The organism is Pedobacter sp. MC2016-24, assembly GCF_015223055.1.
Lineage (GTDB): Bacteria > Bacteroidota > Bacteroidia > Sphingobacteriales > Sphingobacteriaceae > Pedobacter.
Genome location: NZ_JADFBX010000025.1, coordinates 1 through 41,543, shown reverse-complemented (window position 1 = coordinate 41,543; position 41,543 = coordinate 1). Strand labels below are relative to the sequence as shown.

34 protein-coding genes are annotated in these 41,543 nt (G+C 40.4%); 19 read left to right on the top strand and 15 right to left on the bottom strand.

Annotation, left to right across the window (positions count from 1 at the left end):
* Positions 1-54 precede the first annotated feature (54 nt).
* The 9 genes from IM797_RS27700 to IM797_RS27660 all read right to left on the bottom strand — a co-directional run bounded on the left by IM797_RS27700 (position 55) and on the right by IM797_RS27660 (position 14,948).
* Positions 55-1,707, bottom strand: coding sequence for a UxaA family hydrolase (locus IM797_RS27700; protein ID WP_194130478.1), 1,653 nt, complete (start codon positions 1,705-1,707; stop codon positions 55-57).
* Positions 1,707-3,218 carry a tagaturonate reductase gene (locus IM797_RS27695; protein ID WP_194130477.1) on the bottom strand — a complete coding sequence of 504 codons (1,512 nt, stop codon included), beginning with the start codon at positions 3,216-3,218 and terminating at the stop codon, positions 1,707-1,709. Before IM797_RS27695 ends, IM797_RS27700 begins: the two co-directional genes overlap by 1 nt.
* Positions 3,219-3,332: 114 nt before the next feature.
* Entirely contained in the window at positions 3,333-4,385 is a 1,053-nt protein-coding gene (gene pelA / locus IM797_RS27690) for a pectate lyase (protein ID WP_194130476.1), read from the bottom strand.
* A 6-nt stretch (positions 4,386-4,391) separates the two neighbouring features.
* Positions 4,392-6,068, bottom strand: coding sequence for a glycoside hydrolase family 28 protein (locus tag IM797_RS27685; RefSeq protein ID WP_194130475.1), 1,677 nt, complete (start codon positions 6,066-6,068; stop codon positions 4,392-4,394).
* A 75-nt stretch (positions 6,069-6,143) separates the two neighbouring features.
* Positions 6,144-6,911, bottom strand: coding sequence for a rhamnogalacturonan acetylesterase (locus IM797_RS27680; protein ID WP_194130474.1), 768 nt, complete (start codon positions 6,909-6,911; stop codon positions 6,144-6,146).
* 7 nt (positions 6,912-6,918) lie between these two features.
* Positions 6,919-8,352 (bottom strand): pectate lyase, encoded by a 1,434-nt coding sequence (locus IM797_RS27675; protein ID WP_228099172.1) that lies wholly within the window; start codon positions 8,350-8,352, stop codon positions 6,919-6,921.
* A 41-nt stretch (positions 8,353-8,393) separates the two neighbouring features.
* Positions 8,394-9,956, bottom strand: coding sequence for a DUF5123 domain-containing protein (locus tag IM797_RS27670; protein WP_194130472.1), 1,563 nt, complete (start codon positions 9,954-9,956; stop codon positions 8,394-8,396).
* An 11-nt stretch (positions 9,957-9,967) separates the two neighbouring features.
* A complete protein-coding gene (locus IM797_RS27665) occupies positions 9,968-11,746 on the bottom strand; it encodes a RagB/SusD family nutrient uptake outer membrane protein (RefSeq protein ID WP_194130471.1) in 1,779 nt (592 codons plus the stop codon).
* 10 nt (positions 11,747-11,756) lie between these two features.
* Positions 11,757-14,948 carry a TonB-dependent receptor gene (locus IM797_RS27660; protein WP_194130470.1) on the bottom strand — a complete coding sequence of 1,064 codons (3,192 nt, stop codon included), beginning with the start codon at positions 14,946-14,948 and terminating at the stop codon, positions 11,757-11,759.
* A 203-nt stretch (positions 14,949-15,151) separates the two neighbouring features.
* Between IM797_RS27660 and IM797_RS27655 the strand changes: the two genes are divergently transcribed.
* Entirely contained in the window at positions 15,152-16,156 is a 1,005-nt protein-coding gene (locus tag IM797_RS27655; RefSeq protein WP_194130469.1) for a LacI family DNA-binding transcriptional regulator, read from the top strand.
* A 4-nt stretch (positions 16,157-16,160) separates the two neighbouring features.
* Here the strand turns inward: IM797_RS27655 and IM797_RS27650 are convergent, their stop codons facing one another.
* Entirely contained in the window at positions 16,161-17,492 is a 1,332-nt protein-coding gene (locus IM797_RS27650; RefSeq protein ID WP_194130468.1) for a S8 family peptidase, read from the bottom strand.
* 232 nt (positions 17,493-17,724) lie between these two features.
* On the opposite strand from IM797_RS27650, the gene IM797_RS27645 reads away from it, so the two are divergent.
* The 13 genes from IM797_RS27645 (at position 17,725) to IM797_RS27585 (ending at position 28,293) form a co-directional block, all read left to right on the top strand.
* Complete coding sequence (locus tag IM797_RS27645) at positions 17,725-18,657, top strand: outer membrane protein assembly factor BamD (protein ID WP_194130467.1); 933 nt, start codon at positions 17,725-17,727, stop codon at positions 18,655-18,657.
* The gene (locus IM797_RS27640; protein ID WP_194130466.1) at positions 18,657-18,983 is read left to right on the top strand and encodes a DNA-directed RNA polymerase subunit omega; all 327 of its coding nucleotides are present in this window, start codon (positions 18,657-18,659) and stop codon (positions 18,981-18,983) included. The genes IM797_RS27645 and IM797_RS27640 overlap by 1 nt, the downstream gene beginning before the upstream one ends.
* Positions 18,984-19,028: 45 nt before the next feature.
* The gene (coaBC, locus tag IM797_RS27635) at positions 19,029-20,222 is read left to right on the top strand and encodes a bifunctional phosphopantothenoylcysteine decarboxylase/phosphopantothenate--cysteine ligase CoaBC (protein WP_194130465.1); all 1,194 of its coding nucleotides are present in this window, start codon (positions 19,029-19,031) and stop codon (positions 20,220-20,222) included.
* A gap of 2 nt (positions 20,223-20,224) precedes the next feature.
* Positions 20,225-21,130, top strand: coding sequence for a DUF4835 family protein (locus IM797_RS27630; RefSeq protein WP_194130464.1), 906 nt, complete (start codon positions 20,225-20,227; stop codon positions 21,128-21,130).
* 96 nt (positions 21,131-21,226) lie between these two features.
* Entirely contained in the window at positions 21,227-21,610 is a 384-nt protein-coding gene (locus IM797_RS27625) for a BlaI/MecI/CopY family transcriptional regulator (RefSeq protein WP_194130463.1), read from the top strand.
* Positions 21,611-21,612: 2 nt separating this feature from the next.
* On the top strand, positions 21,613-23,355 hold the full coding sequence (locus tag IM797_RS27620) for a M56 family metallopeptidase (RefSeq protein ID WP_194130462.1): 1,743 nt from the start codon (positions 21,613-21,615) through the stop codon (positions 23,353-23,355).
* 92 nt (positions 23,356-23,447) lie between these two features.
* Positions 23,448-25,109, top strand: a complete 1,662-nt coding sequence (recN, locus tag IM797_RS27615; RefSeq protein ID WP_194130461.1) for a DNA repair protein RecN — start codon at positions 23,448-23,450, stop codon at positions 25,107-25,109.
* 11 nt (positions 25,110-25,120) lie between these two features.
* Positions 25,121-25,936 (top strand): enoyl-ACP reductase, encoded by an 816-nt coding sequence (locus tag IM797_RS27610; protein WP_194130460.1) that lies wholly within the window; start codon positions 25,121-25,123, stop codon positions 25,934-25,936.
* 106 nt (positions 25,937-26,042) lie between these two features.
* The gene (locus tag IM797_RS27605) at positions 26,043-26,633 is read left to right on the top strand and encodes a DUF4230 domain-containing protein (RefSeq protein ID WP_194130459.1); all 591 of its coding nucleotides are present in this window, start codon (positions 26,043-26,045) and stop codon (positions 26,631-26,633) included.
* Positions 26,634-26,645: 12 nt separating this feature from the next.
* Positions 26,646-27,038 carry a thioesterase family protein gene (locus tag IM797_RS27600; protein WP_194130458.1) on the top strand — a complete coding sequence of 131 codons (393 nt, stop codon included), beginning with the start codon at positions 26,646-26,648 and terminating at the stop codon, positions 27,036-27,038.
* Between the two features lie 57 nt (positions 27,039-27,095).
* Positions 27,096-27,383 (top strand): 4a-hydroxytetrahydrobiopterin dehydratase, encoded by a 288-nt coding sequence (locus IM797_RS27595; RefSeq protein WP_194130457.1) that lies wholly within the window; start codon positions 27,096-27,098, stop codon positions 27,381-27,383.
* A gap of 30 nt (positions 27,384-27,413) precedes the next feature.
* A complete protein-coding gene (locus tag IM797_RS27590) occupies positions 27,414-27,956 on the top strand; it encodes a hypothetical protein (protein WP_370583132.1) in 543 nt (180 codons plus the stop codon).
* The gene (locus IM797_RS27585; protein ID WP_194130456.1) at positions 27,946-28,293 is read left to right on the top strand and encodes a DUF4180 domain-containing protein; all 348 of its coding nucleotides are present in this window, start codon (positions 27,946-27,948) and stop codon (positions 28,291-28,293) included. Before IM797_RS27590 ends, IM797_RS27585 begins: the two co-directional genes overlap by 11 nt.
* A 4-nt stretch (positions 28,294-28,297) precedes the next feature.
* Here IM797_RS27585 and msrA read toward each other — a convergent pair whose 3' ends face one another.
* Together msrA and IM797_RS27575 are read right to left on the bottom strand one after the other, a co-directional pair.
* Complete coding sequence (gene msrA / locus IM797_RS27580; RefSeq protein ID WP_194130455.1) at positions 28,298-28,789, bottom strand: peptide-methionine (S)-S-oxide reductase MsrA; 492 nt, start codon at positions 28,787-28,789, stop codon at positions 28,298-28,300.
* Positions 28,790-28,906: 117 nt separating this feature from the next.
* Entirely contained in the window at positions 28,907-29,899 is a 993-nt protein-coding gene (locus IM797_RS27575; RefSeq protein WP_194130454.1) for a 2-hydroxyacid dehydrogenase, read from the bottom strand.
* A gap of 125 nt (positions 29,900-30,024) precedes the next feature.
* Here IM797_RS27575 and IM797_RS27570 point away from each other — a divergent pair, with 125 nt between their 5' ends.
* A complete protein-coding gene (locus tag IM797_RS27570; protein ID WP_194130453.1) occupies positions 30,025-30,255 on the top strand; it encodes a hypothetical protein in 231 nt (76 codons plus the stop codon).
* Positions 30,256-30,324: 69 nt separating this feature from the next.
* Here the strand turns inward: IM797_RS27570 and IM797_RS27565 are convergent, their stop codons facing one another.
* Positions 30,325-31,224 carry a hypothetical protein gene (locus tag IM797_RS27565; protein WP_194130452.1) on the bottom strand — a complete coding sequence of 300 codons (900 nt, stop codon included), beginning with the start codon at positions 31,222-31,224 and terminating at the stop codon, positions 30,325-30,327.
* A 22-nt stretch (positions 31,225-31,246) separates the two neighbouring features.
* A complete protein-coding gene (locus IM797_RS27560) occupies positions 31,247-31,609 on the bottom strand; it encodes a DUF6122 family protein (RefSeq protein ID WP_194130451.1) in 363 nt (120 codons plus the stop codon).
* Between the two features lie 226 nt (positions 31,610-31,835).
* On the opposite strand from IM797_RS27560, the gene IM797_RS27555 reads away from it, so the two are divergent.
* From IM797_RS27555 to IM797_RS27545, 3 genes are all read left to right on the top strand, one after another.
* Positions 31,836-32,063: a hypothetical protein gene (locus tag IM797_RS27555; RefSeq protein ID WP_194130450.1), complete on the top strand. Its 228-nt coding sequence runs from the start codon at positions 31,836-31,838 to the stop codon at positions 32,061-32,063.
* An 88-nt stretch (positions 32,064-32,151) separates the two neighbouring features.
* Complete coding sequence (locus IM797_RS27550) at positions 32,152-36,516, top strand: CusA/CzcA family heavy metal efflux RND transporter (RefSeq protein WP_194130449.1); 4,365 nt, start codon at positions 32,152-32,154, stop codon at positions 36,514-36,516.
* A gap of 45 nt (positions 36,517-36,561) precedes the next feature.
* Positions 36,562-37,701, top strand: a complete 1,140-nt coding sequence (locus IM797_RS27545) for an efflux RND transporter periplasmic adaptor subunit (RefSeq protein WP_194130448.1) — start codon at positions 36,562-36,564, stop codon at positions 37,699-37,701.
* Positions 37,702-37,769: 68 nt separating this feature from the next.
* Here the strand turns inward: IM797_RS27545 and IM797_RS27540 are convergent, their stop codons facing one another.
* Positions 37,770-38,303, bottom strand: coding sequence for an RNA polymerase sigma factor (locus IM797_RS27540; protein ID WP_194130447.1), 534 nt, complete (start codon positions 38,301-38,303; stop codon positions 37,770-37,772).
* A 627-nt stretch (positions 38,304-38,930) separates the two neighbouring features.
* On the opposite strand from IM797_RS27540, the gene IM797_RS27535 reads away from it, so the two are divergent.
* Positions 38,931-41,513: a TonB-dependent receptor gene (locus IM797_RS27535; RefSeq protein WP_194130446.1), complete on the top strand. Its 2,583-nt coding sequence runs from the start codon at positions 38,931-38,933 to the stop codon at positions 41,511-41,513.
* Positions 41,514-41,543: the final 30 nt, after the last annotated feature.

Here is a 41,543-nt window from a genome sequence, read left to right as displayed (position 1 = left end):
TATCGTAATTAAACGATGCGGCCTATAAGTATATGCTATATATAAGGTGTCAACTTATAAAGACACGCCGCGCTTCCATGGAATGAAATCATCCTGTATGTGACGCACCGCACTCACGGTAGTTTCGCCACTGGCCACACCTATCACGTAATTTAAAATTCTTGAACCAGCTTCCTGAATCGTTTCATTTCCATCTATGATGGGTCCTGTATCCAGGTCAATGATGTCGCTCATTTTATTAAACAACTTGGTATTGCTTGATATTTTAATAACCGGAGTAATCGGATTACCGGTTGGCGTACCTAATCCCGTTGTAAATAACACCACGTTAGCACCAGAACCGACTTCCGCAGTAGTAGACTCTACATCATTACCTGGTGTACACAATAAGTTCAATCCAGGCTTAACCACTTTTTCCGGATAATCCAATACTGCCACAACCGGAGAAGTACCACCCTTTTTGGCTGCACCAGCCGATTTAATCGCATCGGTAATCAAACCATCTTTGATATTTCCAGGAGAAGGGTTCATATCGAAACCAGAACCTGCATCAGTAGCCCGTTTACTATAAGTCTTCATCAGATACTCAAAACGCTCTGCATCATCCTTATCTACACAACGGTCGCTCAAATTTTGTTCTACTCCACAAAGTTCGGGAAACTCAGCTAAAATCACGGATCCGCCAAGTGCAACCAACAAATCTGATGCGTAGCCAATGGCCGGGTTTGCTGAAATTCCAGAGAAACCGTCAGATCCACCGCACTCCAGACCAATACATAAATTGCTTAAAGGAGCGGGCTTTCTGACATTGTCATTGGCTTGGATCAAACCCGCAAAGGTTTGTTTAATGGCCAGACTTAACAATTCAGATTCCTTGCCGATGGTTTGCTGATCTAATATATATAAAGGCTTATCAAAATTCCGGCTGCGTTTTTCAATTTCTTCTTTCAGAATACTTACCTGTGCATTCTGGCAACCCAGACTTAAAATGGTTGCACCTGCCACATTTGGATGGGTAATGTAACCGGCCAATAAACCACATAGGGTTTCAGAGTCTTGTCTTGTACCTCCGCAGCCACCCGTATGGGTTAAAAATTTAATCCCATCCACATTGGGGAACATGCGGTTCTGCTTTTTAGCAGACTCTGAATAGGTCAGCTGTGCATTCAGTATATCGTTTACACTGGCTCCGCTTTGATAAAGTGACATGAGCTCTTTGGCCTGCGACTGGTAAGTCTCATTTCGGCCGTAGCCCAGGTTATTCATTAAAGCTTCCTGTAAAACTTCCAGGTTTCTGTTCTCACAAAAAACCATCGGAATCACCAACCAATAATTGGCGGTACCTACTTGCCCGTCATTGCGGTGGAAACCATTAAACGTACGATCTTTCCAGGCTTCGATATTTGGTTTTTCCCAATCAATATGTGCATCAGTAGTATTGAACTCTGTTGCGGCATGTTTAACATTACTGGTGGTAATGATAGACCCTACCGGGATATCGATTTGAGCTTTACCAACCAATACGCCGTACATGGTTATCCGGTCTCCGGCAGCAAGATCTTCAGTTGTAAATTTATGTTTTGCAGGTACGTTAGCAGTAAGCAAGTAAGATTTACCTTCATAGATCACCTCTTCCCCTTCAGCAAGATCTGACAAGGCAACCAACACATTATCTTTAGGGTGAACTTTTAATATTCTCTTTTTCATTATTTTGATACTTGTAAAGTCTGATCTAATCTGGCCAAAGCCTCAGCTACACCATACTTTAATAGGTTATTGTAATTTTCTTCTACCGCTTCAATAAAGCCGGGTAAAGCAGACAAATCGGCAGTCCACATATCTTCATCATTCAATACGGTTTGCAGGTAATCAGATTGTTGCGCTTTATTATAGAAATAAGCAGCTTCATCATCAGTAATCAGGTATTCTTTACCCTGGTAGTTTCCATAGTACTGGTTTCCTTCCTTTCTATCTATTTTCATAAACAATAAGAATGCCGCAAAACCAAAAGCAATGTGTGCAGGCAACTTGTCATTAATTTTATAATAGTTTAACAATACCGGCAACACCCTGATTTTCATTTTCATGGTATACTGGAAAGTGATATTGATCCATAAATGCTCAATATTTGGATTTGCAAAACGGTCGATTACTGTGTTTGCAAATGCAACAGCTTCCGATTCCGTTACGTTATATGGTATTGCACCGACAATTTCCTGCATCATCAGCTCCTGCACATAGGCCCTCGTAGCCGGATCACTCATAGCCTGGGTTACGGTTTCTATGCCAGACAGGCAGGCAATGCCCGAGGTCAGCGTATGCGATCCGTTTAGCAAACGGACTTTCAGCTCTTTAAAGATCTCGATATCTGGTCGCACAATCAAGCCATGATCTGCGGCTTCCAAGCCTAAAAGTTCAGAAACCCGTTCATTACCTTCAATGGCCCAAAGGCGATAAGGTTCGGCCATGATAATCAGCTCGTCAGTATACCCCAGTTCAGCTTCGAGATTGGCCAGGGCTGCAGCATCTGGTTTACCCGGAACAATACGGTCGACCAGGGAATTGCAGAAATGAATGTGTTGATTTAACCATTGTACGAATGCTGCATCCAGATTATTGAAGGTTACGAGTTCCAATACAATGTTTTGTAACTGCTTGCAGTTATCTGGAATCAATTCGGTTGCAATAACCACAAGATCCGCTTCTTTAGATTCGCCTAGTGCCTGGTAACGCGCATATAAAACGGCCAGTAATTTTGCGGGGAAGGATACTGGCGGTGTTTGATCGATACTTTCTTTAACCAGTTGTATGCCCACTTCGGTGGTATTGGACACCACAACCTTTAAATCGGTTGAACGGGCAATCTCTAGAATAGTTGCCCAATCCTGATCGGCGGTAAGTACTCGGCTAATGGCTGATGAAATGATATTTTCTTCAACAGGTTGTCCGTTTTCTATTCCTCTTACACATATGGTATACAGGCTATCCTGCGCATCAAATTCCTGGGTACCACCTTTACTGGTCGATTTTACGACAGCTACCCTCCCATTAAACAGGCCATTTCTATTGGCTTTATCAATGAAAAAATCTGGCAATCCGCGTAGCAGCACACCGGTTCCAAATTGCAGGACTTTTTCAGGGAGGTTAAATAATTCCGCCTTTGGAAGGATTAATTTTTTGGCTTTTATATCTTTTAAAGTATCTTTTGATAAGGTCATATCTAATTTATAATATGGTCGTAAAACAATTCTACATAAATAATATCAGGTAGAAATGCGGTGTTACGCTAATTATTTGTGCAAACGTTCTCGGTAACGTTTTCGTTGATTGATTTAGTTCTTTTTTAACCAGGCCGGATATTTCTTGTCGAGCAATGCGGCCGGCCAGGTGCCGTACCAGGCGTAGCCCACTCTTCTTTCCAATTCTATTTCTGCTACGGTTTTTCTTTTCTCACTGTCTCTGCCACTAAAAAACGGCTCATTGGTATCGATATCGTAAAAGCGTGCCCAGATTACAGCACCCGGCTTCTGCTCTAATATGCGGTCTTTTCCTCCGGGCAGATCTTTAGCAGTGACAAATACGAAATCGTAACCTGTTATTTTAGATTTCTCGAACCATTGTACCGCAGCCGTTATCGCGTTTTTAACCTGTTCATCAGGATGTTTGATGCGCATTAGAAACTCGACGATATTTACCGACTCCATTCCGCTCAAGGAGACCAGTTCAAAGGCCCTTGCCTGTGCTGGTTTTAATGTTTTTTCATCGTGCTGAGCACACCAAACCGTAGGCTTGCCCTTCACCACAACTTGTGTTTTCAGGATGCAGTCTATGCCTTTTTGAACCGCAGCTTTGGCTTTAGCCTGATAACCGGCATTCAACAGATCGAGGTTGTTCTTTCCTTCCACAATATCCTGCAAGATGTTGAGTACATTGATCATGGCGTTATCATTATAAGTGATTTGCCCGCGATACAAGCTATGGTCAGGATAATATTGCGGCCAGCCCCCATTGGCATACTGGGCTTTCAACAGGTAATCTATTCCTTTTTGAACTGCAATGAGATATCTCGTATTGCCGGTATTTTTGTAGGCATCAATTAAATAACGGATTTCTCTTGAGGTTGCTTTGTTATCTATAGTAGCATCCTTATGCAGTGAATCTGCTTTAATTTCCTGCTTTTCAGCATCAGAAAGCACCTGCTCGTATTTAACCACCACCTTACCAATAGCCTTGGGCCAGCCCCCTATCGCGCGCTGGTAAACCAGCATATTTTCGGCAAGCGGATCTGTTGAAGAATTTTTCTGATCAACCTTAGACTGAGCCTGAGCTGTATAATTTAAAGCTATCGTACCCCATACAAAGAAAGCACCCAATTTAATATTCATAATTTTCTACTTAGAGATTTGTAATACTGAAGCAGCAGCACCATGGCCAAATTCAGATTGTGTTTTGGCTTTACTGGTATCGGTACCTGATAATTTGATGTCCTGATTTTTATCGCCATTGATTTTGAACAACAGATCGGCATTGATATAACCGATATTTCTTAAACCAATTGATTTTCCGTTTTGCACATAGATTAAAGGGGATGCGTTTTTCACATCCAGGTGCATGTTAGCAACCTTAATGTTTTTAGCTTCCTGAATATCGATTCCTTCATCAGCCTTAATGGTCAGGTTGTCCAGTTCAATATCACTGATGGCCATTTCAGGTAATCCACGAACAAATACAGCTTTTGAAGCGCCATCGCAAACCACGTTGCTGATGTAGAACTTTCTAAATACTGGTGTAGCCTCGGTAACCGGAAATGTTTCTACTTTGGGCGTTTCCCTTTTTTCGCCGGTTAAGGCTACCGGATCTAAGGCTTCGTAATACATATCGAACAGAATCGCTTCGGCAGCGATATCTTTCATGTTGATGTTCCGCGCATAAATATTTTCTACCACACCACCACGGCCGCGGGTAGTTTTAAAGCGCAGGCCAATATCGGTTCCGATAAAGGTACAATCGGTTACAAAGATATTCCTTGCACCACCAGACATTTCACTACCGATGACAAAACCACCATGCGCATGATAAATGGTGCTGTTTCTGATGATTACATTTTCTGTAGGCATACCACGCTTGCGACCTTCGGCATCACGACCTGATTTGATACAGATGCCATCATCACCGACATCAAAAGTACTGCCTTCTACCAATACGTTTTTACAGGATTCCAGGTCTAGTCCATCGCCATTTTGTGCGTACCAGGGGTTTTTAGCATAAACATTACGGATGGTAATGTCTTCAGACATCAGCGGATGCAGGTTCCAGGCCGGGGAGTTTTGAAAGGTTACACCTTCCAGTAAAATGCGTTTACATTTGGTGAGCACCAGTAAGTTTGGGCGCAAAAAATCTTTGATACTGGCGTAAAATGCGGCATCTTTATCTTTAGCTATTGCTCCGGCAAATTTCATTTTGGCTCCTTTGATGGATTGTGCTGAAGGATGCCATACTTTCTTGTCTTCAGTTAATACACCACCAGATGCAACCAGTTTTTTCCATTGACTTTCAGTTAGTTTGTCCTTTTTAACCATCCGCCAGGCATCACCTGCCCCGTCAATAATTCCATATCCGGTGATGGCAATATTTTCCTGACCAGTAGCGGATATTGGCGATTGGTTACGCATTTGAGGTAAGCCTTCCCAGTTACCCTCTACCAAAGCGTATTGGTTAAAATCTTTGGTAAACTGCAACAAAGCATTCTTTTTGAGGTGCAGGTTGACATTACTTTTTAAAGTGATCGGTCCGGTGAGCCACAGCCCTTCCGGAATAACAACTACTCCACCACCCCGTTTGTTACAATCTGTGATCGCCTGGTTGATGCTATTGGTATTTAAGGTAAGTCCGTCATTCTTTGCACCATATTTAAGAATGCTGATCGTATCTTTTTTAAATGCAGTTTGCGCAATTACAGGAAGGTTATCAAAAGAATATGCTTTTTGCGCGGTTTTATTTTGTGCATTTGCATAGAATGAGAGGGTAAATAAGGGAATAGCGAATATAGCAGGAACTAGTCTTTTCATAAGGATTGTTTTAATTGACTATAGCCGTTACATACGGCTAGCCAGGAAAGAGGTATCATAATAATTGGCTTCAATTTATGACTTGGGTTTAAGTTTAACAATATGTTCAGAGAGCCCTAAATTTAATTGTCTGAGTTCTTGCAATACCAATTGTGCGATTTCACGTGCACCAAGTTCATTGAAGTGGGTATCATCTGTTTTTCCTCCGGGATAATTTGGATGGACACCCGGCTCCAGATGATTAAATAGCATGGCCGACTTCTCTGGGCCGAACTTTTGGTAAAGGGCAATACTTTTGGCATCCAGATCAATGAAGGCTACCTTTTGTTCCATAGCTACTTCTTTCACCAAAGGGGTGTAAGGATGCGTTTCCTGGGCTTTGCCATCCGCGTCGAACTTTCTTCTGGACACCGGTGTCAGCAAAATAGGCGTTGCATTTTTTGCTTTGGTTTCCTGAATATACTTAACCAGGTTGGCTTTAAACTCCGCCGGTTTGGTATAGGTTTTCTTGGTTTCCACTTCATCGTTATGACCGAACTGGATAAAGACATAATCACCAGTTTTCAAACTGTCCAATACAGCGGTCCACCTGTTTTCGTTGATGAAACTTTTGGTACTCCGGCCATTTTGGGCACGGTTATCAACAATGACATCCTGATCAAAGAAATTGGCAAATGGCATGCCCCAGCCCGTCTCCGGATAGGTGTTTGGAGATTTAACAGACATGGTAGAATCGCCGACCATATATACTTTGATCTTTTTAGCAGGAGGAGTAAAGGACAGCAGCAGCATTCCTGCAACTACGGATAGGGTAAACTTAGTAAAGGTGTTGAACGGGTTCATGTAGGTATTATTTGATCTGGTTTATGCTGATGTTATTGACTAAACTGTTGATATATACTTCAATATTGGTATAACCGGTACTCAGGTTATTTGCACTGGCATTGGCTACTTTGGGGTCTAAACCTTTTTCTATTTCCCAACTGTCGGGCATTCCATCCCCATCGGTGTCTAACAATGCAGTTCCAGCATTTAGAACCGGCCAGCCACCTACATCGGTTTGAGAATCAATGATCCCTTTTTTACCGGTTTTTGAACCGTTGAAAGTCGCGGTTCCATCCCTTACCTCATTCATGATCCTGGTATCTACAGGATCTCTTTTAAAACTTGCACCTCCGTATAACAACACGGCATTGTATGCCTCAATGGCTGTATGAGGTGTGATGGCTTCTGCTGGAAAAGGCGCAGACATTTTTGCCAGGGCATAATTGGCATCGCCCAGACCCGAGCCTTTATCTACCCCGCCATTCCAATTGTTTTGGGTAACTGTAGTATTGCCGTCTACATAATTATCTGCGATATAGAATTTGCCGAAGCCTGGTCCGTATTTGACCAGGTCTGTTTCCATAGAGATTTCCATAATCCTGCTTCTTTTTACCGTTGCAGGACCAGCTTTATAGTAATTGGCTACAATGTTGTACTCACCGTTTTCTCCGCCGTAGGCACTGTTACTTCCCCAATTGTAAATTACATTGTTGCGGTAATCAACTTTATCGATTCCGAAAGGGCTTGAGCCGGTCCCTGTACGGTTTCCGCCATCAAAACGGGCGTTCCGGCTATTGTGGTGCGCGAGTAAGTTGTGATGAAAAGTAACATTAGACCCACCCCATATGGCGCCATAACCGTGATCATCTTTTTCATGAAATGACTTGTTCAGGCTTTCTGAAAGGATACACCATTGCATGGTGAAATTTTTATTTGCATAAAAAGACGAGCATTCATCAATAGACCAGCTCATGGAGCAATGGTCTACCATGATGTTTTGGTGATATCTTCCCCAGAGTGCGTCTTGCTCATTTTTGGTCAGGTCGCCCATCCTGAATCTCAGGTAACGTATAATGACCTGATCGGCATCTACATTCATTTCGTAGTCCTGGATGCAGATACCATCGCCGGGCGCTGTTTGCCCCGCGATGGTTACGTTGCCATTTTTGATTTGAAGGCGACTGTTTAATTTGATGTTCCCAGAAACTTCAAAGACAATAATCCTGGCGCCGCTTTCAGCCAGTGCAGCACGTAAACTACCAGTTCCGGAGTCGTTGAGGTTGGTCACCTTGATGACTTTACCTCCGCGTCCGCCCACAGTATTTTTACCATAGCCCTCAGCACCAGGAAAAGCATAAGCTGTTTCGGTTAAAGGCTGGGTTGTTAGGGGTGGAAAAACCACAGGAGGTGTAATATTCGTTTCCTCCTGTGGGCTCTTTTTCGTGCATGCGACGTTCATGATTAAAATAACCGCAGCCAGATAAATTGTATTTGACTTTCTTATTTCCATCTTGGATCTCCAATCCCATTTGAGATCAGCGTTTGATTACTTAATTTAAAGTTGCCCGTTGCCGCGGCAGTAAACCCTGGATCTAATGCTGTACCACTTGCATCAACTTTAGCACCTGTTGCAGTAGAAGAAATCAGGTTCGTAGTTGTAAAATAGTTGTTGCCCGATAGCGTAACCAAATTTGTCGCAGCCTGGTTGGCCAATAGAATAGCCGTATTGGTCACTATGTTTTTGGTAAAAGTGATCTCGTGGCTAGCGGCTGGAATACGTACATAAAATAATCGCCTGATGACACTTCCGCCTAAAGCATAAAGGGTATTATTGCTCACATTAATCTGGACTTTACCGGCAGGATAGCTTGCGCCACTATTGGCATCCATCCTCATGAATTCCCGATCGCCCGTACCAGACAAGGTATTATTTGTAAACGTAAGTTTATTAGGGAAACTGGCGCGGAAGTCTATAAACTCACCGTTTGCAGCAAAAGTATTGAATATGTTATTGTTGATCAAGACGGATGAGATGGTACTAATCACAGAAGTAGAAGTTAAGCCCAATACACCGGCACCGTAATTTCTAACAATTGATCCCTCAATTTCCAGATCGCCATAATTTCCTCCACCAGTATAAACAACAGCATAATTTGCCGGAGTGGTTCCCCCTTCTAAGATTAAGTTCTTAATTTTAAACGAGGCTCCGTTTTGTACGTTGAAACTTACTCCCGTCAGTACTGGCCGATCTGCCGCTTTTACAGCAACGATGGAAATTGATTTATTAACTACTAACGTAGTTGGCGTTCCACCGGTTTCCAGAACATAATTACCTGCTGCTAAAGCAAAAGTTTCACCACCGGCAGCATTAGTTACTGCATTTTTGAATTCAGCAGCATTATTAATTAATATGGCATTACCAATGTCTACTGCACTTAAAAATGTAACTGTTCCACGTGTTTTTGTTCCATTCATTAATTTAGCCGTATAATTAGTTTCGGCGATTAAACCATCAACTGTTGCTTTACCAGCTGCAATTTCGGCAGGTGTAACTGCATGAGTAATGTTGCCCGGTGTTAAAACAATAGATGTAGCCACTTCGCCTGCAGGCCAGGTTAAGATGACAGACTTTGAAGTAATATTTGCAGGAAGAACAGGATTAAAGATTTGCTCCCCATCTGTTTTGAACAATGCGGTTACCCATTTGGAATCAGCAACACCTTCACCAACAGCTTTAACTCTCACTGCATATTGTGTATCGCCGCCAAGTGCAGGTACTGTATAAGGTGTCTGTTTGAAGGTAATGTCACTGATTGTTTTTACCGGAGTACCAGAGAAATCTGTGTTTTCAAAAAACTCGATGGTATAGGAAGTAGCATTATTTACAGCCTTCCAAGTTAAAGTTACTCCTATTTTATTAACTACAGCAGCAGTTAAACCAGTTGGAGAAAAAGCCCTGTCTACTTGCAAGGTGGTAATTTCCTCCATATTGTCTTTACAACTTGAAAGCCCTGTAAGCCCCATCAAGATGAAAGCGCTGATGTATATATATTTTTTATTCATGACCTGACGAGTTATAAGTTCAAGTTATTATTATTTAGTATACCATTTGATGAATCCAAGAAAACCTGCCAAATCGGCCAAAACTGCTGTTTGTTAGGGTCTTTTACAAATAATGCGTCCCAAAAAGTCTTAGTTTCTCCCGTAGATATCATTGTCCAGCTTTTATTTGAGGTATACCCTAATGTTGCACCCAGCGCATCGGTATCTCCGAAATTCAAACCATAAATTTCAACTGTTTCGGCGTCAGGTAAAGTTTTGTAATAGATTTTAGCAGGAAGGTTAGCGTACTTGCCTTGTCTTTTCTCCAATTGCTCTAATTTAACTTTTGCTTCTGTCAATTTGGTGGACAACAAGTTCCAGCGTATCAAATCACCTTTCCTAAGCATTTCTCCAGTAAACTCCAACGCTCTCTCATCTACAATAGCATTGAAAAACGCGGGTTTAGATGCTGTTGCCTGGGTCATAAAAGCTGCTACTTTAGCTGCATTATTCGGGAATGCCCTATCACGGATCATCTTTAAATAAGGTGCTGCAGTAGCTGGCCCATCTAATTCGTTTACAGCTTCAGCAGCCATCAGAACAACGTCGGCATAGCGCATATACATCCAGTTTAAACCATCATCATTGGTAGAAGTAACCTTACGTTTCATCCACTCATAACGATATTTACCAAAATACCATCTACCTAAGGTGTTTGGAACCTGAACACCATTAGTCCATTCATAGGGCACTACAGAAACAGCTCTTCTGACATCATCCCGATCATATTCATACCACATAATCGGGTTTGGGCCGTTGGTGCCACCTTTATTTTGACCTGTGTATTTGTCCGTTGTGGTGTGCTTTACACCCAAATCAAAAATTACGCGACCGCGGCCTTCACTAAATGGAATCTCCCACATCGACTCTAAGCCTGCAGCACCTGCTTCTTCGTTCAGTTTTCTAAAAACATCCTCAAAACCAAGCAATCTTAATTTTCCACTAGCAATGATCTCCAGACATTCTTTTTTAGCTATGGCATACATTTTTTCTCGAGACAGATCAGGATCCGTGCTTAAACTCACGTTACCATCTAAACGTTGCGCATAACCGCCTGCAGCCAAAGCTAATCTAGCTCTTAACCCTTTTGCAAATGCCTTATTTACATGTTCAACACTACTGGTTACTGTTGTTTCATTCGGCCAGGGTAAATATGTCGCAGCCTCATCCAAATCGGCAATCAATTGTTTATAAATCACATCCCTGCTACTTCTTGCTAAATAGGTAGTAGCTGAGTTAACAGGTTCGAATCTTGCAGGAACATCACCCCAACCTTTAATCAAATCGTTATATATTACAGCTCTTAAAGTTAATGCTTCGCCTAACATCTGTGCCAACTCCGGATTACTCTCCACATTACCGTAAGTTTTAAGACCAACGATGGCCATACTTGCTCTTTCAATGCCCTCATAGAATTTGGCCCAGGCGTTATCAGCTGTGTTCATTTGACCGTTGCTAACATTAGCATTGTAGTTAGAAAGTTTTGCCTTATCATCATCAACCGATTTCAATGTATTGTAAACCTCAGCATCATTGTTCAGTCCATAATAGACCAAAAATCTGCCGCGATAAGAATTGGTTTCACCGAAGGACTGCAGAATACCCGCTATTGCTCCTTTTGCAAGACTTGGGGTGGAAAAAATAACGGATGGCTCAAGAGCCGATTTACTTGGCGCATCTAGTGTTTTTTTACAGCCACCTACGAAAACAAGCCCTGTAAATGCGATTAAAGCATATATAATCTTTTTCATCTCTTTCTTATTAAAAATTAACATTCAAACCAAAAACAAAAGATTTGCTTTTCGGATAAGCAGAATAATCAACCCCCGGAGTTAGATTGTCGTTACGTCTGGTAGAAACTTCAGGATCAAAACCGCTGTAGTTTGTCCATAAGAATAAGTTATAACCAGAAGCATAAACTCTCAGTTTTTTCATCTTTAGCTTAGAGGATATTGCGGCTGGTAATGTGTAACCTATAGTTACGGTAGATAATCTTAAAAAAGAACCATCTTCTACGGCCCAATCGCTCAGTACAAAAGTCTTCATATATGGCGACCATAAAGTTGTGCCAGCATTCATAGCCGCCAATTCAGCAGCATCATTGCTAATGGTACCATCTGAACGAAGGTTAGTCCAGCGATTTCCCGTAGCCATGGTAGAAATCATATTCCTGGAATTGTATTTACTTGTTGATGTATATTCTATTTTGTTGGCATTATAGATATCATTTCCATAACTCCAGTTAAAGAATGCTGCCACATCAAAATTGTAAATTCTTGAATTGACAGAGAAACCTCCTGTATGCAAAGGATTGGCATTTCCAATGATAGACCTGTCATCCAGACTAATTATCCCGTCATTATTAAGGTCTTTAATTTTCATAGAACCGGGACGCAAAGTTCCGATAAATGAAGTTGCATTCACCACACCAGGTTTTAAGATCCAGTTTCCGCTTGCTGCATCATACCGGTCAAAATCTGACACTTCATATCTGCCATCGTTTTTATACCCGTAAATACGGCCTAAGGAAGCTCCGGACTCGATTAAATAATCAACACCTATTTCTGTTGATGCCCATCCAGATGTTCCTGGAATACTTTTTAGAGATCCTAATGAAAGTACTTCATTTCTATTGAAACTGATGTTTGCACTAACACTTAAGTCAAAATTAGTTTTTTTAATAGCACTCCAGTTTACCCCTAATTCGATGCCTTTATTCTGCGTCTTCCCAATATTACGATATTGGAAATCATAACCACTTCCGGCAACCGGAAATTTCACCAGTACATCGTTTGTTCTGTTTAAATATGCATCAACTGTACCCGTTATTTTTGCATTGAATAAAGAGAAGTCTAAACCAATATTTCTTGAAGTGGTAGTTTCCCATGTCAAATCTGGGTTTGCCATTATTTTAGAGGGTGCCCAAAAGTTACCATAACCATTTACCCAGGCAGTAGTTGCATTTTGATAGGTTTGTACCATTTGTCCATTTGGAATCCCATCGTTTCCAGCTGTACCAAAACTACCCCTGATCTTTAAATCAGATAACCATGAGCGTGTGCTCTCCATAAAGCGCTCCTGAGAAACTCTCCAAGCGGCAGATACGGAAGGAAAATATCCCCATTGATTTCCCTCAGCAAATTTGGAAGAACCATCTGCCCGAAAGGTAGCGCTTAACAAATATTTACCTTTGTAATCATAATTAGCTCGTCCAAAGAAGGAAAGCAATTTGTAATCACGATCAAAATTATTGTCTACGGAATTAGCCTGTCCCTGAGTAGACAATACCCTGGCTTGCTGAAAAGTAAATGTTTTTGGGAATCCATGAACAACATTTGTTAAAGTACCTACTTCGGTTTTCAAAAACTCCTGTCCAGCCAAAACAGTTAAGTTATGGTCTTTACCTAAAGTTTGTTTGAAATTGTAGTTTAAAGTGTTTGTATTTCTGAAACTTGTAGAATTGCCATCAGTAAAAATAATCGCCGGTAAATTCTGATTTGCAGCAGCAGGAGCATTTCTTACATAATAGGTTGTTACGCCATAAAAACGGTCCTGATCATTCCTGATCCCATCATATCCAACTTCAGTACGCAATGTTAAATTATCAATCATTTGATAGCTTAATGCGCCATTTAAATTGTAGGCTTTACGATGAATATACTGATCGTTATCTGATATAGAAATCATTGGATTGTATAAGTTGAAAGTATCATCGGTTTCTGTAGTGGTCGTAAGCCCCTGTACAGGAAAAGGAGGATAAATCATTGCGTTTTTCAAACGAGAATCAGAAGATGATTTCTCATTTTGTTCGTTTGCGCCACCGCCTTTAGTTTTGGTATCAGAATAACGTGCTCCGAAATCAAGGGTTAATTTGTCATACAATTTATGGTTCAGCTTAAAGTTGAGGTTTTGCCTTTCATAACCTGAGAGCTGCATGATCGCTTTGTCTTTAACAAAGCTATGACTAAGACTGTATTTTGTTTTTTCGCTTCCGCCGCTGATGTTTAGATTTTGGTTATAAGTATTTCCAGTACGACCGAAGATAATATCTTGCCAATCGTTTGCAGGTGTATTTGCGTATAAGTCTATATCCTGATAATTACCCAGATATTTCGTATATGTATCAAGTGATTTATCTAAAAGTGCCCTTTCATATTGCCATGTTGCATAATCCAGGGGAGACAGCACATCCAGTTTTTTCGCTAGTTTTCTTGGACCGGTGAACATATTATAGCTGATGCTGGTTTTGCCGTTCTTGCTATTCTTTGTCGTAATCAATACCACTCCATTTGCGCCTCTTGACCCATAGATAGCCGTAGAAGAACCATCTTTTAAGATGTCTATAGTTTCAATATCCTGGGGTGCAATATCAGAGATCGAGTTTACGGGAAATCCATCAACAATATAAAGCGGGGCATTACTTTGTGTGATGGAATTTCCTCCTCTAACTCTAACCGTCATTTCTGCATCTGGAGAACCTTCAGTTGTTGCAATACTGACACCTGCTACACGTCCGGAAATAGCTTCCAATGCCGAAGACACTGGCGCGGCGGCTATCACATCAGCACCTACCGAAGAAACGGCCCCAGTTAAATCTTTTTTCTTAACCGTACCGTATCCGATGTTGATCACCACTTCATCAAGTGAAGCTACATCATCCTGCAGACTAAAATTAACCTTAGATTGATTGCCTACTGTGATTTCTTGTTTTTTGTAACCGATATAGCTGGCTACCAGGATAATTTCACCAGTTGTTGGAACAGGAAGTTTAAACTGCCCTTTTTCATCGGTACTTACAGAGATTTTGGTTCCTTTAATGGTTACACTGGCTCCGGGAATCGTTTCCTTTCCGGATTTGTCTGTTACCTTACCCGTCACTTGCCGGGTTTGCTGTGCATGAGCCAATCCAAAGAACAGGATTACTGCACTACAGAGTAGTAAAAGTTTTTTCATACGTTATTATATTTGGTTATGTGGGCATGCCTCAGCTGCCTTAATAACAAATTACACTGTTTTATGTGATAAAAGTTCTGGAGGGAACAGTTAAATTTGTGCAATCGTTCCCGACATCGTTGCCAACGAAGAATGGTGTTATCTAATAATAACCTTATATTGCGTATAAATTCAATTGACAACGTTTAGCTAATCCTTATTTTATGTTTGAGCCACCTACTTTAAAAGATATCGCCACCGCACTTGGCCTTTCCACATCAACCGTTTCAAGAGCCCTGAGAGATACTTATGAAATTAGTTCGAAAACTAAAAAACTGGTATTAGAATACGCAGAGAAAATCAACTATCAACCCAACCCAAGTGCGCTGAGTTTAAAAGTACGACGCAGTAAATCTATTGGTGTACTGGTGAGCGAAGTGGCAAATTATTATTTCTCACAAGCCATTAGCGGCATTGAATCTATTGCGTATGACCGTGGTTATCATGTCATCATTACCCAAACGCATGAGTCCTATGATCGGGAGAAAATCAATATCCAGCATTTGGCATCCCGCTCTGTGGATGGACTCCTGGTTTCACTATCCGCTGAAACAGCCGATACTTCGCATTTACGCGATTTACACGACAAAGGTTTGCCGATGGTATTTTTTGATCGGATTGCGGAAGATATCAATACCCATAAAATCACTGCAAATAATGAACAGGGAGCTTACGATGCCACAGTTCACCTGATCAAGTCTGGGAAAAGGAAAATTGCCCATCTGACCAACTCCGGCCAGCTTTCGATCAGCATAGATCGATTGAAAGGTTATACCCGGGCACTTCAGGAATATGGCATTACACCAAATCCGAATTACATCAAGCACTGTAACCACGGTGGTATGTTTTACGATGAAATTGAATCTGCTGTTGCAGAAGTGATGAATCTGAAAGATACTCCGGATGCCATCTTTGTGGGCAGCGACCGGCTATCGGTAGGTTGTCTTTCTGTATTGAAAAATCTAAATATTGGTCAGGATCTCATCATCGCCGGTTTTAGTAATGCGGATGTGCTTGATTTGTTTAGTTATCCCCTGACTTCAGTAAGGCAGCCTGCTTTTGAAATCGGGCAACAGGCTACAGAGCTACTCTTGCAGCTGATCGAAAGCAAACACCCGGTCACAGAATTTGAGAACCGGGTGATTGATACTAAATTATTTGTCAGATAGCTACTTAGTTGGCTTTAGACATTTTATCGGCCATTACCAGCGCATCATAAGCATTTACGATACCGCCAGTTCTGCACAATTCTGTCATGGCAACTTTTTTACCGCCCGACTTAGGTTTGGTAACGGGAAAATCGATTTTGGTTACCGAGTTTTCAATGATGTATTTGATTTGTTTTGCTGTCAGCTGTGGATAATAGCTTTTGATGAGCGCAGCGATACCCGCAACTACAGGAGTGGCCATACTGGTACCAGACAGCGGACTGTATTTGTTATCAGGCAAGGTCGAATAAATGGCCACACCCGGAGCAAATACATCTACAGTTTTAACGCCATAATTGCTAAATCCGGCCACCAGGCCAGCTTCTGTCGCCCCACTTGCGCCTACGGTAATCATATTCGAAGCCCTGCCCTCTCCTTTCATATGAAAAGGTGAAGGATAATGCGGATGAAGGTCAATATCCGTACCGTCATTACCGGCTGCATTGACAATCAGTACACCTTTCTTTTCGGCATAACGAATGGCATCTTCTACCATTTTGCGTTCGGGAGATACAGCCTTACCGAAGCTCATGTTGATGATCTGCGCACCATTGTCTACCGCATAGCGAATACCCAGAGCGATGTCTTTATCGTACTCATCACCATTAGGAACCGCTCTGATGCCCATCAGGTTTACTGCACTGGCAATGCCGTCCATACCAATATTGTTACCACGTTCAGCTCCAATAATACCGGCCACATGCGTCCCATGAAAATAAGGATCGCCGATCAGGTTTGAATTTCCATAAAAACGATCTTTTTCATTATAAAGATCATCTTTTACCTGTTCTCCTCTAAAATACACGGGGGCTACTGTATCCCCTTTTTTCAGCAAACTTTTGCTGAGTACCCAGGATATGTAATGTTGCTTATCTTTCTTTTTTACGTCCTTTTCATTTTGAACATTTTCAAACATCGACTTATATTGAAAATACACGCGTTGATATTCTGAAGCCTCATTGGTCACCTGTCCGTTTGGACCGCCTAAAAAGTTCCAGCCTACAACATCCCCTTTATAGCCGTTACCATCTACGTCAACATTTCCTGGTTTTTCTTTCAGGTTTCTCCATAAATTGGTTCTCAGGTCCTCATGCAAGGTATCAATCCCGCCATCAAGCACAGCAACAACAACGGTTGTTGGTGTTTTACCCTTTAACAATTCATCGTAGGCTTTGATCACCCCGGTTCCATAAACCTTATCTGCGTCCTTGGACTGCAAATGCCAGTTTTTACCTGGCTGCTGTGCAAAGCCTAAAACCGGCAGCAAGCACATCATCATCGTAATTGTTCTTTTCATGTGTTTTTTGTGAATAACGGATGCAACATAACAATATTAACTGAATTTGTAAAAACTGCGACATGAAAATTACCTGATTAAGGTCGGGACCATTCCTTTAAAGGGCCTGCCTGGCCATACTTAGGTCATATGTTAAATTATGTTAAGACCTTGCTACCCTCATCCCCTTTGCATAGCTTAGCGTCCTATTATTTTAATTGACGGTATCGTATTATTAACTTATCTTTGCAGAATGTTTAAAATTAAACACGTATTACTATTAAGTTTCACCATTATAGCACTAGCTATTGCGGGTTGCAAAAGCCAGTTTGAGAAAATCAGACTGAGCAATGACGTAGCCAAAAAATATCAGGAAGCTATGCGGTTGTATAACAAAAAGAATTATTCAAAAGCATTGATCTTGTTCGAAGATCTTTCTCAGAAATACAGGGGAAGGGCTGAGGCCGAAGAATTGAACTATCACTATGCCTTTACCTTATATAAATTAAGAGATTACACCACTGCAAGATATCAGTTTAAATCTTTTGCTGACACCTATCCAACCAGTAAATACGCTGAGGAATGCCGTTACATGGGCGCTTATTGCTATTATCTGGATTCACCAGCTCCACCTTTGGATCAGGAAAACACTTACAAAGCAATTGATGCGCTACAGTTGTTCATCAACTTTTACCCGAAAAGTGAGCGTGCCGCTGATGCCAGTAAATACATTGGTTTATTACGTACAAAACTAGAAGACAAAGCCTATAACAATGCCAAGTTATATTACGATTTAGGCGGTATGGGCGCTGATGCGGTGAATTACAAATCGGCAGTGATTGCTTTAAAAAATGCACAAATTGATTTCCCTGACATTAAATATGCAGAAGAAATGGATTTGCTGATTGTTAAATCGCAAATGGCATATGCCAGGAACAGTTACGAAACACGTCAGGAAGATCGTTATAGCGAAGCGATTACCTATGCTGATGAATTCGTAGAAACACATCCTCAAAGCAAATACCTGGAAGAAGTTAAAGATTTGAAAAAATCAAGTGAGGCCAGTATTTTACGAGCCAAATCTTTCCTTGCAGAGATGGCGAAAGATCAGAAAAAATACAAAGCCATGCTGGCTAAAGAAAATAGAACGGATACCACTACTACAATTAAAACCCCCAATAAATAATGAACACGAATAAACCCGCTGTACCGAATACTACGGTTACCCGAAATGTGAATGATCTTGATCAGAAAACGGAAAACATTTATGAGTCTTTAGTAATTATTTCAAAAAGGGCTAATCAGATCTCAAACAACATGAAAGAAGAATTACACGGCAAATTGGCTGAGTTTGCTTCTTCGAATGACAACCTTGAGGAGATTTTTGAAAACAGAGAGCAAATTGAGATCAGCAAACACTACGAACGTATGCCTAAGCCTAGCTTAATCGCAATTGATGAGTTCCTGAATGATAAAATCTATTACAGAAATCCGGCTAAAGAGCAACAATAACAATTAGGCATCGGGTTAAACTGCGCCACGCATTTATTAAAAACCATGCTTAAAAATAAAAACATTATCCTTGGCGTTTGCGGTAGCATTGCGGCCTACAAATCGGCTATTCTGGTTCGGTTACTGGTAAAGGCAGGCGCAAACGTCAAGGTTATTCTGACAGCCGATGCGGCGAATTTCATTACGCCCTTAACTCTGGCTACCCTAAGTAAAAATCCTGTTTACACACAATATTTCGAAGCTGATACCGGCGTATGGAGCAACCATGTTGAATTGGGTCTTTGGGCTGATTTCATGATTGTTGCACCAGCAAGTGCAAATACGCTGGCTAAAATGGCAACAGGTATTTGTGACAATTTACTCACAGCCGTTTACCTGTCGGCAAAATGCCCTGTATTTGTTGCGCCTGCAATGGATCTGGATATGTGGAAACATGAAAGCACACGTCACAACATCAGCGCTTTATTGAGTTACGGCAACCAGGTGATCAAACCAGATAGCGGAGAACTGGCTAGCGGCTTATATGGCGAAGGCCGAATGGCCGAGCCTGAAGAGATTGTTTCATTTCTAACCGGCCTTGTACAATCTACACTTCCTTTGTTGGGAAAGAAGATTATGGTTACGGCCGGTCCGACTTACGAAGCCATTGACCCTGTTCGATTTATTGGCAACCATTCTTCCGGGAAAATGGGTTTTGCGCTGGCAGATCATTTTGCAGCCCTGGGAGCTGAGGTTACACTGATTACAGGTCCTACTGCAGAAAAAAGTAATTACCCGCTTACACGCATCGATGTGGTTAGCGCTGCAGAAATGCTGAAGGCTTGTAAAGCGAATTTTCCGGCAGCTGAGATTACGGTGATGAGTGCGGCTGTGGCAGACTATACGCCGGTAACTGCAGCTGAACAGAAGATCAAAAAAAACACGTCTGAATTTAGTCTGGAACTTAAGAAAACGGAAGATATCCTGGCTACACTAGGCCAAATGAAAACGGACTCACAAATTCTGGTCGGCTTTGCGCTGGAAACTGAGAACGAAGAAGCATATGCCAAAGCCAAACTGGTTAAGAAAAACCTGGATCTGATTGTACTCAATTCTTTGAACGACAAAGGTGCAGGCTTTAAAAAGGATACCAATAAAATCACTATATTTAATAAATCATCTGAAAAGACTGTTTTTGAGATGAAATCAAAGACTGAAGTTGCAGAAGACATTTGCAATGAAATATTAAAGCTGGTTTAACCATGAAAAAACGTTACTCATTCACCTTTTTGTTGTTCTTTTTCTGTTTCCTGTATGGTAATGCTCAGGAACTGAATACCCGCGTACAGGTATTGGCCCCTACGGTACCCAATGTAAACAAACGCAATCTGGAAATCCTTCAAAATACCATTCGCGATTTTCTGAACAACAATAAATGGAGTAACGAGGTATATACCCCGATCGAAAGGATTGAATGCAATTTTGTGATTACGCTAACTGCCTGGGATGGTGGCTCTGGCTATAAGGCCGAAGCACAAATTCAATCCAGCAGACCGGTTTATGGGAGCTCCTATACCAGCACCCTGTTGAATTTGAGTGATAAAGACTTCGATTTCAATTATAATGAAGGCCAGTCTGTAGACTTCTCCGATCAGAATTTCATTTCCAATATCAGTTCCCTGCTCAGCTTTTATGCATACACCATTATCGGGCTGGACAAGGATAGTTTCAGTAGATTGGGTGGATCTTTTTACCACAAGAAGGCACAAAACATTTTAAATGTGGCTCAGCAATCCGGCAACAAGGGTTGGAAAGCCTTTGATGGCTTGCGCAACCGTTACTGGCTAAATGAAAACCTGTTGAACAAAAGTTTTGAAGATCTAAGGGTTTTCATTTACGATTATCATTTCAATGGCCTGGATCATATGCAGGAAGATCCTTCAAAAGGAGCTAAACGAATCATCAGCCTACTCTCGGATCTCAAACAGCTGGACAAACAGAAACTTGGCTCCATTTTTCCAAACGTATACCTGGCTACCAAAGCCGATGAGATCGCAAACGTTTTAGCTGCTGCAGATCCATTAGATCGCGTCAAAGCATACAACCTGCTTGCCGAAGTGGATCCTGCCAACATCAGCAAATACGAACCTCTAAAGGCTGTACGCTAGGCTTTTCCATTTTTTTTTCTTCAAAAAGATAATTTTATTTGGAATCTACGAATAGATTCGTAGATTTGAATACGAAACAATTCGTAGAAGAGAGATATGACAACATCAGCAGGAAGTAAACCAACGGAAAGTGAACTGGAAATTTTGCAGATTTTGTGGGATAAAGGAGCTTGCACAGTAAGAGATGTACATGAAATTCTGGAAAAGAATAAAGATGCTGGTTATACCACCACCTTGAAACTGATGCAGATCATGCATGAAAAAGGATTGGTATCGAGAGATACATCTTCTAAAACACACATTTACCGTGCCCTGGTTAACCAGGAAAAGACACAGCAACACCTGGTCAATAAAATGATTGATAATGTGTTTAACGGTTCTGCTGCACGTTTGGTCATGCAGGCATTGGGTGGACATAAAGCAAGCAAAGACGAAATTGATTCAATTAAGAAATATTTAGATGAACTAGATAAACAATAATTATGGAAGCAATTTTAAATAATTTAACCAAAGCAATTGGCTGGAGCATTTTTCATTCTTTATGGCAGGGTGCAGTCATTTATGGTGCATTGATGCTCGCTTTTTTTCTCTTGCCACAAAAGCGTGCAAGATTAAAACATAACCTGGCTTATGGCGCCATGTGTTTGATGTTTTTGACCTTTATCACCAGTTTCCTGATTTTATTTAAACTACCAAGTCCGGAACCGGCCACTGCGCTGGGGTTTGGACAGGCGCAATTGTATGAACAATATCTGGCTACCATACCTGCTTCACTGACTCAGCAAACAGAATTGTTATTTCCTTACATCGTGGCTATCTACGCAATTGGTTTAGTGATCCAGCTTTTCATGCTTTCGGCAGGCTATCGTAAACTTCAGCAATTAAAGCAGGGAAAAAAGTTTTTAGTTCCAGCTGAATGGGCGGCATCATTTGAAAACCTAAAGTTCAAACTTGGCTTAGGTAAACAGATTGATTTTTATCTTTCTGAAGGTATAAATATTCCATTGGTAATCGGCTATTTCAAACCCCTCGTTCTATTTCCGGTAGCGCTTGTAGCACAATTGGACCTTAAGCAGGTCGAGGCCATTTTAATCCATGAGCTTTCGCACATCCGCAGAAATGATTATTTACTAAACCTGATCAAAACTGGAATTGAAACCATTTTATTCTTTAATCCGTTCGTGTGGCTGGGGAGCAAACTCATCCACATGGAAAGAGAACACGCTTGCGATGATTTGGTATTGCAAGTTACTGAAACACCCCTCACCTATGCACATGCACTTTTAAAACTGGAAATCCTGCAAGATCAAAGTAGCCCTGCTTTTGCAATGGCAGCAACTGGTAAAGGACAACATTTATACCAACGCATTAAAAGAATTACAGATATGAAAACGAGTTACATCAATGCCAAACAGCGTATTTTTGCAATTACGCTAACCATAGCCACAATCATTTCACTGGCCTGGGTAAAACCAGCTAAAACAGAAGCCCAGGTTAAGCCAAAAACAGTTACCACAACACGCCCCGCAGCTTTGAAACAACCTTTAGCCAGTCACAACACTCCGATAGTGATGATTGAGGATACCACTAAGAAAAAAAAGCAGTTTAAAATTATAACCGTTGACCATCAAGGGAAAAGATGTGAATACAATTCGCTAAAGGAAATGCCAGACAGTTTAAGAAAAATGGTTATTCGCGAAACCTTTTCCAATTCTCCAACCTTACAACTTAACGTTGATTCCATGGTTAACCATAGTTTATCCTTCCTGAAATCTCCGGAATGGAAAGCTGCCATGGACAACGCAACAAATGCGGCAAATGTAGCCAACTTGGCAAATGCCGAAAAAATCAGTGCCAGAATCAATGCGCAGATCAATTCATCGGAGTGGAAAAAGATGAACGCCGAGCTCAAAAAGAGCACCAATCAAATTAAAGTATATTTCAACTCTCCTGAATGGAAAAAACAACAGGAAAAAATTACTCAGAGTCTAGCACAAGCAGAGAAAAGCATCAACGCAGAGGAGCTTAGCAGACAGATACACGAAGCCACCAGATTTGAGCTATCGGTTAATAAGGACAGAGTAAAGGAACTTCGCCTGATTTCCAAAAAGAGACAGGAACTTGAAAGTTCAAAAGAATACCAGGATTTGAAAAAAAAGTTTGATGATGAAGTAGAAGCCTTGAGGAAAAGAAAGGCTTTAAATGCCGACAGTACGAAAATGTAAGACCAAACCAAACAGATGAGAAAGAGAGGCAGAAGATAATCTTCTGCCTTTTTTGTTGTTCGTCATTAAGTTTTTATAATTTAGCAGTGTATATGCTACAAAAACTTTCTATTCGTAACTACGCATTAATAGACAGTGTTGATTTAGAACTCGACAAAGGTTTAAATATCATCACAGGTGAAACCGGCGCCGGTAAATCAATCATGTTGGGTGCTTTATCATTGATATTAGGGCAGCGGGCTGAAACCAAATACTTTTTCAACCAGGATAAAAAATGTATCATAGAAGGCTCATTTTCATTGGAAAGCACAACCTTACAAAATCTTTTTGAGGAAAATGATCTGGATTTTTATCAGGAAAGTACACTTAGAAGAGAAATTTCAACCGATGGCAAGTCGAGGGCTTTCATCAATGATACGCCAGTTACGCTTGCCGTAATGAAACAAATTGGTGAAAAGCTAATTGACATCCACTCACAACATGCAACTCTGGAAATCAATGATACTGGCTTCCAGCTTTCTATCGTGGATACCTTGGCCAACCACCACACCTTACTTCAGGATTACCGTTCTCTTTTTAAAGCATACAAGAAGAAGCAAGCGGAATTAATTGCTTTACAAACTGCAGCAGACGAAGCAAGGAGTAAACAGGACTACGAGCAGTTTTTGTTCAATGAGCTTGAAAATGCAAATCTTCAAGTGGACGAACAAGAAAGGCTGGAAACGGAACTGGAGATGCTCAACAATTCGGAAAGCATCAAACGAAGTCTGCTTACCGGCTTTAATTTGTTAAGTGAACAGGAAACTGCTGTTTTACCCATACTAAAAGAAATTATAAACCAAATACAAGGTATTGAACGCTTTAATCCAGAGTACTCTGCTTTAAATGAACGTTTACGCTCTGCCCAGATCGAATTGAAAGACATTTCTGCAGAACTTTCGAGCCTGGAAGAAAACATCATCTTTAGCCCGGATCGGGTGGAAGAAATCGGTACCCGTCTGGACTTAATCTATGGCTTACAACAGAAACATCGTGTAAGTGACATTGAAGCGCTGATTGCCCTTCAAAATCAATTGTCAGACAGCCTGGCAAATCTATTGGGCAGTGACGAACACATTGAACGCCTGACCAAAGAAATTGAAGGCATCCATACCAAACTGGAAGAAATGGCCAGCAGGTTATCCGATAACCGGAGCAAGTCTATTTTGAGCACGGAAAAACAGGTTGCCAGTGTACTGCTACAGGTAGGCATGCCAAATGCAAAGATTAAAATAGAACAACTGATCAATAAGGAGTTGAATAAAGATGGTAAGGATAGTATTTCCTTACTGTTCTCTGCCAATAGTGGCCAGGCACCGGCACCCGTTGGGAAGGTCGCTTCAGGGGGAGAACTATCGCGACTCATGCTTGCCATTAAATCGATCATGGCCAAACACACTGCCTTACCCACTTTGATATTTGATGAGATCGATACTGGAATTTCAGGAGAAATTGCACTTCGGGTAGGAGATGTTATTGGCGGCCTGGAAAAAAATATGCAAGTCATTTGTATTACCCACCTTCCGCAAATTGCGGCTAAAGGTGAGGCACACTACTTTGTCTATAAAAACGAGGAATCAGAACGTACCACCACGGGAATTCGCCGGCTAACAAAAACAGATCGCATAGCGGTTGTTGCCGAAATGCTGAGTGGTAAGCCTCCAGGGGCTTCTGCCATGGAAAATGCGAAGGAATTACTGGGGTATAAAAACTAAAATAAAGAAAAATGTATAACTTATTAAAAGGTAAACGCGGGATCATTACGGGCGCTTTAGATCAACATTCTATCGCCTGGAAAGTTGCCGAGAAAGCTCATGAAGAAGGAGCGACATTTGTTTTGACAAACGCGCCTATCGCCATGCGTATGGGCGAGATCAATGCACTTGCTGAAAAAACCGGATCACAAATTGTTCCGGCTGATGCAACAAACGTGGAAGAACTGACCAATTTGTTTACCCAATCGCAAGAGATTTTGGGTGGTAAAATAGACTTTGTATTACACTCTATCGGAATGAGTGTAAACATCCGCAAAAAAATACCATATACTGAACTGAATTATGACTATTTTCAGAAAGGTATAGATGTTTCGGCGCTGTCTTTTCATAAAATGCTGGCCGTAGCAAAAAAACTAGATGCCATTAGTGAAGGTGGTAGTGTGGTGGCTTTAACTTATATGGCAGCTCAACGTACCTACCCTTTTTATACCGATATGGCTGACATTAAGGCAATGCTTGAATCTATTGCCCGTAGTTTTGGCTACCATTACGGACTGGAGAAAAAAGTAAGGATCAATACAGTTTCTCAATCGCCAACAAAAACAACTGCCGGTACTGGTGTTAAAGGTTTTGGAGATTTCTTTGACTATGCAGATGCCATCGCTCCATTGGGCAATGCTGATGCAGAATCTTGTGCAGATTACTGTATCACTTTATTTTCTGACCTGACCAGGATGGTGACCATGCAAAATCTTTTCCACGATGGTGGATACTCATCAACCGGGGTAAGTGATGTGGTTATGCAAAAAATGGGATTAGACGCATAAGTGATAATTGCGTATTCATGACAATCTAGCCATAATATTTAAGCTTAAAAATGAGATTTACAGGTCATTCATAAAAATTTGGCCTGTAAATTGGGCTGCTTAAACTATGGTTAGATTGTTAAAGTTATTGGTCATCGTGGCAGTTATCGGACTTGCGGGTTGGTTTCTTGCTACTAAATTCAGTTTAAAAACCACAGTAGAAAGTAAACATCAAATCTTACTGGAACGTGTTGAAGCTATGGGTAAGCTTGAACTGGTCAAGTATAGGCTTAGTGATGTACTTGAACATAAAAATAAAACGCCTTTTTTACCGGATGCCAGTGTCTTGTTAATCATTAAGGCAGATGCAGTTGGTTGTATAGACCTGACTAAAATTAAATCAACAGACATCAAAGTTTATGGCGACTCTGTGGTCATGCAGCTGCCGCAGCCTGAAATCTGTTACATTAAAATAGACCATAAATCATCGCGGGTTTATGATACAAAAATGGCCTTTTTTAGAGAGGCAGACCTGGTTGATGAAGCCTATAAAAGTGCCGAACGCCAAATTGCTGCAGAAGTACGAAAATCAGATATTCTTCAACAAACAAAAACCAATGCCTTAAATGTGTTCAGGCCTATTTTAACGGGGCTGGGTTTTAACAAAATGACCATTACATTTGAAGGATCTTTAACCATTCCGCAACAATTACAATAAAAGTATCCTTGCATGAAAGCCTATATTTTTGAAATCCAGTTGAAAGTCCGAGATTATGAATGCGATCTGCAGGGCATTGTTAATAATGCCGTTTATCAATCTTACCTGGAACATGCGCGACACGAATACCTGCACTCAAAACACATTTCATTTAAAGAATTAACAGAAAAGGGTATTTTTTTAATGGTATCGAGAATCGAAATGGATTTTAAAAGGTCTTTAACCAGTGGAGATAACTTTACGGTCAAAATCTACACGGAAAGGCAAGGTTTAAAATTAGTTTTCTTCCAGAATATTTATCGTTTATCTGACAATTCCCTTTGTTTGAAAGCTAAAGTCGACGTCATCTCTACCGCCAATGGTGTATTGACACGTGGTGAAATTTTTGACGAATTACTTGCATAAATAAACTAAACATACGCCACCTTAGTTTGTTAGTTACCTTGAGTAAAGGAATCAATTATGGAAAACGTAGTTCAGAAACAATGGGAAGAAATAGATAAAAAGCTCTATAAAGTACTTGTTTTTAAAGACTTTCAGGAAGCTTTTGCTTTTATGCTGAAGGTTGCATTTGTAGCAGAAAAGCGTAATCATCATCCAAAATGGACCAATGAATACAATAAGGTAGAAATTTGGCTCAGTACCCATGATGCTGGAGATATCGTGACTGAAAAGGACCGGAACATGGCCAGGGAAATTGATGAAATATTAGGTATTGATACCACATTACAGCCTGGCCCACAAGTTTAATCTTCAATTAATTTATCATCATTGAAACGTGTGAATTTTAAAACAATCAAAACAAATTTCCAGGAAGGTTTCAAAAATCTTGCTGAAGGCGGCTTTAGGCAGATTTTCAATCGAATTGATCAATTGGGCATCAAAAAAGGGGTCGATAGCATGGGTATTGATAAATTTATCAATCAATGTGCCTATCTGGCAGCGGGCTCGGGTCTTGTTACTGGTGTGGGCGGTGTAAGTACAATGCTGATTGGCACTCCTGTGGATGTGATCAACCTAATTACACAGCAGTTTAGGGTAACATTGGCAATTTCCTATCATTATACTGGAAAATCCAGGATCAGCTTTGACAATTTCTTTAAAATTGTAGCTTCCTCTGTTAAAGCGGATACACAACTTGCAATCAGCAAAAACATTATGGAAGAAGTTGCTGAAAAAATTCTGATGGGACTAGGTTCTAAAGCAATGCGCCGTCTTGTTCCAGTAGTAGGTGGTGTGATTGGTGGGACAATAAATTATTTATTTATTAAAAAGATTGGAAAAGAACTGATGGAACAGCATAAATTGCGCCATGAACATTAAAGCACATCAAGTTGGGGATAAAAAAATAGCCGAAGTTATTGCAGATTCTGTGTTGATTCACAGCCCGGAAGAAGGACTACAATTATTGGTCGACTTATATTATCAAGAATTTGACAAAGTCATTATTCAGGAAAAAAACATAATACCCTCTTTTTTTGACCTCAAAACTGGAATAGCTGGAGAACTTCTTCAAAAATTCTCCAACTTTCGCATGCAATTGACAATCGTTGGCAACTTTAGCCAATATACTGGTAAAAGCATCAAAGATTTTATATATGAAAGCAACAAGGGCAAACTTGTTAACTTTCTCAGTTCGGTCCGAGAAGCCCTTGATTAAAGGGCTAGCTTAATTTCCAATCGGCTCTCTCAAAATGACAGGTATAGCCATATGGGTTCTTTTGCAAATAATCCTGATGCTCCTCTTCAGCATTCCAGAAATCAGTTGCCGGAACAACCTCTGTCACAATTTTTCCGGGCCATATTCCAGAAGCATCCATTTCTGCGATTAATGCATTTGCAGTTTCCCGCTGTGTTTCATCCAGATAAAATATAGCAGAACGGTAAGAAGTGCCAATATCATTCCCTTGTCTGTTTCTTGTACTTGGATCGTGGATTTGGAAGAAGTATTCCAGTAGTTTCCGGTAAGATAAAGTATTGGGGTCAAATGTAATTTCAATACCTTCGGCATGTGTTCCATGATTACGGTAAGTTGCATTAGGAACATCTCCTCCCGTGTATCCAACTACAGTGGAGATTACCCCTGGATAATTACGGATCAGTTCTTCTACTCCCCAAAAGCAACCGCCGGCAAGAATGGCTTTTTCAATATTCATATTACTTAACTATTTATAAAATAAAGGTACGGCCTGGAGCTGTTATTGACAAGTACACAGGCCTGATCTCATAAGAAATGATTCTTCACAGACATCCTCATGCAGAAATCCAGCAGATCAACGAGGTGCAATAACCTGGTTGACCAAGACTTTCTGAGCTGCAAAGGCATCCACATTCTCAAATGTCACTGTAGCAATCTGCTCCATTGCTTCATTGGTGAAAAAGCCCTGGTGTGAAGTAATCAATACGTTGGGGAAAGAAATGAGTCGGGCAATTAAATCGTCCTGAATCACATCTTCAGAGCGGTCGTGAAAAAAAAGCGAACTTTCCTGCTCATAAACATCCAGGCCAAGATAGCCCAGTTGACCAGATTTCAAAGCCTCAATCACCTCTGCAGTTTGAATCAGTCCCCCACGACTTGTATTGATCAACATTGCTCCTTTCTTAAAGAGCTTTAAACTCTCCGCATTAACCATATGTAGACTTTCTGCATTTAGCGGGCAGTGGAGCGAAACAATTTCCGCATCATGCAAAGCATTAACCAATGAGTCATAATGTAAACCCCCGGCCTGAAGTTCCTGGTCGGGGAAAGGATCATAGGCAACAACCCGGCAACCAAATCCCTTAAGGATTTTATAAAAAGCTTTACCAATATTTCCTGTACCAATTAAAGCAACCTTACAACCGAAGAGATTAAACCCCATCAATTTTTCTAAGGAAAAATTACCCTCCCTGATGCGGTTATAAGCTTTATGGGTTTTCCTGTTCAAGGTAAGAATCATAGCCATGGCATGCTCAGCGATAGCCTCAGGCGAATATGCTGGTACTCTAAGCACCTGAATATTTAATCTTTCAGCAGCAAGTAAATCAACATTATTATATCCGGCACAGCGCAATACGATCAACTTTATTCCATTTTCAGCCAGCTTTTCCAAAACAGCAGCATTGGCAATGTCATTGACAAAAATGCAAATGGCATCGTATCCTTCAGTCAATGAAACAGTCAACTCGTTCAGTGCGGCACTAAAAAAAGTTAATTCATGTCCAGTATTGAAACGCTCAAGAAAGTCCTGATCATACCGATATGTACTAAAAACAGCAATTCTCATAAGTTTTAGATTTTTAAGCAAGATATATGTAATTGTTTATAAAAATGTGCAAAACGCAGCACATGTGGATATCTATTTGAAACATTAAGCCCTATTTTGAACTTGTGTTCATAAACTACAGACATATGCAAAAAACAGATACTACAATTGGTACAGATCTTCAAAAATTTATTGAAAAATTCGAACCAAGTAAATTTAAAATGCTGGCCAGAGGAATTGAAATCAGAGGTAATAACGATTTGCACCGCAGCATTACTTTTGCCAAGGAATTGATAGATCGACTAAAATTAAAGCTCACAGTACATCATTCTGCTGAGATGGCACTTTACGGCGGCTTTGAGGTAGTTTATGCTTAAAGTTTGCCTATGAATAGGAGGTTTCATTAGTATCCTCCTATTCATGGCTCTTGTTACATTAATGTTTAGCTAGATGATTTCAAGATCGGTTTTACCGGCAGGGATAAAAAAGCTGAATTCCAATTGAAGTTCCTCATGATCTTTTTCATTCTTTAAAATTAAAGCCGGTTCTCCATTTGGCCTGATTAAGGTGGCGAGCTTTCCATTGCCAAAAATCTTTAGAACAGCATCTGCAGGAATAGGTTCTAATTTAAATCCGGATTTTAAATTGCTTACGATGCCGGACATCCGGTCGTCTGCTTCTTCTTTATTCAGGTACATTGTCACTGCAGCGAAGTTTTCTCTATTGGCAATCAATTTTTTAATTTGTTCTACATCTGCTTTTTTGATCAAACCGGAAAGTTGCTGGTAGGCGTCATGCATTTTATCTTTCAGACCTTTTACAGATGCGAGATCCGTCCCATGCTGATAAGCTGTTACGGTATAGGGCACTGCTGCGTTAAAACTGGCCGTTTGCGTCAGTACGGTCTGCTTCTTTGCCGGATCAACTTTAGCTACGGCGTATTCTCCTGGAACTTGTTCCTTAAAATTTAGGTCGTTAGCCGCATCAAAAACTTTGATGTTGTATTTGAACTGAGCACTTGGGTGTAGAAGTTTCTGGCCAGCCAGGGGCAGCACTTTAATTGCGATTTGCTGTTTTCCGCTTTCTAAAATTGCTGAATTGATAGGAATCATTGTGGAGGTCTGGCCATCCAGATTCATCGTAAAGACCAATACGTCATTAACCCTGACTTCGAATAAGCAAAAAGCTGCACTAAAATCCAGTTGATAATAAGGCTGTACTTTGGTGTAATCTGCTTTTTTTTCAATTTTCAATGGTGTAGGTATGGGATTTAAAGAAGTGCTTTGAGAATGACATCCCAAACAGATCAGGAAGCTTGGCACCAATAGTAGCGTTTTGATTTTCATAGAATTTGTTTAATAAACAATGTTACTGGATGATTTTAATCGCATAAGCGCTAAATTCATGCCAATGGCAATCCTGCCAGTCTGTAAACATATGAAAGATCAATCCTACAGCAATGATTCTTGTTTTCGGAAACAATAACAACATAAAATAAACAGCAATTGCTGCATAAGAATGCAAAGGATGATAATTAATACTACACCTTCCGGGATCAAAAATTGGTGAAGCCAGTAAATGGTCTGCATCAACCACCATAGTAGCCATCATAATCAGCCAGGCACGTTTCCATTCTTTTCTAAAAAAAACAAATGCAGTTAAGCCCGGAGCTAAAAAATGTAAGCTATAGTGAACTACAGGTTTTAATATATTCAGTAAATCAGCAGTCATAGCAGTATTTGGTGGTCGAGTGACAAACCTAAGGAGAATTATTTTCCATTAGCTTTTTAATTTAAATTATATTTGCACCGTGAACAGGCTGTGTTTTCTTCTGTTATTCCCCATATTTGTTTTAAATACCTATTGCATAGAGTTATTTAAAATCCCAAAGCTCATTTCTCATTTTAAACAGCACCAGGCACTTAATAATCAGATTAGCATTATTGACTTTCTAAACATGCATTATTTCGGTGAAGATATTGCAGACAACGATCATGAAGAAGACATGGAACTTCCGTTAAAAAAAATAGAAGCCCCATCAATTATTCAATTTGCAGTTCCTGTTAAACGCATCTTTATCCAAAAGGAAAAATACTTTGTAGTCCTTACTAATCAGCCAAATAGGCAAAGCATTGATCACAATGACCCTGCGCCTGGCTGTCTTTTCAAACCACCAAAAGCATAATTTCTATCTCCTAAATTTTCTGCTTACCTGATCCCTCAATTTTATTGACCGGGTATGCTTTGTATTGAATTTAAAATATTAGAATATTATGCTAAATAAGATCATTGGCTTTTCTGTAAAGAACAAGCTGATTATTGGCTTATTTGTACTTTCCCTCATTGGCTGGGGTACTTACGAAGTCACAAAATTACCTATAGATGCCCTACCTGACATTACCGACAATCAAGTACAGGTAATTACCGTATCTCCGGCACTCGGCGCTCCGGATATTGAGCGCTTGATTACTTTTCCAATTGAACAAGCGTGCAGCAGTATATCGGGTCTTAAACAGATCCGTAGTTTTTCAAGATTTGGACTATCCCTGGTAACCATCGTTTTTAATGAGGAGACCGATGTGTATTGGGCCAGACAGCAAATTAGTGAAAGACTGCAACAAGTTCAACAGGAAATTCCGCAAGGAATTGGTGCTCCACAAATGGCTCCTGTAACAACAGGATTAGGAGAAATCTATCAATATGTAGTCAGGCCGCTTAAAGGCTACGAAGGAAAATACGATGAAACTGAACTTCGTACCATACAAGACTGGATTGTCAGACGTCAACTCTTAGGCACAGCTGGCGTTGCCGAAGTGTCAAGTTTTGGAGGTAAATTAAAACAGTATGAAATTGCCGTTAAACAACAGCAACTGAAATCACATGGCTTGACCATCACTGACATTTTTGATGCATTAGAGAAAAATAATGAAAACACAGGCGGAGCTTATATTGAAAAAGGGCCGACTGTACTTTACATCCGCAGTGAAGGATTAACAACCAGCCCGGAAGACATTGGAAAAATAGTGGTCAAGAAGCTGGACAATGGAATGTCGGTACTGATAAGGGATGTAGCCAAAGTTAAATATGGCTCAGCAATCAGGTATGGTGCAATGACTTATAACGACCAAGGTGAAGTGGCCGGAGCTGTAGTGATGATGCTCAAAGGCGAGAACTCTTCCGTAGTCGTAAAAAGGGTGAAGGAAAAAATTACAGAGATACAAAAAATGTTACCTCAAGGTGTGGTCATTGAGCCCTTTCTTGATCGAACCAAAATGGTAAACAATGCCATTGAAACCGTACAAACCAATTTGCTGGAGGGTGCGCTGATTGTTATTTTTGTCCTTGTATTTTTCCTTGGAAATTTAAGAGCAGGACTTATCGTATCATCCGTTATTCCACTCTCCATGCTCTTTGCCATCATTTTGATGAACAAGTTTGGTGTAGGCGGAAATTTAATGTCCCTCGGTGCCATAGATTTCGGATTGATCGTTGACGGATCTGTAATTGTAGTGGAAGCCATCCTGCATCGTTTTTCCCACTCCAAACATTTCCGGAAATTGAACAATATCAATCAGGAACAAATGGATACGGAAGTCAGCAAATCAACTGGTTCAATGATTAAGTCGGCAGCATTTAGTCAGATCATCATTCTGATTGTTTACCTACCAATTTTATCATTGGAAGGCATTGAAGGTAAAATGTTTAAACCAATGGCATTTACCATAGCCTTTGCGATTTTAGGTGCCTTTATCTTATCCATAACCTATGTACCAATGATGTGTGCCTTGTTCCTTGATAAGAAGATCCAGCATAAGCAGAACCTTACCGATCGGCTGATCATTTGGCTGGAAAGGAAATATCAGCCCTTGTTGAGCTTTTTACTCAGTGTTCCAAAAATTGTATTGACGGCAACCATTACCCTTTTTGCCATATCCGTATATGTCATGAGCACGCTTGGAGGAGAATTTATTCCACAGCTCGAAGAAGGAGATTTTGCAGTAGAAACCCGTTTGCTAACTGGCAGTAATCTGAATAACACCATCGAAACGACACAGAAGGCTTCTAAAATACTCATTGATGAATTTCCGGAAGTTCAAAAAGTAGTCACTAAAATAGGAAGTGCAGAAGTGCCGACAGATCCTATGCCTTTTGAAGCAGGAGACATGATGGTAATCCTTAAGGAAAAAAAAGAATGGACTTCTGCTAAATCATTTCCGGAATTGAGTGAGAAAATGAGCAAAGCATTGGAAGCAGTACCCGGAATAACAGTAGGTTTTCAGTTTCCGGTTCAAATGCGCTTTAATGAATTGATGACAGGCGCCAGGCAAGATGTAGTTTGTAAGATCTTTGGTGAAGATCTGGATTCGCTGGCAAGCTATGCAGAACGCCTGGGAAATATCATTGCAACGGTTAAAGGTGCCGTAAACGTTTACAAAGAACAGGTAACAGGCATGCCACAAATTGTAGTGAAGTTTGACAGGGATGCAATGGCCAGACACGGTCTGAATGTAACGGACCTGAATCGCGTAATTAATACTGCCTTTGCTGGTCAGACCGCTGGTCAGGTTTATGAAGGTGAAAAGAGATTTGACATGGTCGTGCGCCTTGATGAAGATTTGCGCAAGAACCTTTCAGACATCAGGAACCTTATGGTGACCAACAGTTTTGGGACGCAAATTCCTTTATACTCGGTTGCCCAGATCGAAGAAGTAGAAGGTGTAAATCAGATACAAAGAGAAGACACTAAACGGAGAATCATCGTCGGCTTTAATGTAAAAGATCGCGATGTCCAATCAATCGTACAGGAACTACAGGACAAGGCGGGGCAAAAACTCAACTTATCTAAAGGATACACAATTGCCTATGGAGGTTCATTTGAAAATATGACCGCAGCCAAATCACGCTTAAGCATTGTTGTGCCAATTGCCCTCCTTCTGATATTTCTACTGCTCTACTTTGCTTTTAACTCTGTAAAACAAGGATTACTTATTTATACCGCAATCCCGCTATCAGCAACCGGTGGCATTTTTGCTTTATGGATCAGGGATCTACCATTCAGCATCTCTGCCGGCGTAGGATTTATTGCGCTATTTGGTGTTGCCGTTTTAAACGGAATACTATTGGTAACTGAATTTAATCGTCTAAAAAAGGAAGGCTGGACAGATGTAAAACGCATTGTTATCCATGCAACAAAATCGAAATTACGTGCTGTGTTGATGACTGCTCTTGTCCCTTCACTTGGCTTTATCCCAATGGCAATCAGCACGGGTGCAGGCGGCGCTGTACAAAAACCCCTGGCCACAGTTGTCATAGGTGGTCTGATGGTGTCAACATTGTTAACGTTATTTGTTTTGCCCATGTTATACATTATTTTTGAAAAAGGCTTTCAATATCTTGGATCAAAGAAAGTTACAGCCAGCTTCGCTATAGTATGCTTTTTCATGCCATTTTCAACCCAGGCGCAACAAAAAATCATACTTTCGGCGGCAATAGATACCGCAGTTAAAAACAACATCAACTTGCAAATCGCGGATCAGGAAATCACCTATCAGAAGGCACTAAAGAAAACTGCTTTCGATTTTGAAAAAACAAACGTTTCTGTTGAACATGGTAGATTCAATAGCCTGGCATCAGACAACAAGTTTGCAGTATCACAAAATATTGAATTTCCCACAGTATACATCAGGCAATTGGCCGTCAACAAAACCAATATCAGGATTGGTGAAACACGATTGCAACAGCGTACCCTTGATCTGAAAACCCAGGTTAAACTGAGTTATTATGATTTACTGATTATGAGGGACAAAGCAAAATTATTGAGGGAAGCGGATACCATTTACACGAGGTTTCTTGAAAAATCTTCCCAACGGTACCAGGCAGGTGATGTTGATGCCCTTGAATTGGCTATGGCTGAAAATCAGCGTCTGCAGATCACAAATCAGCTACAGCAATTGAATACAGACTATCAAACCCTGCTGAACAGGTTTAAATTACTACTCCATAGCAAAGCTGATCTGGAACCGGCTGAAGTCTCTTCAAGATACGATTTCCCCGTTACGGAAGCTTTGCTCAGCGTTGAGACCAATCCAGGGTTACAGTTAGAGGCACAGCAAATAGATCTCCTTCAGCAGCAATATCAACTGGAGAAAAGCAAACTACTACCTTCACTAAACCTTGGTTATAACAACACCAGTATTATCGGTTGGCAAACCAATGCTCTTGGAGCAGATCAGTATTATGGAAGTGGCAATCGCTTTTCCTCCATAAGCGTAGGACTTGGTATTCCAATATTCTTTGGGGCACAAAAATCCAGAATCAAAGCTGCCCGGATCAAAGTAACCCAGCAACAAAAGGAATTGGAGGTCGACCGTCTGGAATTGATTAATGATCTAAAAACAGCAGCGAACAACCAAAAGCAGTATCAGGCTGTACTAAGCAATTATGAAAAATTCTTGCTACCCAACGCAAAAAAGATCATACTTACTTCTACCCAAAAACTTCAGGCTGGAGAAATAGACTATTTAAACTGGGTAGTACTCATGAATCAAGCCATACAAATCCGAAGTCAATATTTTGACACCGTTAAACAATGCAATGAATCAGCTTTTGAAATCGAAAGAATCGGAAACATTAAATAAAAATATATGCTACTCCCAAAAAGAACTAAATATCAAAAATATATAATGATGCAAATCAAAGCAATACCCTACTTGATGTTTTTGATGCTGCTCACTTCATGCGGATCAGGAACAAAAACGCCAAACACAAGTCTACCTGAACCGGCAACTGAGTCCAACCTGGTTCAACTAAACTCTGCCCAGGTTAAAAGTGCAGGTATCATTTCAACCAAAGCAGAACAGAAAGAGATGAGTAGCAATCTGAACGTAAGCGGATCAGTAGAACCGACTCCTGAAAGCATATCAGCGATAAGCATTCCCTTGGGTGGATACATCAAAAAAACAACACTGATTCCCGGAATGCAGGTTAGAAAAGGTCAGGTTCTCGCTATTCTTGAAGATCAGGCCTATATATTATTACAACAAGATTACCTGATCGCTAAAAATAAACTCAAATTTGCAGAAGCTGATTACCATAGACAAAAGGGCTTAAACTCAACAAAAGCAACCAGCGACAAGCTTTTTCAACAAACGGAAAACGACTATACACATCAAAAAATTCTGCTCAGTTCTTTGGCTCAGCAATTGAGATTGATTGGATTAAATCCTGCAGTGCTGAACGAGCAGAACATCTCCCGAAGCATCCCCGTTTATGCCCCACTTGATGGATATGTCACTAAAGTTAATGTAAACACCGGGAAGTACGTGAATGCTACAGATGTGTTATTTGAATTGGTTAATCCAGGTAAATTACGGTTAAACCTGAGCGTACTTGAAAATGATGCAAGCAACCTCAAAATCGGTCAAAAAATTGTGTATACCACAAATAAAAATCCGAAGGAAAAATCAACAGCCACCATCAGATTGATCACCCCTCACATCGGATATGACCGAAGTACGACTGTAAATTGCGTACTAGACGATACAGATCAGAATTTGATCCCAGGAACTTATGTTAACGCAAGCATAAAAACCGACTTAGCTAAAGTGATGGCCCTACCTGATGATGCCATTGTAAAATGGGAAAATAAATTCTATGTATTTAGCGATGAGGGGAATTATCAGTACAGAATGATTCAAATTAAGCCTGGACTAACAAATGATGGGTTTACCGAAGTAAAATCTCCACTACCGGCAAAAAAGATTGTAACCAAAAATGCCTACGCTTTATTAATGAAGATGAAAAACAGTTCAGAGGAAGGTTAGATTACTTGCAAAATTATTGTTCACAGATTGATGTAGAACGTTAATCTGTGAACAATAACAAGGAATAATTACATCTCGGCGGCAGCAACTTTAAATCGACTGTTATACATTTTCAGTTGGCCTTTCAAAGTCTGCCTGGCCATGTGAATTCTTGTTTTCACCGTACCTATAGGAATGTTTAGTTCTTCAGCAATCTCATGATATTTGTAGCCCTCAAAATATTTTAGAAATGGAGTAGAATATTCAGGCTGTAATTGTCCCAAAGCTTTATTGATATCTTCCATCACAAATTTATTCTCTCCCTGGTTGGTTGCAGCGCTGTTGTATAGTTGATATGACGATAAATCTTCAGATGTTTCAATGATCATATTTCTTCTGCTCCCCTTACGATAATCATTGATGAAGGTATTTCTCATGATGGTATACAACCATCCCCTAAGATTAGTACCTTGCTTATACATGTGATGGTAACGGATTGCCTTGATCAGCGTGTCCTGCACCAGGTCGTTGGCATCTTCTAAGTCTTTCGTAAATTTCATAGCGAAGCTTTCTAAGCATGACCGGTGATTGCAAATCTGATGATTTAAAGAAATGTTTTCCATAGGTAGATGTGATTAATTGTTTTTCATTAGGTAATGCTTACAATTCAATCGTTGTACCAATTCTGGCTAAAAAGGCAGATAAAAAACTTAATAATTTGTTTAAATAGCCTTTTTATTGCCATTTTAACACATAAATGCCAGATATTTTAACAAATAAAAAAAATAAAAAAAAATGACAGAAAAACTGGCACAATTGCTGTTCAGCGCCAGAGGTGTATGGTATTCTATATGCACCGCTTACATTAATTCTACTATTTCCATAGATTTTATTGCAATTAATAAAATATATACTATCTTCGCATCATTAAATAAATGTTTATCCCCCTGTAACCCAATGAAAACAGACTTACATTTTCTAAAAATGAGAAGACAAACAACTAAAGAAGAAGAGATCTTTCTTTCAAATTGTTGTTGTTGCTGTCGCGGATTCAGCCGAATGTAATCGCCAGCAACACCGGGCAATGCAATTCCATTAACAAATTTTAAAACTCACTACAAAGGATGAAAACATCCTTATGGCTTTGCTTTGCAATTTTATTTGAGCACAAGCCGACCAAAATAAACAAATCAAGCGCTTCACACCACATTTGAATTGCGTATAACCAACAAACATTTAAAATCAAAATCATGAAAAAAAGTTTACTTATCCTCTTTTCATTTATGCTTACGGCAAGCTATGTCTTTGCCCAAAGCACAATAACAGGTATTATAAAGAATAGCAACGGCATTCCGGTGCCAAAAGCAACTGTAGTAATCAGAGGTACCAAGATCGCTACTATAGCAGATGACAATGGTAAATTCAGCATCAATACAAAACAAGATCTGCCATTTTATCTTCAGGTGAGTTCCGTTGGCTATAAACCACAGGATTTCCAGGTATTGAAAATCCAGGATACACCTTTAGAGTTAACTCTGGTAGAAAGTGCATTACTAGATGAGATCGTAGTAACCTCAAGAAGGCGTTCAGAATCATTACAGGACGTACCGATTGCGATTACCGTAATTGGAGGCCAGGCAGCAGAAAATGCCGGGGCTTTTAACGTTAACAGATTGAAAGAATTGGTGCCCTCTGTGCAGCTATATGCGTCCAATGCAAGAAATACAACACTTAACATCAGGGGTTTGGGCTCAACATTTGGCTTAACAAATGATGGTATAGATCCAGGAGTAGGTTTTTATGTAGATGGTGTTTATCACGCGCGTCCGGCAGCAACCTCGACAGATTTTCTGGATATTGAACAGATCGAAATTTTACGTGGTCCGCAAGGTACATTGTTTGGTAAAAATACCACAGCGGGTGCATTTAACATCACCACTACAAAACCAACCCAAACACCAAGTGCAAAAGTTGAACTGAGTGTTGGAAATTACAATTTTATACAAGCTAAAACATCCGTATCAGGTGGAGTAGCAAAAAATCTTGCTGCAAAATTGTCGATCTCCGGTACACAAAGGGATGGAACAATCTGGAATACCAGTGAACAACGCAAATATAGTGGCCAGAATAACCTTGGTTTTAAAGGTCAGTTGTATTTCACACCATCAGATAAATTACAAATATTGTTAAGCAGTGATGTAAGTATACAACATCCTGCAGGTTATCCATTGGTAATTGCGGGAGTTACCAAAACAGAAAGAAGCGCTTATCGTCAATATGATGCAATTATAGCAGACCTGGGTTATCAACAGCCTAAAATAGATCCATTTTCAAGAGAGATCAACACCAATACTCCATGGAGACACAACCAGTCTATTGGTGGTATATCCCTGAATATAGATTACAAAATTGGGAATGGAACACTGACATCGACTACTGCATGGAGATTCTGGAATTGGGACCCGACAAATGACAGGGATTTCTCTGAAGTATCTGCCCTGACCAAGTCGCAAGGAAATTCCCGTCATGATCAATATTCTCAGGAGATCAGGTATGCAGGTAATCTGGCCGAGAAATTAAGTGGTGTAATTGGCGTATTTGCCCTTAGCCAGAACCTGAAAGGACTGGCTCAAACAGAAGAAGTGGGTGCAGACCAATGGAGATTTGTGCAGACAAGCAATACTGGTAGCCAGTTATTATATAGAACAACGCCAGACTTGCTTAACGGATTTGGTATCAGAACCAATTCAACGATCAAATCATTAAGTACCGCGATATTTGCGCAGGCTGACTGGGAATTCCTACCACACTTACATGTTTTACCTGGTTTAAGGTTTACATACGACAAAAAAGATGTGGATTACGATAGGGTAACCTATGGCGGTTTGCAAACTACAGATGCCACCTTGCTGACTTTAAAAGCAGCGGTTTACAGCAATCAGCAATTCAACACAAGCACAGACAACAATAATTTATCTGGTAACCTGACGGTGTCATATCGCCCCAATACCAAATTAAATGCTTACGCGACCTACTCAACAGCATATAAACCTGTTGGTGTTAACGTAGGCGGTTTACCAACTACTCCTACTGGCGAAGCGGACCTCTCTTTGGCTGTTGTAAAGCCAGAATATGTTCAACATTATGAACTGGGTGTTAAAACTAAACCTGTTGCAGGTCTTTTGGTAAATGTTAGTGCTTTTAAAACAGACATAAAAGATTACCAGACCAATGTACAGTCGCCACAATTAGGTGTAAACAGAGGTTATCTTGCCAATGCAGAAAAAGTTAAGGTAAAAGGTTTGGAAATTGATGGGAACTATCAATTGGAAAGATTTTTAAGCTTAAATGCGGCCCTGGCTTATCTGGATGCTAAATACGACAAATTTACCAATGCGCCACTACCTTTAGAAGAAACTGGTCACACAGAACTGGTCAACAATGTAGCTACACAGGTTGCATTTAAAGATGCTTCAGGAGGTAGATTACCGGGTGTATCTAAATGGAACATTTCTGGTGGTGCAGAATTGAGCACTGCCGGCAAGCTGTCTACTAAGGAAGGTCGCTATTTTATCGCTGGTGATGTCAGCTACCGTTCAGAATACTCTTCAAACCCAACCCCTTCAAAAGTGTTAAATGTAGCTGGTTATTCGCTATTGAATGCCAGGTTAGGGTTTAAATCGGATAAATTCTCCATATTCGCCTGGAGCAGAAACATTGCAAACAAAAATTATTACGAACAATTGCAGGCAGCAGCTGGTAACTCAGGTTTATATGCTGGTGTACTTGGCGATCCGAGAACTTATGGTATTACCTTACGCTATGCGTTCTAAGTACTTTCTCAGCTAATCGCTGAAATAACA

Bases quoted from the DNA above. Each gene is read 5' to 3' on its own strand.
- IM797_RS27575 (WP_194130454.1), bottom strand. From the start codon at position 29,899: ATGAGAATTGCTGTTTTTAGTACATATCGGTATGATCAGGACTTTCTT.
- IM797_RS27645 (WP_194130467.1), top strand. From the start codon at position 17,725: ATGTTTAAAATTAAACACGTATTACTATTAAGTTTCACCATTATAGCA.
- IM797_RS27560 (WP_194130451.1), bottom strand. From the start codon at position 31,609: ATGACTGCTGATTTACTGAATATATTAAAACCTGTAGTTCACTATAGC.
- IM797_RS27545 (WP_194130448.1), top strand. From the start codon at position 36,562: ATGATGCAAATCAAAGCAATACCCTACTTGATGTTTTTGATGCTGCTC.
- IM797_RS27655 (WP_194130469.1), top strand. From the start codon at position 15,152: ATGTTTGAGCCACCTACTTTAAAAGATATCGCCACCGCACTTGGCCTT.
- msrA (WP_194130455.1), bottom strand. From the start codon at position 28,789: ATGAATATTGAAAAAGCCATTCTTGCCGGCGGTTGCTTTTGGGGAGTA.
- pelA (WP_194130476.1), bottom strand. From the start codon at position 4,385: ATGAATATTAAATTGGGTGCTTTCTTTGTATGGGGTACGATAGCTTTA.
- IM797_RS27685 (WP_194130475.1), bottom strand. From the start codon at position 6,068: ATGAAAAGACTAGTTCCTGCTATATTCGCTATTCCCTTATTTACCCTC.
- IM797_RS27540 (WP_194130447.1), bottom strand. From the start codon at position 38,303: ATGGAAAACATTTCTTTAAATCATCAGATTTGCAATCACCGGTCATGC.
- IM797_RS27595 (WP_194130457.1), top strand. From the start codon at position 27,096: ATGGAAAACGTAGTTCAGAAACAATGGGAAGAAATAGATAAAAAGCTC.
- IM797_RS27630 (WP_194130464.1), top strand. From the start codon at position 20,225: ATGAAAAAACGTTACTCATTCACCTTTTTGTTGTTCTTTTTCTGTTTC.
- IM797_RS27640 (WP_194130466.1), top strand. From the start codon at position 18,657: ATGAACACGAATAAACCCGCTGTACCGAATACTACGGTTACCCGAAAT.
- IM797_RS27550 (WP_194130449.1), top strand. From the start codon at position 32,152: ATGCTAAATAAGATCATTGGCTTTTCTGTAAAGAACAAGCTGATTATT.
- coaBC (WP_194130465.1), top strand. From the start codon at position 19,029: ATGCTTAAAAATAAAAACATTATCCTTGGCGTTTGCGGTAGCATTGCG.
- IM797_RS27695 (WP_194130477.1), bottom strand. From the start codon at position 3,218: ATGACCTTATCAAAAGATACTTTAAAAGATATAAAAGCCAAAAAATTA.
- IM797_RS27665 (WP_194130471.1), bottom strand. From the start codon at position 11,746: ATGAAAAAGATTATATATGCTTTAATCGCATTTACAGGGCTTGTTTTC.
- IM797_RS27570 (WP_194130453.1), top strand. From the start codon at position 30,025: ATGCAAAAAACAGATACTACAATTGGTACAGATCTTCAAAAATTTATT.
- IM797_RS27680 (WP_194130474.1), bottom strand. From the start codon at position 6,911: ATGAACCCGTTCAACACCTTTACTAAGTTTACCCTATCCGTAGTTGCA.
- IM797_RS27675 (WP_228099172.1), bottom strand. From the start codon at position 8,352: ATGAACGTCGCATGCACGAAAAAGAGCCCACAGGAGGAAACGAATATT.
- IM797_RS27660 (WP_194130470.1), bottom strand. From the start codon at position 14,948: ATGAAAAAACTTTTACTACTCTGTAGTGCAGTAATCCTGTTCTTTGGA.
- IM797_RS27535 (WP_194130446.1), top strand. From the start codon at position 38,931: ATGAAAAAAAGTTTACTTATCCTCTTTTCATTTATGCTTACGGCAAGC.
- IM797_RS27585 (WP_194130456.1), top strand. From the start codon at position 27,946: ATGAACATTAAAGCACATCAAGTTGGGGATAAAAAAATAGCCGAAGTT.
- IM797_RS27625 (WP_194130463.1), top strand. From the start codon at position 21,227: ATGACAACATCAGCAGGAAGTAAACCAACGGAAAGTGAACTGGAAATT.
- recN (WP_194130461.1), top strand. From the start codon at position 23,448: ATGCTACAAAAACTTTCTATTCGTAACTACGCATTAATAGACAGTGTT.
- IM797_RS27700 (WP_194130478.1), bottom strand. From the start codon at position 1,707: ATGAAAAAGAGAATATTAAAAGTTCACCCTAAAGATAATGTGTTGGTT.
- IM797_RS27555 (WP_194130450.1), top strand. From the start codon at position 31,836: ATGCATTATTTCGGTGAAGATATTGCAGACAACGATCATGAAGAAGAC.
- IM797_RS27565 (WP_194130452.1), bottom strand. From the start codon at position 31,224: ATGAAAATCAAAACGCTACTATTGGTGCCAAGCTTCCTGATCTGTTTG.
- IM797_RS27650 (WP_194130468.1), bottom strand. From the start codon at position 17,492: ATGAAAAGAACAATTACGATGATGATGTGCTTGCTGCCGGTTTTAGGC.
- IM797_RS27670 (WP_194130472.1), bottom strand. From the start codon at position 9,956: ATGAATAAAAAATATATATACATCAGCGCTTTCATCTTGATGGGGCTT.
- IM797_RS27605 (WP_194130459.1), top strand. From the start codon at position 26,043: ATGGTTAGATTGTTAAAGTTATTGGTCATCGTGGCAGTTATCGGACTT.
- IM797_RS27610 (WP_194130460.1), top strand. From the start codon at position 25,121: ATGTATAACTTATTAAAAGGTAAACGCGGGATCATTACGGGCGCTTTA.
- IM797_RS27600 (WP_194130458.1), top strand. From the start codon at position 26,646: ATGAAAGCCTATATTTTTGAAATCCAGTTGAAAGTCCGAGATTATGAA.
- IM797_RS27620 (WP_194130462.1), top strand. From the start codon at position 21,613: ATGGAAGCAATTTTAAATAATTTAACCAAAGCAATTGGCTGGAGCATT.